At 40.8% G+C, this 57671-nt stretch carries 56 protein-coding genes (1 of these 56 running past the window's edge); 26 read left to right on the forward strand and 30 right to left on the reverse strand.

The genetic code is table 11. The features are described from left to right. Nucleotides 1-349: 349 nt before the first annotated feature. The 21 genes from ACFI4Z_RS16810 to rpmH form a co-directional block, all read right to left on the reverse strand. Nucleotides 350-2143 carry a choice-of-anchor I family protein gene (locus ACFI4Z_RS16810; RefSeq protein ID WP_462671569.1) on the reverse strand — a complete coding sequence of 598 codons (1794 nt, stop codon included), beginning with the start codon at nucleotides 2141-2143 and terminating at the stop codon, nucleotides 350-352. A gap of 135 nt (nucleotides 2144-2278) precedes the next feature. Then, nucleotides 2279-3637, reverse strand: a complete 1359-nt coding sequence (gene glmU, locus ACFI4Z_RS16815) for a bifunctional UDP-N-acetylglucosamine diphosphorylase/glucosamine-1-phosphate N-acetyltransferase GlmU (RefSeq protein ID WP_462671570.1) — start codon at nucleotides 3635-3637, stop codon at nucleotides 2279-2281. Nucleotides 3638-3916: 279 nt separating this feature from the next. Continuing rightward, nucleotides 3917-4339, reverse strand: coding sequence for a F0F1 ATP synthase subunit epsilon (locus tag ACFI4Z_RS16820; RefSeq protein ID WP_462671571.1), 423 nt, complete (start codon nucleotides 4337-4339; stop codon nucleotides 3917-3919). A gap of 13 nt (nucleotides 4340-4352) precedes the next feature. After that, complete coding sequence (atpD, locus tag ACFI4Z_RS16825; RefSeq protein WP_462671572.1) at nucleotides 4353-5738, reverse strand: F0F1 ATP synthase subunit beta; 1386 nt, start codon at nucleotides 5736-5738, stop codon at nucleotides 4353-4355. A gap of 33 nt (nucleotides 5739-5771) precedes the next feature. Next, a complete protein-coding gene (atpG, locus tag ACFI4Z_RS16830) occupies nucleotides 5772-6632 on the reverse strand; it encodes a F0F1 ATP synthase subunit gamma (RefSeq protein WP_462671573.1) in 861 nt (286 codons plus the stop codon). A 60-nt stretch (nucleotides 6633-6692) separates the two neighbouring features. Then, nucleotides 6693-8234 (reverse strand): F0F1 ATP synthase subunit alpha, encoded by a 1542-nt coding sequence (atpA, locus tag ACFI4Z_RS16835; protein ID WP_462671574.1) that lies wholly within the window; start codon nucleotides 8232-8234, stop codon nucleotides 6693-6695. 14 nt (nucleotides 8235-8248) lie between these two features. Beyond that, nucleotides 8249-8782 carry a F0F1 ATP synthase subunit delta gene (gene atpH, locus ACFI4Z_RS16840; RefSeq protein WP_462671575.1) on the reverse strand — a complete coding sequence of 178 codons (534 nt, stop codon included), beginning with the start codon at nucleotides 8780-8782 and terminating at the stop codon, nucleotides 8249-8251. Between the two features lie 16 nt (nucleotides 8783-8798). Continuing rightward, nucleotides 8799-9269, reverse strand: a complete 471-nt coding sequence (gene atpF, locus ACFI4Z_RS16845; RefSeq protein ID WP_099297124.1) for a F0F1 ATP synthase subunit B — start codon at nucleotides 9267-9269, stop codon at nucleotides 8799-8801. A 41-nt stretch (nucleotides 9270-9310) separates the two neighbouring features. Next, a complete protein-coding gene (gene atpE, locus ACFI4Z_RS16850; protein ID WP_008112128.1) occupies nucleotides 9311-9553 on the reverse strand; it encodes a F0F1 ATP synthase subunit C in 243 nt (80 codons plus the stop codon). A gap of 59 nt (nucleotides 9554-9612) precedes the next feature. Beyond that, on the reverse strand, nucleotides 9613-10470 hold the full coding sequence (gene atpB / locus ACFI4Z_RS16855; RefSeq protein ID WP_058561984.1) for a F0F1 ATP synthase subunit A: 858 nt from the start codon (nucleotides 10468-10470) through the stop codon (nucleotides 9613-9615). A 15-nt stretch (nucleotides 10471-10485) separates the two neighbouring features. Further along, complete coding sequence (locus tag ACFI4Z_RS16860) at nucleotides 10486-10866, reverse strand: ATP synthase subunit I (protein WP_462671576.1); 381 nt, start codon at nucleotides 10864-10866, stop codon at nucleotides 10486-10488. 142 nt (nucleotides 10867-11008) lie between these two features. After that, nucleotides 11009-11932, reverse strand: coding sequence for a ParB/RepB/Spo0J family partition protein (locus tag ACFI4Z_RS16865; protein ID WP_462671577.1), 924 nt, complete (start codon nucleotides 11930-11932; stop codon nucleotides 11009-11011). A 20-nt stretch (nucleotides 11933-11952) separates the two neighbouring features. Continuing rightward, nucleotides 11953-12738, reverse strand: a complete 786-nt coding sequence (locus ACFI4Z_RS16870) for a ParA family protein (protein ID WP_394193849.1) — start codon at nucleotides 12736-12738, stop codon at nucleotides 11953-11955. 13 nt (nucleotides 12739-12751) lie between these two features. Then, on the reverse strand, nucleotides 12752-13372 hold the full coding sequence (rsmG, locus tag ACFI4Z_RS16875; RefSeq protein WP_058561988.1) for a 16S rRNA (guanine(527)-N(7))-methyltransferase RsmG: 621 nt from the start codon (nucleotides 13370-13372) through the stop codon (nucleotides 12752-12754). Nucleotides 13373-13387: 15 nt separating this feature from the next. Beyond that, the gene (gene mnmG, locus ACFI4Z_RS16880; protein WP_462671578.1) at nucleotides 13388-15277 is read right to left on the reverse strand and encodes a tRNA uridine-5-carboxymethylaminomethyl(34) synthesis enzyme MnmG; all 1890 of its coding nucleotides are present in this window, start codon (nucleotides 15275-15277) and stop codon (nucleotides 13388-13390) included. A gap of 422 nt (nucleotides 15278-15699) precedes the next feature. After that, on the reverse strand, nucleotides 15700-16155 hold the full coding sequence (locus ACFI4Z_RS16885; protein ID WP_462671579.1) for a flavodoxin domain-containing protein: 456 nt from the start codon (nucleotides 16153-16155) through the stop codon (nucleotides 15700-15702). A gap of 907 nt (nucleotides 16156-17062) precedes the next feature. Then, nucleotides 17063-18427 (reverse strand): tRNA uridine-5-carboxymethylaminomethyl(34) synthesis GTPase MnmE, encoded by a 1365-nt coding sequence (mnmE, locus tag ACFI4Z_RS16890; protein WP_462671580.1) that lies wholly within the window; start codon nucleotides 18425-18427, stop codon nucleotides 17063-17065. Between the two features lie 137 nt (nucleotides 18428-18564). Continuing rightward, complete coding sequence (yidC, locus tag ACFI4Z_RS16895) at nucleotides 18565-20241, reverse strand: membrane protein insertase YidC (protein WP_462671581.1); 1677 nt, start codon at nucleotides 20239-20241, stop codon at nucleotides 18565-18567. Nucleotides 20242-20249: 8 nt separating this feature from the next. After that, nucleotides 20250-20525 carry a membrane protein insertion efficiency factor YidD gene (yidD, locus tag ACFI4Z_RS16900; RefSeq protein WP_099297148.1) on the reverse strand — a complete coding sequence of 92 codons (276 nt, stop codon included), beginning with the start codon at nucleotides 20523-20525 and terminating at the stop codon, nucleotides 20250-20252. Between the two features lie 125 nt (nucleotides 20526-20650). After that, nucleotides 20651-21076 (reverse strand): ribonuclease P protein component, encoded by a 426-nt coding sequence (rnpA, locus tag ACFI4Z_RS16905; protein WP_058562002.1) that lies wholly within the window; start codon nucleotides 21074-21076, stop codon nucleotides 20651-20653. 5 nt (nucleotides 21077-21081) lie between these two features. Next, nucleotides 21082-21216, reverse strand: a complete 135-nt coding sequence (gene rpmH, locus ACFI4Z_RS16910) for a 50S ribosomal protein L34 (RefSeq protein WP_004335215.1) — start codon at nucleotides 21214-21216, stop codon at nucleotides 21082-21084. Nucleotides 21217-21723: 507 nt separating this feature from the next. Here rpmH and dnaA point away from each other — a divergent pair. The 9 genes from dnaA to ACFI4Z_RS16955 all read left to right on the forward strand — a co-directional run bounded on the left by dnaA (nucleotide 21724) and on the right by ACFI4Z_RS16955 (nucleotide 32569). Next, nucleotides 21724-23112, forward strand: a complete 1389-nt coding sequence (dnaA, locus tag ACFI4Z_RS16915; protein WP_099297150.1) for a chromosomal replication initiator protein DnaA — start codon at nucleotides 21724-21726, stop codon at nucleotides 23110-23112. 13 nt (nucleotides 23113-23125) lie between these two features. Continuing rightward, nucleotides 23126-24229: a DNA polymerase III subunit beta gene (gene dnaN / locus ACFI4Z_RS16920; RefSeq protein ID WP_462671582.1), complete on the forward strand. Its 1104-nt coding sequence runs from the start codon at nucleotides 23126-23128 to the stop codon at nucleotides 24227-24229. A gap of 6 nt (nucleotides 24230-24235) precedes the next feature. Then, on the forward strand, nucleotides 24236-25330 hold the full coding sequence (recF, locus tag ACFI4Z_RS16925) for a DNA replication/repair protein RecF (protein WP_462671583.1): 1095 nt from the start codon (nucleotides 24236-24238) through the stop codon (nucleotides 25328-25330). 12 nt (nucleotides 25331-25342) lie between these two features. Further along, entirely contained in the window at nucleotides 25343-27769 is a 2427-nt protein-coding gene (gyrB, locus tag ACFI4Z_RS16930) for a DNA topoisomerase (ATP-hydrolyzing) subunit B (RefSeq protein ID WP_462671584.1), read from the forward strand. A 143-nt stretch (nucleotides 27770-27912) separates the two neighbouring features. Beyond that, nucleotides 27913-28812 carry a glycine--tRNA ligase subunit alpha gene (glyQ, locus tag ACFI4Z_RS16935; protein WP_462671585.1) on the forward strand — a complete coding sequence of 300 codons (900 nt, stop codon included), beginning with the start codon at nucleotides 27913-27915 and terminating at the stop codon, nucleotides 28810-28812. A 2-nt stretch (nucleotides 28813-28814) separates the two neighbouring features. Continuing rightward, nucleotides 28815-30884: a glycine--tRNA ligase subunit beta gene (glyS, locus tag ACFI4Z_RS16940; RefSeq protein ID WP_462671586.1), complete on the forward strand. Its 2070-nt coding sequence runs from the start codon at nucleotides 28815-28817 to the stop codon at nucleotides 30882-30884. A gap of 60 nt (nucleotides 30885-30944) precedes the next feature. Next, nucleotides 30945-31394 (forward strand): early set domain-containing protein, encoded by a 450-nt coding sequence (locus ACFI4Z_RS16945; protein ID WP_462671587.1) that lies wholly within the window; start codon nucleotides 30945-30947, stop codon nucleotides 31392-31394. Between the two features lie 110 nt (nucleotides 31395-31504). Beyond that, nucleotides 31505-31927, forward strand: coding sequence for a hypothetical protein (locus tag ACFI4Z_RS16950; protein ID WP_462671588.1), 423 nt, complete (start codon nucleotides 31505-31507; stop codon nucleotides 31925-31927). Nucleotides 31928-32044: 117 nt separating this feature from the next. Beyond that, nucleotides 32045-32569 carry an REP-associated tyrosine transposase gene (locus ACFI4Z_RS16955; RefSeq protein WP_462671589.1) on the forward strand — a complete coding sequence of 175 codons (525 nt, stop codon included), beginning with the start codon at nucleotides 32045-32047 and terminating at the stop codon, nucleotides 32567-32569. 32 nt (nucleotides 32570-32601) lie between these two features. Here the strand turns inward: ACFI4Z_RS16955 and tusA are convergent, their stop codons facing one another. The 3 genes from tusA to fadB form a co-directional block, all read right to left on the reverse strand. Further along, nucleotides 32602-32841, reverse strand: a complete 240-nt coding sequence (gene tusA, locus ACFI4Z_RS16960) for a sulfurtransferase TusA (protein ID WP_462671610.1) — start codon at nucleotides 32839-32841, stop codon at nucleotides 32602-32604. A 199-nt stretch (nucleotides 32842-33040) separates the two neighbouring features. Then, a complete protein-coding gene (gene fadA, locus ACFI4Z_RS16965) occupies nucleotides 33041-34210 on the reverse strand; it encodes an acetyl-CoA C-acyltransferase FadA (protein WP_462671590.1) in 1170 nt (389 codons plus the stop codon). Nucleotides 34211-34214: 4 nt separating this feature from the next. Continuing rightward, a complete protein-coding gene (fadB, locus tag ACFI4Z_RS16970; RefSeq protein WP_462671591.1) occupies nucleotides 34215-36374 on the reverse strand; it encodes a fatty acid oxidation complex subunit alpha FadB in 2160 nt (719 codons plus the stop codon). Nucleotides 36375-36584: 210 nt separating this feature from the next. Between fadB and ACFI4Z_RS16975 the strand changes: the two genes are divergently transcribed. The 10 genes from ACFI4Z_RS16975 to ACFI4Z_RS17020 all read left to right on the forward strand — a co-directional run bounded on the left by ACFI4Z_RS16975 (nucleotide 36585) and on the right by ACFI4Z_RS17020 (nucleotide 44823). Beyond that, complete coding sequence (locus ACFI4Z_RS16975) at nucleotides 36585-38471, forward strand: transglycosylase SLT domain-containing protein (RefSeq protein ID WP_462671592.1); 1887 nt, start codon at nucleotides 36585-36587, stop codon at nucleotides 38469-38471. Between the two features lie 79 nt (nucleotides 38472-38550). Beyond that, nucleotides 38551-39873 (forward strand): Xaa-Pro dipeptidase, encoded by a 1323-nt coding sequence (pepQ, locus tag ACFI4Z_RS16980; RefSeq protein WP_462671593.1) that lies wholly within the window; start codon nucleotides 38551-38553, stop codon nucleotides 39871-39873. Between the two features lie 69 nt (nucleotides 39874-39942). Beyond that, the gene (locus tag ACFI4Z_RS16985) at nucleotides 39943-40557 is read left to right on the forward strand and encodes a YigZ family protein (protein WP_099297178.1); all 615 of its coding nucleotides are present in this window, start codon (nucleotides 39943-39945) and stop codon (nucleotides 40555-40557) included. Nucleotides 40558-40607: 50 nt separating this feature from the next. Then, nucleotides 40608-42059, forward strand: coding sequence for a TrkH family potassium uptake protein (locus ACFI4Z_RS16990; RefSeq protein WP_099297180.1), 1452 nt, complete (start codon nucleotides 40608-40610; stop codon nucleotides 42057-42059). A gap of 69 nt (nucleotides 42060-42128) precedes the next feature. Continuing rightward, nucleotides 42129-42809 carry a flagellar brake domain-containing protein gene (locus tag ACFI4Z_RS16995; protein WP_462671594.1) on the forward strand — a complete coding sequence of 227 codons (681 nt, stop codon included), beginning with the start codon at nucleotides 42129-42131 and terminating at the stop codon, nucleotides 42807-42809. Between the two features lie 588 nt (nucleotides 42810-43397). After that, complete coding sequence (locus tag ACFI4Z_RS17000) at nucleotides 43398-43610, forward strand: EF-hand domain-containing protein (RefSeq protein ID WP_462671595.1); 213 nt, start codon at nucleotides 43398-43400, stop codon at nucleotides 43608-43610. 77 nt (nucleotides 43611-43687) lie between these two features. Next, nucleotides 43688-43900 (forward strand): EF-hand domain-containing protein, encoded by a 213-nt coding sequence (locus ACFI4Z_RS17005; RefSeq protein ID WP_462671596.1) that lies wholly within the window; start codon nucleotides 43688-43690, stop codon nucleotides 43898-43900. Nucleotides 43901-43977: 77 nt separating this feature from the next. Continuing rightward, nucleotides 43978-44190 (forward strand): EF-hand domain-containing protein, encoded by a 213-nt coding sequence (locus ACFI4Z_RS17010; RefSeq protein WP_462671597.1) that lies wholly within the window; start codon nucleotides 43978-43980, stop codon nucleotides 44188-44190. Between the two features lie 136 nt (nucleotides 44191-44326). Beyond that, the gene (locus ACFI4Z_RS17015) at nucleotides 44327-44539 is read left to right on the forward strand and encodes an EF-hand domain-containing protein (protein WP_462671598.1); all 213 of its coding nucleotides are present in this window, start codon (nucleotides 44327-44329) and stop codon (nucleotides 44537-44539) included. Nucleotides 44540-44607: 68 nt separating this feature from the next. Further along, entirely contained in the window at nucleotides 44608-44823 is a 216-nt protein-coding gene (locus tag ACFI4Z_RS17020) for an EF-hand domain-containing protein (RefSeq protein WP_099297190.1), read from the forward strand. A gap of 90 nt (nucleotides 44824-44913) precedes the next feature. Here the strand turns inward: ACFI4Z_RS17020 and ACFI4Z_RS17025 are convergent, their stop codons facing one another. The 5 genes from ACFI4Z_RS17025 to def form a co-directional block, all read right to left on the reverse strand. Beyond that, on the reverse strand, nucleotides 44914-47064 hold the full coding sequence (locus ACFI4Z_RS17025; RefSeq protein WP_462671599.1) for a TonB-dependent siderophore receptor: 2151 nt from the start codon (nucleotides 47062-47064) through the stop codon (nucleotides 44914-44916). Nucleotides 47065-47238: 174 nt separating this feature from the next. After that, nucleotides 47239-48615 carry a Trk system potassium transporter TrkA gene (gene trkA / locus ACFI4Z_RS17030; protein ID WP_087533881.1) on the reverse strand — a complete coding sequence of 459 codons (1377 nt, stop codon included), beginning with the start codon at nucleotides 48613-48615 and terminating at the stop codon, nucleotides 47239-47241. 8 nt (nucleotides 48616-48623) lie between these two features. Beyond that, nucleotides 48624-49922, reverse strand: coding sequence for a 16S rRNA (cytosine(967)-C(5))-methyltransferase RsmB (gene rsmB / locus ACFI4Z_RS17035; RefSeq protein WP_462671600.1), 1299 nt, complete (start codon nucleotides 49920-49922; stop codon nucleotides 48624-48626). Next, entirely contained in the window at nucleotides 49915-50868 is a 954-nt protein-coding gene (gene fmt, locus ACFI4Z_RS17040; RefSeq protein ID WP_462671601.1) for a methionyl-tRNA formyltransferase, read from the reverse strand. The genes rsmB and fmt overlap by 8 nt, the downstream gene beginning before the upstream one ends. Nucleotides 50869-50889: 21 nt before the next feature. Beyond that, a complete protein-coding gene (gene def / locus ACFI4Z_RS17045; protein WP_099297198.1) occupies nucleotides 50890-51396 on the reverse strand; it encodes a peptide deformylase in 507 nt (168 codons plus the stop codon). Nucleotides 51397-51513: 117 nt separating this feature from the next. On the opposite strand from def, the gene ACFI4Z_RS17050 reads away from it, so the two are divergent. The 6 genes from ACFI4Z_RS17050 (at nucleotide 51514) to hemF (ending at nucleotide 56415) form a co-directional block, all read left to right on the forward strand. Then, a complete protein-coding gene (locus ACFI4Z_RS17050; protein ID WP_462671602.1) occupies nucleotides 51514-52635 on the forward strand; it encodes a LysM peptidoglycan-binding domain-containing protein in 1122 nt (373 codons plus the stop codon). 28 nt (nucleotides 52636-52663) lie between these two features. Then, nucleotides 52664-53752, forward strand: a complete 1089-nt coding sequence (dprA, locus tag ACFI4Z_RS17055; protein WP_462671603.1) for a DNA-processing protein DprA — start codon at nucleotides 52664-52666, stop codon at nucleotides 53750-53752. Between the two features lies 1 nt (nucleotide 53753). Further along, nucleotides 53754-54227 (forward strand): DUF494 family protein, encoded by a 474-nt coding sequence (locus tag ACFI4Z_RS17060; protein ID WP_394193878.1) that lies wholly within the window; start codon nucleotides 53754-53756, stop codon nucleotides 54225-54227. Nucleotides 54228-54288: 61 nt separating this feature from the next. Then, nucleotides 54289-54861 (forward strand): DNA topoisomerase family protein, encoded by a 573-nt coding sequence (locus tag ACFI4Z_RS17065; protein WP_462671604.1) that lies wholly within the window; start codon nucleotides 54289-54291, stop codon nucleotides 54859-54861. A 33-nt stretch (nucleotides 54862-54894) separates the two neighbouring features. After that, nucleotides 54895-55461 carry an L-threonylcarbamoyladenylate synthase type 1 TsaC gene (tsaC, locus tag ACFI4Z_RS17070; protein ID WP_237114058.1) on the forward strand — a complete coding sequence of 189 codons (567 nt, stop codon included), beginning with the start codon at nucleotides 54895-54897 and terminating at the stop codon, nucleotides 55459-55461. A 3-nt stretch (nucleotides 55462-55464) separates the two neighbouring features. Further along, a complete protein-coding gene (gene hemF, locus ACFI4Z_RS17075; RefSeq protein WP_462671605.1) occupies nucleotides 55465-56415 on the forward strand; it encodes an oxygen-dependent coproporphyrinogen oxidase in 951 nt (316 codons plus the stop codon). Between the two features lie 63 nt (nucleotides 56416-56478). Here hemF and ACFI4Z_RS17080 read toward each other — a convergent pair whose 3' ends face one another. Then, nucleotides 56479-56916, reverse strand: coding sequence for a group II truncated hemoglobin (locus tag ACFI4Z_RS17080; RefSeq protein WP_462671606.1), 438 nt, complete (start codon nucleotides 56914-56916; stop codon nucleotides 56479-56481). Between the two features lie 53 nt (nucleotides 56917-56969). Between ACFI4Z_RS17080 and aroE the strand changes: the two genes are divergently transcribed. Then, nucleotides 56970-57671, forward strand: the 5' portion of a protein-coding gene (gene aroE, locus ACFI4Z_RS17085) for a shikimate dehydrogenase (protein WP_462671607.1). The gene runs 123 nt beyond the window's last position; only the first 702 of its 825 coding nucleotides appear in the window; the start codon lies at nucleotides 56970-56972; the stop codon falls past the right edge of the window.

Genomic DNA, 57671 nt, shown 5'->3' on the forward strand with positions numbered 1-57671 from the left:
TATTTACTTTATCTCGCTAGGGCTGCGCATGTTACGCTTTCCATTTTTTTTGTCAACACTTAATTTTTAAGAAATTTTAAAATTAAGTTTTACTCGACTCACTTACCGTTTATTCAGCGCTTTTCATTGCTGCCTGCCGGGTCAGTGGATGCGCATTATAGGGATTATTTGGAGGCGGTCAATGCTTTATTTTAGTTTTATTAAATTAATTGCAATTTAGTACAATAACCATACAAACAAAGGGCTGCAGATACTATTTAGTATAATAAACAAACAAAAGTACACTTATTTGTGAGAGAGAGAAAGCGATACATCATTAGGCATGCATCGCTCTTATTTTTATAGTTTACTATTTTGTGCTAATTTCCCAAACCGCAATGGAACCTGAAATTTCGTTACCAACAATCAACAACGCTTGATTAGTTGCACTTTCAGACGCTGGAATAAAACTCATACCTTCGGGGGCAAGATCACCGCTGATTTGCGCTCCAGTTTCTAAGCCTCGATTGTAGAAGTAATCTTGAAATTTCACATCGTAAGGATTGGTTATATCAAATACCATTATCCCACCCATTCTCTCTAAACCTACAAAAGCAAATAGTCGGTCATTTATTTCACCTAATGTTAAAGCCTCTGGTTCAGCACCTTTATCATCTGAGCGAGTATCACCTTTGTTTTCGTCTTCGTTATTATTAAATGCGTCACCATGAACAGAAGCTGTAATACGGCCTATCGTATCTCCCGAGTCAAATACCACCAGCCCGTTACTATCCCAAATAGTAAACGAACGCGCGCCATACGCATAAAGAGCCTCGTATTGACCATCTTCATTACTATCACCTTTCACCGTAGTTACTTTTAAACGACCAATATCGTTATCATCATTGTTTAAGTAATCAAAATTGCTAGCAAGAGCTAAGTCCTCAACACGGCTTTCGTCTATATAGGCAAGGCACCCATCGTCTTCATCATAATCTAGGCCACCTTTAGCTGTGCAATCTGCTTCATCAGTTGCATCAAAAAAGTATTCACGCGCATCGCCTTCATTTGCTGAAACAATAAAGTTTGCACCTTTCCAGCTAAAGCTTGAAATTGTGTCTGGCTGATACATACCATATAGACCTGGGTATGAATTGAAATTTATACCACCATCTTTATCTGAGGCGTCTATTTGTAAATTAGCCCAGGCTTTGAATCCCAACCCTTTTAGCTCAAGGCTATTATCTTCAAGGTTAACAATAGCGAGACCGTTATTTTCTTGAATTGATACAAAAGCGTATTTATTATCTTTAGAAATGCTTACATATTCAGGCTCTAAATCCATAGCAACAGTGGTACTAATTAAATTACCATTAATAGTGCGCCCTCTTGGATTTGCAAAAACGAGTCCTTTCGCTTCAAGTGCTGCTTGCTGGTTGTTATAAGCAGCAAAACCAATACTCGTGGCGGTATCTTCAATCACACCCTCTACGACATTGATGATACTAATTGAGCCTTCAGGATCAATACTGTAGTCACCATTCGGTTCACCTTCATTTGCAACAACCACTTTTGTGCCGTTATGAGTAAACGTAACCATATCGGGTAAAAAACCAGCCGTAACGTTCTTAATGAATACAGGGCTGTCGCCACTGATGTCGTAAAACGCAATTTGACCCGCTTCTCCAACGTTCTTTGCTGCCATCGCTACCGCGAGTAATTCATTATTGGAATCTATTGCTATGCTGTTTGCATCGCCTGGTGTATTTTCATTCAGGGAAAGTGTAATTGCAGTGCTCAAATTCGTGGTATTAATTATACCTTCGTTATCTTTTACAAGTGCGGCAGTATCAAAGATATCAGCAGGGATAATATTTATCACAGCGGCATCACCTGAACTATTTATTGCGTATATCCATTTTTTTGATTTTTGATATGCGACAATTTCAGCTGCGCCTTCTGGACTTTGTGCATTGAGCACCGCTCGACCAATAAGATTTATATTAAGGTCTGAATTTGCATTAGTGCCGTTTACACCATCTGTTCCTGCGATTCCTTGCGCACCGGGCTCGCCTTGAGTACCGTTTATCCCATCATCCCCTTCAAGAGCGCAACCTGTGAGTACCGATAAAATAGATAGCGCAAGTAGTGTTCTTCGTAACATTATTATTTCCTTAGTATTGTAATTAGCTAAATATCAACACAAAGGCATGACAACAATATGGCACTTTTATTTAATTACTTTTATGCAATAAAAAAGCGAGTTTTTAACCTCGCTTTTTAAAAGAAGAAAACTTAATTATTTTTTAACGGGTCGCTTCCAACCATCTAGGTTTCGTTGTTTTCCACGAGCTACAGCTAGTTGTTCATCTGCGACTGAATTTGTAATGACAGACCCTGCCCCAATTGTGGCTGTTGCACCGATATTAACGGGTGCGACAAGTGAGGTGTTTGAACCAATAAATGAATTATCACCAATAATGGTTTTAGATTTATTCACGCCATCGTAGTTACATGTGATGGTACCTGCACCGATATTGACCTTTTCACCAACTTCAGCATCACCAAGGTAAGTTAAGTGATTTGCCTTAGAGCCTTTTCCAAGACGCGATTTTTTCATCTCTACAAAATTACCGATATGCGAATCTTCTTCCATAATCGCACCTGGACGCAAACGTGCAAAAGGACCCAGCGTACATTTATCAGCAACGCTTGCCTCTTCAATTAAGGTATTCGCTTTTATAATCACATTATCGCCAACGGTACAGTTTTTAAGCACACAGTTAGGTCCGATCTCAACGTTATTACCTAAAGTAACTTTGCCCTCAAATATAACGTTCACGTCAATCAGTACATCTTCACCTGTTCTCACTTCTCCACGTACATCAATACGTGCAGGATCGGCAAGAGTCGCACCGTTTAGCATCAACTCTTCAGCTTGCCACGCCTGATAAGCACGCTCAAGGCCTGCAAGTTGTACACGATTATTGGCGCCTTCAACTTCCATTGGGTGATCAGGTTGTGCCGAGCTTATTTCAACGCCTTCACTATGCGCCATGGCAACGATATCTGTTAAATAATATTCACCTTGGGCATTCTCGTTAGATAGATTACCTAACCAGCTTTTTAATAGCTTGCCATTCACCGCCATAATACCGGTGTTTACTTCAGTAATTAATAACTGCTCTGGTGTTGCATCTTTTTGTTCAACAATACCAACCAATTTTCCATTTACACGTAACATACGGCCGTAGCCATTTGGGTTCACTAAATTAACAGTGAGTACCGCCAAGCCATTCTTTGGCGTCGCTTCAAGCAAGCGTTCAAGGGTAGATTGTTTGGTCAGTGGTACATCACCGTACAAAACTAAAACAGTGTCTTCATCATTAATGTACGGGTTAGCTTGCGCAACCGCATGGCCTGTGCCTAATTGATCAGCTTGTAAAACCCAATTGACTTCGTTACCGGCTAGTTGTTGTTGTAATAATTCGCCGCCATGACCATAAACTAGGTTGGTTGAAGTCGCCCCCAACGCATTGGCATTATCTATAACATGTTGCACCATTGGTTTACCCGCAACCTTATGTAAAACTTTTGGAAGCGCTGAACGCATACGAGTACCTTTACCCGCAGCTAAAATAACTGTCGTAAGTGACATTAAAACAATTTCCTTCTTTCTTTGTTTTAGTTAACTAATACAACCCTTGACTCTGACTATGTGGTCACGCATGCCACTTCATGTGCACATACTCGCAGCAAAAATAATCTTATGCTGCGTACCTAAATTGAGTGAGTGGTTGCTTATCTGTCGTTATTGTAGCGAGGTTTGGTGAAGGATATAAGTATAAGAAGTGATCTAATGCACTCTTTGCATCAATAATTTATTCTAAGCACAAAAAAGCCCACATAAAGTGGGCTTTTAATAAACCGGATAGGCTTACTTATTACGTAATTGCTGAATAACGCGTAACTGGGCAATTGCCTCAGCTAATTGAACAGCTGCTTGGTTATAATCTAACTCAGCAGTACCACCTTGTTCCATTTGTTTCTCAGCGTCACGCTTAGCTTGCTCTGCAGCTTGTTCGTCTAAGTCTTCACCGCGAATAGCTGTGTCTGCAAGTACAGAAACAATATTCGGTTGAACTTCTAGCGTACCGCCTGCAATGTAGATGAATTCTTCTTCACCAAACTGCTTAACTAAACGTACCATACCAGGTTTAAGGGCAGTGAGTAGTGGAGCGTGACCAGCATTAACACCTAGTTCACCTTCACTACCACTTACTTGAATAGATTCAACTAAACCAGAAAATAATTTCTCTTCAGCACTTACTACATCAAGATGTACAGTCATAGCTGCCATACTACCCTCCTAATTACATGCCTTTGGCTTTTTCTTGAGCTTCTTCGATAGAGCCAACCATGTAGAACGCTTGCTCTGGAAGGTCATCAAACTCACCGTTTAAGATGCCTTTAAAGCCAGCAATAGTATCTTTTAGTGAAACGTATTTACCTGACGCACCTGTAAATACCTCTGCCACGAAGAACGGCTGAGATAGGAAACGCTGGATTTTACGTGCACGAGATACAAGTTGCTTATCTTCGTCAGAAAGCTCGTCCATACCTAGGATTGCGATGATGTCTTTAAGTTCTTTGTAACGCTGAAGAACTGTTTGAACGCCACGTGCAGTATCGTAGTGCTCTTGACCAATTACTTGAGGGTCAAGTTGACGTGAAGATGAATCAAGTGGGTCTACCGCAGGGTAGATACCAAGTGAAGCGATATCACGAGAAAGTACAACTGTTGCATCTAAGTGAGCAAAGGTTGTTGCTGGCGATGGATCCGTTAAATCATCCGCAGGTACGTATACCGCTTGGATTGAAGTAATTGAACCAGTCTTAGTAGATGCAATACGTTCTTGAAGTACACCCATTTCTTCAGCTAGTGTAGGCTGGTAACCTACCGCTGATGGCATACGACCAAGAAGTGCTGATACTTCTGTACCTGCAAGTGTGTAACGGTAGATGTTATCTACGAAGAAAAGTACGTCACGACCTTCGTCACGGAATTTCTCAGCCATAGTAAGACCAGTTAACGCTACGCGTAAACGGTTACCTGGAGGCTCGTTCATCTGACCGTATACAAGCGATACTTTATCAAGTACGTTTGAATCGTTCATCTCATGGTAGAAATCGTTACCCTCACGTGTACGCTCACCAACACCTGCGAATACTGAGTAGCCGCTGTGTTCGATCGCGATGTTACGGATAAGTTCCATCATGTTTACGGTTTTACCAACACCGGCACCACCGAATAAACCAACTTTACCACCTTTAGCGAATGGACATACAAGGTCGATTACCTTGATACCAGTCTCTAAAAGTTCAATTGAACTTGATTGCTCTTCATATGAAGGTGCTGCACGGTGAATAGACATACGGTCTTCTTCGCCGATTGGACCCGCTTCATCGATTGGCTCACCAAGTACGTTCATGATACGACCTAACGTTGCAGTACCAACTGGAACTTTAATCGCTTCACCTGTATTTTCTACTGAAGCACTACGACGTAAACCGTCTGTAGTACCTAGTGCGATAGCACGTACCACACCGCCACCTAGCTGTTGTTGAACTTCTAGAGTCAAACCTGCTAAATCGCCATCTGTTACTCTTAGTGCGTCATACACGGCTGGCACGTTGTTTTGCGGATATTCAATATCCACAACGGCACCGATAATTTGGACGACCTTACCTAAACTCATGTCTATTCCTCTCTTAAATCTTTGCCAGAAGCATTAAACTGCGGCTGAACCAGAAACAATCTCACTAATTTCCTGTGTGATTGCAGCTTGGCGCGCCTTGTTATAAATAAGCTGTAACTCATCCATAAGGTCGCCAGCGTTATCAGTTGCAGCTTTCATCGCAACCATACGGGCAGCCTGTTCAGAGGCAGCGTTCTCAACTACACCTTGGTATACTTGAGACTCAATAAAGCGTACTAACAGCGCTTCTAATATCGCGTCTGGGTTTGGCTCATACAAGTAGTCCCATGCATGTGCAGAAACTTCTTTTTCAGCTTTTGGCAAAGGGAGTAACTGATCTATCATTGGCTCTTGCTTCATGGTATTAACGAAGTTGTTATATACCAAGAATAAACGGTCAATTTTACCTTCAGAAAATGCATCTAGCATTATTTTTACAGGACCAATTACGTCTTGTACTGAAGGTTTATCTCCTAAACCCGCTTTTTTAGCGAGCAGTTGACCACCAAAACGTTGGAAAAAACCTGCAGCTTTGCTGCCTAAAGTTGCAAACTCGGCGTCTACACCTTTTTCTTTCCACGCTTTAACGTCTTGTGCAACTTTCTTAAACTCATTTGAGTTTAAACCGCCACACAAACCACGGTCAGTAGAGATAACAATATAACCAACTCGTTTTACTTCACGTTCTTCTAGGAACGGGTGAGTAAAATCAAGATTTGCTTGAGCAACACGACCAATCACTTTACGTAATTTTTCAGCGTATGGACGGCTTGAAGCCACTCGTTCTTGCGCCTTTTTCATTTTAGACGCAGCAACCATTTCCATTGCACTGGTGATCTTTTGAGTATTTTTAATACTGCCGATCTTGCTTTTAATCTCTTTTCCGCTGGCCATGACTCTCTCTCCGAATCAAGGTGAGCTTTAGCAAGCTAAAGCACACCATTAATAACTAAATTACCAAGTTTGCGTAGACTTGAACTTCTCTAGAAGTTCTTTAAGCTGCGCTTCGATCTCGGCGTTGTAGTTACCTGTTTCATTGATTTGAGCCACAAGCTCTGCGTATGTGCTGTTTGCATAAGAAAGTAAAGCGGCTTCGAAATCCATAATTTTAGCGATTTCGATATCTTTTAGATAACCTTTCTCAGCTGCAAATAACGACAAAGACATTTCAGCAACAGACATTGGCGCGTACTGTTTCTGCTTCATTAGCTCTGTTACACGCTCACCATGCTCAAGTTGAGCACGTGTAGCATCATCAAGGTCAGACGCGAACTGCGAGAACGCAGCTAATTCACGGTACTGAGCTAGGGCTAGACGGATACCGCCACCTAGTTTCTTAACGATTTTAGTCTGTGCAGCACCACCAACACGCGATACCGAGATACCAGCATTTACTGCCGGACGGATACCTGAGTTGAATAAGTCAGTTTCTAAGAAGATCTGACCATCGGTGATAGAGATAACGTTAGTCGGTACGAACGCAGAAACGTCGCCGCCTTGAGTTTCAATGATTGGCAATGCCGTCAATGAACCTGTTTGACCTTTCACTTCACCGTTCGTAAATTTTTCAACGTAATCAGCGTTTACACGCGATGCACGCTCAAGAAGGCGAGAGTGAAGATAGAATACGTCACCTGGGTATGCTTCACGGCCTGGTGGACGCTTAAGTAGCAATGAGATTTGACGGTAAGCAACAGCTTGCTTAGATAAATCATCATATACGATTAATGCGTTTTCACCACGGTCACGGAAGTATTCACCCATAGTACAGCCCGAGAACGGAGCTAGGTACTGAAGTGCCGCAGACTCAGAAGCAGATGCTACAACTACGATAGTATTTGCAAGTGCACCGTGCTCTTCTAATTTACGTACTACGTTAGCAATAGTAGATGCTTTTTGACCAACCGCTACGTACACACACTTAACGCCTGTGTCTTTTTGGTTGATGATTGCATCGATTGCTAGTGCAGTTTTACCTGTTTGGCGGTCACCGATAACAAGCTCACGCTGACCACGACCAACTGGGATCATAGCATCGATAGATTTGTAACCAGTTTGTACTGGCTCATCTACTGATTGACGCTCGATTACACCTGGTGCAATTTTTTCTACAGGTTCAAAACCGTCGTTATCTAAAGCGCCTTTACCATCGATAGGAGCACCTAGTGTGTTAACAACACGACCAAGTAGACCCGCACCAACAGGAACTTCTAAGATACGACCAGTTGTGTATACTTTTACGCCTTCTGTAAGGTCAGCGTAAGGACCCATTACTACTGCACCAATTGAGTCACGCTCAAGGTTTAGTGCGATAGCATAACGGTTGCCAGGAAGCTCAATCATCTCACCTTGCATACAGTCAGCTAGACCGTGGATGCGGATGATACCGTCAGTAACAGATACAATAGTACCTTCGTTACGAGCTTCACTTACAACTTCGAACTTCTCAATACGTTGTTTGATCAGATCAGAAATTTCAGTGGAATTAAGTTGCATGCTCTTTTTCCCAATTACGATTGTAGTGTTGTGGCTAAGCGGTTTAATTTTCCGCGAATAGAGCCGTCGATTACAGTATCACCAGACTTAATAATTAGTCCGCCAACCACTGTAGCGTCTTCACTACAATTCAGCTTAACTTTGCGTGCGAAACGTTTTTCAAGTGCCGCTACCAATGATTCTTGCTGCTGTGCAGCCAGAGGCGTTGCCGAAATCACATCTACTTCGATTTCTTTGTCGTATTCAGCTTTAAATTCAGCGAATAACTGAGCAACTGCTGGTAGGGCGATCAAACGTCCATTTTCAGCCATCACCTTCACTAGGTTCTGACCTTGTTCGTTGAGCTGCTCACCACATAAGTTAATAAATAACTCAGCTTGTGCTGAAGCAGTAGGCAATCCGGCTAAAATGGCAAATGCCTGTTCATTGCTGGCAACGTGGCCAGCAAAGAACAACATATCATTCCAGCTTTCAATGGTGCCTTTTTCAACGGCAAGTTCAAAAGCCGCTTTAGCGTATGGGCGAGCGATAGTAGTCAATTCAGACATGCTCATACCCTCCTAATTACAGCTCAGCGACAAGTTTTTCAACGATGTCACTATGTGCGGCTTGATTGATTTCGCGCTCTAAAATACGTTCAGCACCAACCACTGCAAGAGTAGCTACTTGTTTACGTAGCTCTTCTGTTACACGGTTACGTTCTGCTTCGATTTCAGATTGCCCTTGAGCAATAATTTTTTCACGCTCTTGCTGACCACGAACTGTTTCTTCGTCAACAATTAGCACGGCACGCTTTTTAGCTTGATCAATGATATCAGCCGCTTGAGCTTTTGCATCTTTAAGCTGATCAGCAGCTTTCTTTTGCGCAAGTTCTAAGTCTTTCTCGGCTCTATCAGAGGCAGCTAAACCATCTTCGATTTTCTTTTGGCGAGCTTCAATTGCACCGTTTAATGGTGGCCATACGAATTTCATACAGAAAAGTACGAACACCGTAAATGCAATTAATTCACCGATAAGAGTGGCGTTTAAGTTCACAACCGCTCCTCCTTAAATAGTAAGCTGTTCAAAAAATAAAATTAAAGTACGAACAACAATACCATCGCGATACCAACACCAATCATTGCTACAGCATCGATTAGACCAGCTAGGATGAACATCTTAACTTGTAGTGAAGGAGCAAGTTCAGGTTGACGCGCACATGCTTCTAGGAATTTACCACCCATGTTACCAAAACCAATCGCTGTACCAATTGCACCAAAACCAATTAGTAGTGCAACTGCGATGTATTTTAAGCCGTTTAAAAGTTCTAAAGCTTCCATTTATTTCTCCAAAGTTTCAATTGTATATTAAAGTTAAAGTAAAATTGTAAATCTAGTAATTAGTGATTATCAGAGCTTGCCATGCTTAGGTAAACGATTGTAAGCATCATGAATACGAACGCTTGTAATACGATTACTAAGATATGGAATACTGCCCAGATAAAGTGCAACGGAAGTTGCATTAAACCAACTGCGCCGATTAAGATGAAAATCAACTCACCAGCATATAAATTACCGAACAAACGCAGTGCTAGCGAGAAAGGCTTAGCAACAAGAGCAATAAGTTCAAGTAACAAATTAAATGGGATCAAAAGAATTTGAACCAATGTGTTATTAGAGCTGAACGGGTGAAGCGTTAACTCTTTAATGAAACCACCGATACCCTTGATTTTAATTGAGTAACCGATCATCAATAAAAACACACCTAGCGCTAGCGCTGCTGTTAAGTTGATATCAGTAGTAGGTACGATTTTCATGTATACATCGTGTGAGTCCATACCAAATGCAGTTTCGCCAACAAATCCAGCAAATGCAGGTAAGAAATCAACAGGTATTAAGTCCATTAAGTTCATTAAGAATATCCACACGAATATTGTTAATGCTAATGGTGCGATAAGCTTGCTCTTACCGTGGAAGGTATCACGTACGTTGTCGCCAACGAACTCAACAATCATTTCAATAAAACATTGAAATTTACCCGGTACACCCAGTGTTGATTTTTTAGCGGCACTACGGAAGATCCATAAAAATATAAGACCTAAACCGATAGACCATGCGAGGGTATCTATATGCCATGTCCAGAAACCACTATCCGCACATGCTTTATTGAAGGCAAGACCGGCGTCGGTCGAGCACATCTTAGCATTGGTTAAGTGGTGCTGAATATGGCTAGATAGAGTAACTTCTTCTGCAGCCATGTTATATCCCAAAAGTTAATGTTTAAAAAAAACGGGTGCAAACAATCCTGTTATTAGCGCAAGTACATAAATACTAAAAAAAGGTAACATTATTACCGTAAAATGCTTTAGTACTAGCGCAAACAATATGATTGTCAGCAAAAATTTTAGCCCATTACCACGCTTTAGCGAGGTATACGCTTGATTTACTCTACTAGCACCCATATACCTGAATGCATAGATGGCAAATACACAGTGGGGAAGTACCGCTACAGCGCCTCCAGCTAATGCTGATAGGCCGGCGTTGACCCCCCAACCGAGAAAAATAATTATGGCAGCAACCAATGCTACACTACCTTGCAAACAGATTAATTTAAATGCAGCCAATTGATAAGGCGCTGCTAACTTATTAGTCACGTTTCGTTAACCTTATTGGCGTTCTATTTGTCAGGGTATGAAAACTGGCGAAATTATACTGAATCCTGCCAGTTTTGCAACTTGAGTCGGTGTATTGTGGTGCAAAAATGAGACAATTGTCTCATTTTGGACATGATATTAATTAATGCTGGGAATAGTCTTGGTTTATACGATTTAAAATTCCATCCAACTCATCTAAATTAGTGTAGGAAATAACCAATTTACCTTTGCCTTTTTTGTTGTAGTTGATTTCTACTTTGGCGCCTAAATTATCAGCTAGTTGCTGTTCTAACTGTTTGACATCTGGATCTTTTTCTAAAGGCTCTTTTTTAGGTGCGGGCTCTAAAATTGAACGAACTAACTTCTCTGTTTCACGAACAGTCAGCGCTTTTGCTACGGCAAGTCTGGCAGCATCAGATTGCGACTCACCTTCTAATGCCAACAAGCAGCGTGCATGGCCCATTTCGATGTCACCATGCTCTAACAATATTTTAACATCATCGTTTAAGTTATTTAAGCGCAGTAAATTAGTAACAGTGGTGCGGGATTTACCTACCGCCTCAGCAACTTGTTGGTGTGTTAATTCAAATTCATTTAGTAAACGACTTAATGCTATCGCTTCTTCCATTGCATTTAAGTCTTCACGCTGAATATTTTCAATAAGCGCGATAGCGACAGCCGCTTCATCAGGGACATCTTTAATAATACAGGGAACAACATCAAGCTTCGCTATCTGTGCTGCACGCCAGCGACGCTCACCGGCAATAATTTCATAACTATTTTCTGCAATTGGGCGCACTACGATTGGCTGGATAATACCTTGTGAACGAATTGAGCTGGCAAGCTCTTCAAGTGCTTCTTCCGACATGTCTTTACGCGGTTGGTATTTACCTGAATGTAAGAACTCAATCGCTAATTTCTGTAAATCAGACTTTGGACCATCAACTGATTGTTCTATTACAGGTGATAACTCAGCCGAATCTTGATTTACTGACGTTGGTGCTGGTTTTGATGAACTTAGTAAAGCATCGAGTCCTCGGCCTAAACCGCGTTTTTTAGCAGACATGTTATTTTTTTACCTCAAAGTTAGGCGACGACAGGAGATTTTTTTTCTTTTCTGCGAAGCATTTCACCGGCAAGGGCTAAATATGCTTTAGCGCCACTTGATGCCCGGTCATAGTACATAGCGGGTGCGCCAAAACTTGGGGCTTCGGCTAAACGTACATTACGTGGAATGACAGTACGGTATACTTTATCACCAAAATGTTGTTTTAACTGTTCTGATACATCGTTTGCTAATCGATTACGTGGATCGTACATCGTACGCAATATACCTTCTATTTGCAGTTTTGGATTAACCATCTTAGCAAGTTGGGTAATGGTATCCATCAAAGCAGTTAATCCTTCAAGAGCATAATATTCACACTGCATTGGCACTAAAATGGAATCTGCAGCAGCCATTGCGTTTACTGTTAACATATTTAGAGAAGGTGGGCAGTCGATAAAAATAAATTCGTATTGATCCGATATTTTCTCAAGTGCATTACGTAAGCGTATCTCGCGAGCAAAAAGCTCCATCAGCTTTACTTCTGCTGCGGTAACATCGCCATTAGCAGCAATTAAATGATATTCACCAGAGGTCTCTTTGCATACTACTTCATCGATTGGCTTTTCTTCGATTAATAAATCATAGATGGTTGCAACATCACTGTATTTATCAACACCGCTTCCCATGGTCGCATTACCTTGCGGATCAAGATCGATTAATAGCACTTTGCGTTTTGTTGCTGCCATAGAAGCTGCTAAATTTACAGCTGTGGTGGTTTTACCCACGCCGCCTTTTTGATTTGCTATTGCAATGACTTTTGCCACAGTGCTCTGATCCCTAGTCTTTAGAAAGAATAATTAAATGTCTTTGTGCATCTAACTCTGGAACTTCCAATGCTATTTTTTGCTCAAATTTAATGCCTGCAGGTAATGATTCTAGTTCGTCACTAGGAAACACACCTTTTAATGCTATAAATTTACCTGAATGATCAATCAAGTGTGAACACCAGTCAACCATATCTTGCAATGAAGCAAATGCACGACTTAATACACCATCTAATTTAACACTTGGTTGGTATTGTTCAACTCTAGACTGAACTGGGGTGACATTTTTAAGGCCAAGCTCATGTTTAACTTGCATTAAAAATCTTACTCGCTTGCCTAAACTATCTAGTAAAACAAACTGAGTATCGGGTAGCGCTATCGCTAAAACAATACCCGGTAAGCCAGGGCCGGTACCAACATCTATATAATGATGACCGGGTAGGTGAGGAGCAACAACTAAACTATCCATGATGTGTTTAATCATCATTTCCTCTGGCATACGCACAGACGTTAGATTATATGCTTTGTTCCATTTGTTAAGTAGCTCAACATATTGAACGAGTTGCTGCTGTTGTTTTTCAGTTAGCGCAATATCAGTTTGCGCTAACAAAGAGGTCAATTGTTGCTGTAACACAGTATTCCTTAATCGTTACGCAATTTTACGTAACAAGCCTTGCTTCTTTAGATACACTAATAATAGCGAAATCGCCGCAGGGGTGATACCAGAAATACGCGATGCTTGGCCGATAGTGTCAGGGCGAGCTTCTGTTAACTTAGCAACAACCTCATTTGATAACCCCGAAACAGTCGAATAGTCATAATCTTTTGGTAATACTGTTTCTTCGTGACGTAATTGTTTATTGATCTCATCTTGCTGGCGTGCAATGTAACCAGCATACTTAGTATGGATCTCAACTTGCTCAAGTGCAGCTTCATTATCAAATTCAGATCCAAGGCCATCAATAGCCATTAGATCGTTATAACGTATTTCAGGACGACGTAAAAGATCTTCTAAACTTGCTTCGCGTACCAATGGTGTTTTCAATAAGTTATTTACTTGATCAATAACAGTATGATCTTTATGGATCCACGTTTCTTTAATGCGCTGTGATTCTTTTGCGATTACATCCATTTTTTCGTTAAATGACTGCCAACGCTCGTCATTAACTAAACCTAATTCACGACCTTTTGCAGTCAAACGAATATCAGCATTATCTTCACGTAGTAATAAACGATATTCAGCACGGCTAGTAAACATACGGTATGGTTCTTTGGTACCGAGTGTTGTTAAGTCATCAATAAGTACACCCACATAGGCCTCATCACGACGTGGAGTCCATGGTTCTTTACCTTGAACTTGTAATGCCGCATTCATACCCGCAATTAAACCTTGTGCACCCGCTTCTTCATAACCTGTGGTGCCATTGATTTGGCCGGCAAAGAATAAACCATCAATAAATTTAGTTTCGAGTGATTTCTTTAAATCGCGAGGATCAAAAAAGTCATACTCAATTGCATAACCTGGACGACAAATATGGGCATTTTCAAAACCGTCTATTGATTGGACTATTTCAAGTTGCACATCAAACGGTAAGCTGGTTGATATTCCATTAGGGTAAAGCTCATAAGAGGTTAATCCTTCCGGCTCAACAAATATTTGGTGTTTATCTTTATCTGCAAAACGAACTATCTTGTCTTCAATAGAAGGGCAGTAGCGTGGGCCAATACCTTCAATTACACCAGAGTACATTGGCGAACGATGTAAATTATTGCGGATCACATCATGCGTTTTTTCATTAGTGTATGTGATGTAACACGGGATCTGTTGTGGATGATCTGATTGCTTACCTAAAAATGAAAATACAGGAGTCGGTGCATCACCTGGCTGTTCTTGCATTTTACTAAAATCAACAGTACGTGCATCAATACGTGGAGGTGTGCCAGTTTTTAAGCGATCAACGCGAAATGGCAATTCACGTAAGCGATCAGCTAATGCTATTGAAGGTGGATCACCCGCTCTGCCGCCTTTAAAATTCTCAAGACCAATATGAATTTGACCACCAAGGAAAGTACCAACAGTCAATACGACAGAGGGCGCACTAAAACGTAACCCCATTTGGGTAACTACACCTTTAACCTGATTATTTTCTACAATAAGATCATCACACGATTGCTGAAAGATCTTTAAATTATCTTGGTTTTGTAGGATATCTTGTATAGCCGCTTTATAAAGAGCGCGATCAGCTTGCGCACGAGTTGCACGAACAGCAGGACCTTTAGAAGAGTTTAGTGTACGAAATTGGATCCCGCCTTTATCAATAGCTTGAGCCATTGCACCGCCAAGTGCGTCAATTTCTTTAACTAAATGACCCTTGCCAATCCCACCAATCGCAGGGTTGCATGACATTTGGCCTAAGGTATCCATGTTGTGAGTCAGTAAAAGCGTATTCATTCCCATACGCGCAGCAGCCAATGCAGCTTCAGTGCCTGCATGCCCACCACCAACAACGATAACATCAAAATTTTCGTGAAAAATCATTTCAGGATCCTACTTAAATCAACCAGCAAACTGCCAAGGGGAGCGTATTCTACCTATAAATTGACAGAAGATAAATGATTAAACTGTGCTCAAGATCTAAGTAAGTGATCTCTAATAATATAAAGGATCTTTTAAAGAGATCTTTTATTTCTATTACTACTACTGATCAGCTTTTCTGTTGATAAGGTCTAGTTTGTATATAAAAACATAGAGTTAGATCCGATCTAAAGGTGTACATATGATCGGATCAACACGGATATAAGCTCTGATCAAAAGAGCTGTTTATACACAGGGGGTAATCGAATGGATCTTATCCCATGGATAACAACCCTTAAAAACGCAGTTAGATCATAGGTTATCCACAAATCGAACTAAATTATCAATATATTGTGTATAACTTTAGCTGGTGGATTTGCATTAGATCACTGTGTTTTTAAGCTATTTATTTCGATCCACTCTGGCAACCAGGCTAAAGCAGTGTCTTCTGGTAGCTCTTCGTCAAGTATGTTCAGTTCAAGTCGCTGGGCCGTACAATGCGCACCTTTACTCAAAAGTAACGCCTCTAAATTGCGCCCAGCGAGATTATAGGTGTCATAGCTTGTATCTCCTAAGCCAATAACACTAAACTTTAATCCTTTTAAATCATCAGCTTGATTAATACTTTCAATAAAAGGAAGTAAGTTTTCAGGGTAGTCACCAGCGCCATATGTTGATGTACACAAAAGCCAGATTGTGTTGTCTTGATCTATTTGTGAAAAGTCGGGTTGATCATGTACTTCAGTGGTTATCCCTTGCGATATTAACTGCTCGGCCAGTTGTTCACCTACATATTCTGCAGATCCCATTTGACTACCGATAATAATATTTACTGAATGCATGTTTTAGTTGATCGCTTTCCTGCTAGATTTGATGGTTATGATAAACAAGTTTACTGCGCAGTAAAGTAGATAATCGATCTTTGTATAAGTTTTTATGGTGTAAAACTATACAATAAAATTAAAGCTTGCTTAAATTGTTGATTTTAAGTTTTAAAATAAAATATTCCAAAATGTAATCATCTGATAAAGCTGTGTGTAATTGGTGTGGAACTATTGGATTTGTGTTAATTTATTAGCATGATTACTTGCTAAGCTATTGATCTTTTATAAGCAACAAGGTGTTTATTTTTATTCATGTGCTGATAAATAATATGTGGATAGATCGGCTGTGAATAACGATCGTTTGAGGTTATAAAAAAGTACTCTTCATTAATTATTTTTTCATTTACAGCGAAATTAGCGGTTTATTTTTTAAAAAACGTTAAATAAAGACAAAAAGAGAGAGGAACCTTACTTAGTTTTTATAAAAAATATGTCTTTTAACTTAAAGATCGTCCGTTTGTGGATAAGTTTTTTGCTTTATCAAGTGATCATTAGCACTGTTTATCGTCTTTTTTATTTTAGGATCGATCAGCACTGCTTATTATCAAGAGCTAAGTGCATTTTTAAATTACTTAATTTGAGCGTAAAAATATCAAATTAAACGATGAAATAGCGCTTTTAGCTAGGTCGCGTTAATGGAAATTAGACTTTCAAATATGCGTGTCAGGTAATCTTCAGAATGCCGTAGATGCTGATAATGTGTACTTATTTAAAGCGGAGAATGAGTTAGAGTGGGCGTTATCCACCAGCAATTTGACTTAGTTTTTTATTTTTTGAATGGTTTTATACAGAGGGTTTATAATTAAAGAGGTCGTAATTGTGAGTAAAAAGAGTGCTCTCACACTCTTTTTATATGAGAGTAAAGTTATTTACCGATACAAAACGAGCTAAATATTTTGCCAAGTAGGTCATCAGAGGTAAATTCGCCGGTAATTTCATTGAGGTAGTGCTGTGTTAAACGCAGTTCTTCTGCCAGTATTTCACCAGCAATATGCATCTCTAATTGGTCCTTACCTGTATGCAAATGATGGGCTGCGTTTTCTAATGCATCTAAATGACGACGGCGCGCCATAAATCCACCTTCAGTGGCGCCATCAAAGCCTATACAAGCCTTTAAGTGAGTACGAACTAACTCTATACCTTCAGCATTTTTAGCACTGAGACTTATCACTGGGTATTGCTGGTTTTCACTCATACCGACCTCATCACCCGATAAATCGGCTTTATTTCGGATTACCGTTACTCCCATACCATTAGGTAGCTTGGCCATAAACTCCGGCCAAATAGCATGTGGGTCGGTGTCTTTTGTATCAGTGCCATCAAGCATAAATAATACCCGATCAGCTTGGTTTATTTCATCCCATGCGCGCTCTATACCTATTTGTTCTACTCGATCAGGGCTTTCACGAAGGCCTGCGGTATCTATAATATGCAGTGGCATGCCATCTATATGAATATGTTCGCGTAGTACATCGCGCGTGGTGCCTGCAATCTCTGTCACGATGGCGGCTTCTCTACCTGCTAAGGCATTAAGTAAGCTAGATTTACCCGCATTAGGACGCCCAGCAATAACAACACGCATACCTTCACGCATTATACTGCCTTGCTTAGCTTGGTTGGTCACGTTGTTAAGTTGCTCAATAATGGCATTTAGATCACCAGAGACTTTACCGTCTGATAGAAAATCTATTTCTTCATCAGGAAAATCAATCGCTGCTTCAACATACATACGCAAATGAATTACTTTTTCGACTAGAGTATCAATATGCTTTGAAAACTCACCCTGAAGCGATTGTAGGGCGCTTTTTGCTGCTTGTTCACTGGTTGCATTAATTAAATCAGCAATGGCCTCAGCTTGGGTTAAATCCATTTTATCGTTCATGAAGGCGCGTTCTGAAAACTCACCTGGCTTGGCAAGTCGCACGCCTTCAATTTGGCTTATTTCCTTTAATAGCATATCTAGTACCACTGGGCCGCCGTGACCTTGTAACTCAAGTACATCTTCGCCAGTAAATGAATTAGGACCCGCGAAGTAAATTGCAATACCTTGGTCAAGTTGCTTACCTGCAAGGCTTTTAAAAGGTACATAGTCGGCATAGCGTACTTTAGGGCAACGACCAATAATTTGCTCTGCAACGCTTTTTGCTAAGCTGCCAGAGACGCGAATAATACCAACCCCACCACGTCCTGGTGCGGTTGCTTGTGCTGCAATTGTGTCTTGATTAATCATGCGAATAATTTGCCAACTAAATGAATAACGATATGTGCGTATTGTAACCTATGGATTTATTTGTAGCGAATGGCTATGGTGAAAAACAGGCAATAAAAAAGGCGACCTAAGTCGCCTTTGTATAAGTAGCGGCTAAGTTAGCCTCTTACTTTTATTCCTTGTTTTTCCATACCGCGGTAAATGTAGAGCATTTGCGCGATTGAAATAAGGTTCGACACTAACCAGTAAAGTACTAAGCCTGATGGGAACCATAAGAAGAACACAGAGAAGATAACCGGCATGTAAGTCATCATCTTTTGTTGCATCGGATCAGTCACTGTCATCGGCTGTAGTTTTTGCGTAATGAACATACTTGCACCAAATAAGATTGGCAGGATGAAGTATGGGTCTTTTGCTGATAAGTCAGTTAACCATAAGAAGAACTCAGCATGACGTAACTCTGTTGATTCTAAGAATACATAGAACAAGGCTAAGAAAATTGGCATTTGTAGCAAAATAGGGAAACAACCACCCATTGGGTTTACTTTCTCTTTGCGATACATTTCCATGGTTGCTTGACCGAATTTTTGACGGTCGTCGCCATACTTTTCTTTTAGTGCAGCCATTTTAGGTTGAAGGGCACGCATCTTCGCCATTGAGGTATATTGTGCTTTAGTTAGTGGGTACATTAATGACTTAACAATAATGGTAATGGCAATAATCGCCAGACCCCAGTTACCTAAACCACCAATGCTGATATCAAATAACCCAAAGAATGAACCTTCACCTGAGTATAAAAACTTAAGTAGTTCAAATAATGGTTGTGAGATAAACCATAACCAGCCGTAGTCTACAGTTAGGTCTAAGTTAGGGTGAATAGCTTCTAACTTGTCAGACTCTTTCGGGCCCATGTAATAAGTAGCACCAATGCTGGCTTGTTGGTTCGCTTGAATATTTACCGGCTCACCTTTAGTACCTATGATTGCAGCATTACCTTTAGCAATTAAGCTATACAGAGTATTTTGTTGCTCTTGCACTGGTATCCAAGCACTTACAAAGTAATGCTGAATAAAGGCAACATAACCACCTTGGGTATTAATACTGAGGTTTTTATCAGCCATGTCTGAAAAACTGTACTTTTCATATTTCTCTTCGCTAGAGCCATAAGCAGCACCAAGATAGTTCTGGTCAACTAAGCTACCTTTTTCTTGCACAGTACGTTTAATTTGCGTGTAAAGCTGTACTTGAATTGGCTCAGCAGTGGTGTTGTTTACAGTGTACTCAAGAGCAACGTCGTATTGGCCTTTTTTGAATACATAGGTTTTAGTAAAGGTAACACCTTTGCTATCTGTAAACGTTAAAGGAACACGCAGTTCATCACCATTCATTGTATAGCTTTTTTGCTGTGTACTATAAACAGGGCGGCCATTTGCAGATGCATCTGGGCCATTTAAACCAATTAAACCACTTTGAGAGAAGTATTGATTGCCATCAAACTCACCCAAAAGCATAAAGGGTGTTTCTTCACCTTTTACTTCTTCGTATTGCAGTAGGTCTGATTCAACAATATCACCACCGCGGGTATCTATTTTTACAGTGAATACGTCAGTTGTGATATCGATTACTGAACGTTTTGCACTGGTTGCTGCAGTTGGTAAATCACCGTCTGTTGACGAAGGTACATAATCATCAGAATCAGGTGAGTTAGATTGTAGTGTTTGTGTGTTGGCACTAGGATCGGCTTTTGGTGCGTTGTAATCGTTATTCCATTCTTGGAACAATAAAAACGATACAAGCATCAAACCGATGAATAAAAACGTGCGTTGCGATTCCATAACAGCTCTTATTTCTCGTGTTGGTGGTTAATATGGGTTGTTTTTTCAGGAACGGGGTCGTCTCCGCCTGAATGTAAAGGATGACATTTTAATATGCGTTTGAGCGCTAACCAACTGCCTTTTACAGATCCATGCAAATTAATTGCTTGAATAGCATAACTTGAGCAAGTGGGATTAAAACGACAATGCGGACCTAACAGTGGGCTAATCCACTTTTGATAACCGCGAATTATTAACACTAAACAAAACGTTGGAAAAGCAACAATTGGTTTAAGTAACCTCATGATGTTCTATCCTCTGTGTATATTTAGTGGGTGGATACCATGAATTTAAACACCCAAAACGGAATTTTAAATGCATGATTAAAAGGTGAGCTAAAGATACCTTAATTAACCCTATAATTCTATTGCTATTGGCTTTGTTTATTTGATTTAGCCGATTTATTAGGTCGTCTTTTAAATGGGGGTGGTTTAGGAGCACCCGGTTTGCAGCGTTCATTAATTTTGCGCCACAATTTAGTTAATTGCTTTGTGAGCTCTTCGTTTGATTGTTCATCAATGCCACTTTTAACCATTAACACAATATCGATGTTATCAATAGTATGCTGATTTAAACGAAAACTTTCGCGAGCAAGACGTTTAATACGGTTACGTTGACAGGCTTTTTTAACTCGTTTTTTAGCAACAGTAAGGCCTAAGCGAGGTTTTGCTTGGTCATTGGGTTTTGCTAATAAAGTAAAGAAAGGAGTTGCAGCCCGAGCGGGTTCATTAAATATGCGAGAGTAATGCGAGGGAGTTAACAGACGTAACTCCCTGCCAAAGTTAAAGTCTTCCACTTATATTAAGCAGAAAGAACTTTACGGCCTTTAGCGCGGCGACGAGCTAATACTTTACGGCCATTTACAGTTGCCATGCGAGCACGGAAACCGTGAGCACGTTTGCGTTTTAAAACGCTAGGTTGAAAAGTTCTTTTCATAACAATTCCATCCGATCGGTTAAAGGTTAAAACATCCTATGCAGGTCGCGATCCTGGCACAGGTGCCATTGCGAGCGCGAGATATTATAGAGGAAGGCCCCTAAAGTCAATCATAATTACATATATAATAGAGTATAGGATAAAGTAAAAACAGTGGGATCAGCTAGGATCCTTATAATAAAGGAGTTTTCCACAGCCTCTGTATAAAAAGTGCATAAAAGCTTGGGGTAACTAAATTAGATCAACTATTTCCATCGCGATCTAGTGGGTTTTTTGTTATGATCAGTCAGTGGTGTTAAAAATATATTTTGTTATAAATCAGTTTGTTACTAATTTTTTAAGCCGAGATCATGTTTTTCAAAAAAATCAATCTTGTACTTGTGGATAAAGTGCCTTCATAATAGTCGGTCTTGGGTTAATAAATTGCCTAATTATAGTAATAAAAGTATACCTTTCTGGTTTATTAAGATGGCCGGGAATAAAAACTAAATCTTTGGGAGTTTAACTGTGTATCTGTCGGTTTGGCAAAGTTGTTTATATGTATTGCAAGATGAACTGCCTTCGCAGCAGTTCAGTATGTGGGTAAGACCATTACAAGCAGAAAGTACCGAAGATACCTTGACTATTTATGCACCTAATCGGTTTGTACTTGACTGGGTGAGAGAGAAATACCTCAACCGCATTAACGAATTACTCGTTGAAATTTGTAAAGATGAAGCACCTGAATTACGTTTTGATGTGGGCAGCAAACCTATATTAAATACGCAGATGGCGGCGCCCGTTGCTGATAATACACCACCAATAAATCAACCCGCTGCTGTTGAGCAACCAAAAGCGGTCAAGCAAGTAGTTGAGCCTGCGCCTAAATCTGGTTATAAGCCAAATATAAAAGAAAACTATACCTTTGATAGTTTTGTTGAGGGTAAATCTAACCAGTTAGCGAAAGCTGCCGCAACACAAGTTGCAGATAATCCAGGTGCTGCTTTTAATCCCGTATTTATATATGGCGGTACTGGCTTAGGTAAAACACATTTATTGCATGCTGTTGGGAATGGCATAATGGCGAATAAGCCTGATGCAAAAATCGTCTATATGCATTCAGAGCGTTTTGTACAAGATATGGTAAAAGCACTACAGAATAACGCCATTGAAGAATTTAAACGTTACTATCGTAGTGTTGATGCATTAATGATTGATGATATTCAATTCTTTGCTAACAAAGAGCGTTCTCAAGAAGAATTCTTCCATACTTTCAATGCGTTACTTGAAGGTAACCAACAAATAATTTTAACTTCAGACCGCTATCCAAAAGAGATTGAAGGGGTTGAAGACCGCCTTAAATCACGCTTTGGCTGGGGTTTAACCATTGCTATTGAGCCGCCAGAGCTTGAAACGCGCGTTGCTATTTTAATGAAAAAAGCGCAGCAGAGTAAAATTAATTTACCTCATGAAGTCGCGTTTTTTATAGCTAAGAAATTACGCTCAAATGTACGTGAGCTAGAAGGTGCACTTAACCGTGTTATTGCCAATGCTAATTTTACCGGTCGTCCAATTTCAATCGACTTTGTAAAAGAAGCACTACGCGACTTATTAGCGTTGCAAGACAAGCTTGTAACGATCGATAACATTCAGCGTACCGTTGCGGAATATTACCGAATTCGCGTATCAGATTTGCTATCTAAGCGCCGTAGCCGCTCTATAGCAAGGCCACGCCAAGTTGCAATGGCATTATCAAAAGAGCTTACGAATCACAGTTTACCTGAGATTGGTGATGCGTTTGGTGGGCGAGATCACACCACTGTATTGCACGCGTGCCGAAAAGTTAAATCACTGCGTGATGAAAGCCACGAAGTGAAAGAAGATTATCAAAACCTAATAAGAACATTGTCATCTTAAGGCTGACTTTACTATGCAAATAACCATACCCAGAGATCAATTTTTAAAACCTTTAGTTCAAGTGTCGGGTGCTATAGAGCGTAAACACACTTTGCCGATTTTATCTAACGTATTGTTAGAGGTCGTAGATGGTCAGTTGGCCATGACAGGTACTGATCTGGAAATAGAGCTTGTCGCTAACGTGTTTGTTGGTGACGATGTTGAAGATACAAAGCTAACATTACCAGCAAAAAAATTGCTGGATATTTGTAAAAGTTTGCCAGATGGTTGTGAGCTAACATTATCAAGCCAAGATCATCAGTTGCTCTTAACTAGTGGCAAAAGCCGTTTCTCTTTAACTACGCTTGCAGCTGAAGACTTTCCTAATTTAGAGCAGTGGGATGGTGAAGTAGAGTTTCAGTTAACACGCTTAGAATTACGTAAGCTACTTGAAAGCACTCATTTTTCTATGGCTAATCAAGACGTGCGTTATTATTTAAATGGCATGTCGTTTGAAGTTGATAATGCTGATATTAAAACAGTGGCAACAGATGGTCACCGTTTAGCTATCGCTCAAAAAGAATTATCGCAATCGTTAAATACTCAACGTCAGTTAATTATTCCACGTAAGGGCGTACAAGAAATTATGCGCCTTATGGTTGCCGACGAAGAACTAGTAACCATTCAATTTGGCGCTAACCATATTCGAATTATTGATATAGAGTTTACATTTACTAGTAAGCTGGTTGATGGACGTTTTCCTGATTACCGTCGAGTTTTACCGCGTGGTGGTGATAAAGTAATTACCGCAAATCGTGAATGGTTACGTAGTGCCTTTCAACGTGTTTCTATTTTATCTAATGAAAAGTTTAGAGGGGTTCGACTAAACCTTTCTGAGGGCTTGCTAAAAATTACAGCTAATAACCCAGAGCAAGAACAAGCTGAAGAAGTGGTTGAGGTAAATTATCAAGGTGATGACTTAGAAATTGGTTTTAACGTTTCTTATGTACTTGATGTCTTGAACACACTTAAAACAGAAGATGTTTTATTTACTCTAGCTGATTCAAATAGTAGTGCATTAATTGAAGGTGCGGGTGACGAAGAAGCCATGTACGTTGTTATGCCGATGCGCTTATAAGGTTTTATGAGTTTAAGTCATTTAAGCCTCAATGATTTTAGAAACATTGAGGCGCTTACATTGGAACCTGTAAACGGTATTAATGTAATTTACGGTGAAAATGGCAGTGGAAAAACCAGCCTTTTAGAGGCTATTTATTACCTTTCTCATGGCAAATCATTCCGCACACCTAAACATAAAAGCATTATAAAGCACCAGCAGAGTAAGTTTACAATACATGGTAGAAAATCGCTTTATAACTTGTCTATACCAATCGGTATAAGCAAAAGTTTAAATGGAAGTACCGAGCTTAAGATTCAAGGTAAAACTAGCCGTAGAGTCTCAGAGCTCGCACAACTCATGCCTGTTCAAGTTATTACGCCTGAGAGCTATTCTTTATTTTTTGGTGGCCCAAAAGAACGCCGTAAATTTTTAGATTTAGGATTGTTCCACGTGGAACAAGACTTCTTTTATTTGTGGCAATCATTCAATAAAGTACTTAAGCAACGAAATGCATTATTAAAAAGCAAACCCAAAAATTATTTTGACCAAATTAGGTTTTGGGATAAAGAATTTGTTAGACTGGCTGAACAAATAAATACTTTAAGAATTGCGTATATAAGTAGGTTTAAGCGGCAGTTTTTTGATAAAATGTGTGCAGACTTAACGCTTATAAGCGATTTAGAAATAAACTATCAAGCTGGATGGAAAGAGACTGAGTCTCTAAGCGATGCCCTTGAACAAAACTTTGAACGCGATAGCCGTCAAGGTTTTACAAGTAAAGGTCCACATAAGGCCGATTTTAATTTTAGTGTTTCTGGCAACAGTGTTGAAAATACATTTTCCCGCGGTCAATTGAAGCTATTGCTTTATGCGTTAAAAGTAACGCAAAATAGTTTGATTGAGTCAGAAACTGAAAAGCAATCTATATTGCTAATAGATGATTTACCTTCAGAGCTTGGAGAAGATACGAAAGAGAAGGTCGGCCAATTGTTGTCGCACTGTCACTCTCAAATATTTATTTCTGCAATTGAATCTGAAAGTATTTCTGCTGTGGTGGAACCCATGCAACGAGAACTAGAAATGTTCCACGTGAAACATGGCAACCTAATAACAAGATAAGTGGGATTAACCATGTCTGAGAATTACGATTCGTCGAGTATTAAAGTACTAAAAGGATTAGACGCAGTAAGAAAGCGTCCTGGAATGTATATAGGGGACACCGATGATGGCACCGGCTTACACCATATGGTGTTTGAGGTCGTTGATAACTCTATTGATGAAGCCTTAGCTGGCCACTGTGATGACATCTTTGTCACAATTCATTTAGACGGTTCAGTCTCTGTTCGAGATAACGGTCGTGGTATTCCAACTTCAATACATGAAGAAGAAGGTGTATCTGCAGCTGAAGTTATTATGACGGTACTTCATGCTGGTGGTAAGTTTGATGATAACTCTTATAAAGTATCAGGTGGCTTGCACGGTGTAGGTGTTTCTGTTGTAAATGCATTATCAGAAAAACTAAAACTAACTATTCGCCGTGAAGGCAAATTGCATGAGCAAACATACACTATGGGTGTGCCAGATGCGCCATTAGCCGTTATTGGTGATTCTGATAGCTCAGGTACAGAGTTACGTTTTTGGCCAAGTGCTGAAACGTTCACTAACTTAGATTTCCATTATGATATTTTAGCTAAACGTTTACGTGAATTATCATTCTTGAATTCAGGTGTGAGCATCATCTTAACGGATGAGCGAGAAGAAAATAAATCTGATCACTTCAAATACGAAGGTGGTATTCAAGCGTTTGTTGAATATCTGAATCGTAATAAAAACCCAGTTCACAAAGGGGTATTCCATTTTACTCATGAGCGCGAAGAAGATGGAATTAGTGTTGAAGTATCTATGCAGTGGAATGATGCATTCCAAGAAAATATTTACTGTTTCACAAATAACATTCCACAACGTGATGGTGGTACTCACTTAGCTGGTTTTAGATCTGCGCTAACGCGTACACTTAATAACTATATGGAAAAAGAAGGCTTTAACAAGAAAGCTAAAACAACCAGTAATGCGACGGGTGATGATGCTCGTGAAGGCTTAACTGCGGTTGTAAGTGTTAAAGTACCTGATCCTAAGTTCTCATCACAAACCAAAGATAAGCTAGTATCAAGTGAAGTTAAATCTGCGGTTGAGCAAGCAATGGCTGAAAAGTTCACTGAGTTTTTATTAGAAAACCCAATGGACGCGAAAATCGTTGTCGGCAAAATTATTGATGCTGCACGTGCACGTGAGGCGGCCCGTAAAGCGCGTGAAATGACACGCCGTAAAGGTGCTATGGATTTAGCTGGTTTACCAGGTAAACTGGCTGATTGCCAAGAGAAAGACCCAGCACAATCTGAACTATACATAGTGGAGGGTGACTCAGCTGGCGGTTCAGCCAAGCAGGGTCGTAACCGTAAGAATCAAGCGATTCTTCCGCTTAAAGGTAAAATATTAAACGTTGAAAAAGCGCGTTTTGACAAGATGTTATCTTCGCAAGAAGTAGCGACGCTAATCACTGCATTAGGGTGTGGTATTGGCCGTGACGAATACAATCCTGAAAAATTACGTTATCACCGCATCATAATCATGACCGATGCCGACGTGGATGGGTCACACATTCGTACCTTGCTACTGACATTCTTCTATCGTCAAATGCCAGAAATTGTTGAACGTGGCTATATATATATTGCTCAACCACCACTTTATAAAGTGAAAAAAGGCAAGCAAGAGCGTTATATCAAAGATGATCCAGCATTAGTTGAGTACTTAACATCTTTGGCACTAAATGGTGCAGCGCTTTACACTAGTGCTGATGCGTCAGCGCTTGAAGGTGAAGCACTTGAAAGCATTGTTCATGATTACCAAAATACAGTTAAAGTAATTGAGCGCTTAAAACGTAAATACCCGAACACGGTTATGAATCGTTTAATTTATCAAAGTGAGCTTAAAGCAGAGCACCTTTCTGATGAAGAGAAAGTAATTGCATGGACTAAAGAGCTTGTTGATGACTTAATTGAACGTGATGAAGATGCAACCATTTTCCATGCTGGAACTGAGCACGATACAGAGCGTAACCTATATTACCCGGTTGTGAATATTCGTCAGCATGGTGTGGATAAAGCACACATACTTCATTATGACTTTCTTGCTTCAAAAGATTATCAACGCATTGCTGTAACAGGTAAAAACATCGCTAACGTGCTTCAAGAAGGGGCATATATTCAACGCGGTGAAAAAACAAAACCTGTTGATAACTTTGTGGATGCATTAGAATGGTTGATCACAGAGTCTAAGCGTGGGATCTACATTCAACGCTATAAAGGGTTGGGTGAAATGAACCCTAGTCAGCTGTGGGAAACTACTATGGATCCTGATGCTCGTCGTATGTTACAAGTAACGATCGAAGATGCTGTTGGTGCTGATCAATTGTTTGCTACATTGATGGGTGATCAAGTAGAACCTCGCCGAGAGTTTATCGAAACGAACGCACTACGCGTAGTTAACCTCGATGTTTAATTGCGAGTAATAATTTTAAAAAGGAGCCAAATGGCTCCTTTTTTATTGGCTGCAATTGCACAAACTGCTTAAAACATGACTACGCACAAGGTATACTGAGGGTAATTTTCACGCTACATCACAGCAGATACTAAAAGCCAAATATGCAAAAATATGACGTTAAAACCTTTCAAGGTTTGATCCTGGCTTTACAGGATTACTGGGCACAGCAAGGTTGTGTCATTATTCAGCCACTCGATATGGAAGTTGGCGCGGGTACATTCCACCCACAAACATTCTTAAAGTCTATTGGTCCTGAGCCAATGTCTAGCGCATACGTACAACCGTGTCGCCGTCCTACTGATGGCCGTTATGGTGAAAATCCTAACCGCTTACAACATTACTATCAATTCCAAGTGGTATTAAAGCCATCGCCAGAGAATATCCAAGAGCTTTACTTAGGCTCTTTAGCTGCAGTAGGCATTGATACGCTGACTGACGAAGTACGCTTCGTAGAAGACAACTGGGAGTCACCTACGTTAGGTGCCTGGGGTCTCGGCTGGGAGATCTGGTTAAACGGTATGGAAGTAACGCAATTTACTTACTTTCAACAAGTAGGTGGCTTAGAGTGCTCACCAGTGACCGGTGAAATTACTTACGGTCTAGAACGTTTAGCAATGTACATTCAAGGCGTAGACAGTATTTATGACCTTGTTTGGGCTGATGGTCCGATGGGACGCGTTACCTATGGTGACGTTTTTCACCAAAACGAAGTAGAGCAATCAACTTATAACTTTGAACACGCAAACGTTGAAGACTTATTTGCACAGTTTGATAAATGTGAGGCCGAGAGCCAAAAGCTAATTGAAGCTGGCTTACCATTACCTGCCTACGAGCAAGTAATGAAAGCATCGCACGCATTTAACTTGCTTGATGCTCGTCATGCTATCTCTGTGACAGAACGCCAACGTTATATATTACGTGTTCGTGCCTTATCTAAAGCATGTGCACAAAGTTATTATGATGCACGCGAAGCGCTTGGCTTCCCGCTTTGTAAGGATTAACCATGTCAGCACAAAATTTATTAATAGAAATTGGCACAGAAGAGCTGCCTCCAAAAGCACTGCGTAAATTAGCAGAAGCATTTGCTGAAAACCTAACAGCAGAACTTGAAGGGTTAGAGTTAGCTCATCAAGGTGTGAAATGGTATGCATCACCACGTCGTTTAGGTTTACAAGTAACTGCGCTTGAAGCCAAGCAACAAGATAAAGAAGTTGAAAAACGTGGCCCAGCAACAAAAGCTGCATTTGACAGCGAAGGCAACCCAACTAAAGCGGCCATGGGTTGGGCACGCGGTTGTGGTATTGAAGTAAGTGAAGCACACACTCTTGAAACTGATAAAGGCGCGTGGTTGTTACATATTGCTAAAGTAGCAGGTAAAGAAACCACCGCGCTATTAAATGACGTAGTGAATAAAGCGTTAGCAAAATTGCCTATTCCAAAGCCAATGCGTTGGGGCGCGAATAAAACACAATTTATTCGTCCTGTGCATACCGCCACTATTTTGTTTGGCGATAAGCTTATTGAAGGTGAAGTACTTGGTAAAGCAATTAGTAACCAACTTCAAGGTCATCGTTTTCATCATCCAGAAAAAATTAGTATTAACCACGCGGACGATGTTTTTGACGTACTTAAATCTGCGCACGTTGTTGCCGATTACGAAGAACGTAAAACACAAATTCGCAGCCAAATTGAAGCCGCAGCAAAAGCAGTTAATGCTGTGGTTGCTATGGACGAAGACTTACTAGAAGAAGTCACTTCTTTAGTTGAGTGGCCAGTTACCTTGACCGCAACGTTTGAAGAGGAGTTTTTAGATGTACCAGCAGAAGCGCTGATCTACACCATGAAAGACGACCAAAAATACTTCCCATTACTTGATCTAGAAGGCAAGTTACTTAATAAGTTTTTGTTTGTTTCAAACATTGAAAGCAAAAAACCAAGTGTTGTTATCGCGGGTAACGAGAAAGTAGTGCGCCCGCGTTTAGCGGATGCACAGTTCTTCTTTGAAACAGATAAAAAGAAAACCCTAGAAAGCCGTTTAGAGTCACTTGATAGCGTATTATTCCAAAAGCAACTGGGTACGCTAAAAGATAAGTCTGAGCGTATTGCGGCACTAGCCGGTTACATTGCTGAGCAACTAGGCGCAGATAAAGTACTTGCAGAGCGCGCAGGCTTACTCAGTAAAACAGACTTAATGACCGAAATGGTGATGGAGTTTACTGACGTACAAGGTGTTATGGGCATGCATTACGCACGCCATGACGGTGAAGCTGAAGACGTAGCCATTGCGCAAAATGAGCAGTACATGCCGCGCTTTGCAGGCGATAGCTTACCAACAAACTTAATCAGCTGTGCTGTCGCTATCGCAGATAAGTTTGACACGCTGGTGGGTATCTTCGGAATTGGCCAAGCGCCAAAAGGCGATAAAGACCCGTTTGCACTTCGTCGTGCTGCAATTGGTGCGTTGCGTATCATGGTAGAGAAAGCGCTGCCATTAGATATTCTAGACTTAGTTGCTAAATCACAAAGCTTATTTGGCGAAAAGCTAACTAACTTAAATGTATCGACAGATGTGTTTGAGTTTATGCTTGGCCGCTTCCGCGCTTGGTATCAAGACGAAGGCATTCAAGTTGATGTTATTCAAGCCGTGCTTGCGCGTCGGCCAACTAAGCCTGTTGATTTTGACCGCCGAGTTAAAGCGGTAAGTCACTTCCGTACATTAGACGCCGCAGAAGCACTGGCAGCAGCTAATAAGCGTGTAAGCAATATTATCGCTAAGAATGATATTACGAGCCAAGGCAAGGTCGATGAGAGCTTATTAAGCGATGATGCTGAAAAGGTACTCGCTTCACAGGTTGCTAAGTTTGCAACTGAACTTGCGCCACTTTATGCTGCTGGTGACTATCAAGAAGCACTTGCGCAATTAGCGGGTATCCGTGAAAGTGTTGATAACTTTTTTGATAACGTGATGGTAATGGCAGACGACGAAGCCGTTAAGCAAAATCGTTTAGCACTATTAAGCCAATTAAGTGGCTTATTTTTAGATATTGCTGATATTTCTGTACTACAGAAGTAAGTTCAGCGTAGCTTAAAAAGCCAGCAGCTATGCTGGCTTTTTTGTATTTAAGGTTAACCTATGAAACGTATTTTAACGCTTGCGGTCGTTAGCTTATTAACCGCATGTTCGAGCCAAGTTCAACTTCCTAGTATTGATGACGTGTTACCTAGTAAAGAGCTAGATAAAACCATGTACTTACGCGGTGATTTCACATTATGGGATGCAGAGCCACAGTACCAATTTGAACAAGTTGCTCCTGCGATTTACCAAGCCAATGTTAAGTTTTCAACACCTGGTAAAGTCTACGAATTTAAAATTGCCGATGCCGACTTTAGCGAAGGCTACAATTGTGGTTACAGTGAAGCCGCACCAACAGGGCAGTCATTAGTACTTGGTCAAGCTGCCATTGCCGACTGTAATACCATCTATAATTACTTTAGCTTCACCCCAGCAGCAAAAGGCCGCTACGTAGTAAGCATCGATTATCGTAATTACGATGAACCAAAAGTGACGATAACGAAGAAGTAAGAGCTGTAGGTAGTAGGTTGGGTAGAGTGAAACGAAACCCAACATGGCATAAGCTTATCCACATTATAAGGCTTATATAACTATTAATAGAAATAAGTTTAAGGAAGACCATGAAGTTATACCGCGGAGTTAATATAGGATTAGACAAAATAAATAAAGGAAATATTATACCTAAGAGTAATAAAATTAATGCAGTACTGAGTGCAGGAGAGCCAGCTGGTCAGTCTGGAGCCGGTTTTGAGTCTGGATTTAGTGATAATAACTCATGTATTTATCATCAATATGATTCAGCCATATATGAGTTTTCTTGGGTTTCGACCACTACAAGCTTTGAAATAGCTAAGAAATTCGCAAAATTTAATAATTGTGAAGGGTATGTGTATGTTTTGGATTCCGAGCTATTTGAAAAATACAACATAATAATGAAAAAGCTAGAGAATGAGTTTTATCCAGACGAAAAGGAAGTATCAATAAGAGAAATTAATGGGGGATCAATTCCTAGCGAGGTAATTGTAGAAAAGGTTCTTGTATGAACCGTTGGGAGAGTTTGTATATTGTTGGGTTTCGCAAGACTCAACCCAACCTACATGTAACTAATTTACTTTGTGCTCTAAAATTAAAAAATTAAAATTGTTCATGGATGAATTTAGATGCAATATAGGCGGGTTTTAGATTCTGGAGCTTGTTATTTTTTCACATTGACTTTAGAAGACAGAAATAAAGAATACCTAACGCAATATATTGATTTACTGCGAAGTGCTTATTCAAAAGTTATTAAAAGGTACCCAGTAGAAACAATAGCAATTGTTATCATGCCCGATCACCTACATGCTCTATGGCAACTTCCTGAAAGTGATAGTGACTATGCTTTGCGGTGGCGATTAATTAAAAGTAACTTCTCACGCTTATTACCAATAGATGAGTTTCGCAGTAAAAGCCGAATTGCTAAATCTGAGCGAGGCATATGGCAGCGTCGTTACTGGGAGCATAAAATTAGAGACGATAATGATCTGCAAAACCATATTAACTACATTCATTATAATCCTGTGAAACATAAATATGTAACCAGAGCTGTTGATTGGCCATATTCTAGCTTTCATAAATATGTAAAGTCAGGGACATTAGCTGTTGATTGGGGAATTGATGCTGCAAATATCGAAATAGAAGCTAAATAATTTCTGTTGGGTTTCGTTTCACTCAACCCAACTTACAACCCTTTCTTCACCAAATATCGATACGGTATTTCATCAACTTCTTTAGCCACTAGCGTGTGATCCATAAACATACAAAAGCTTGGGATGTCGCGGGTGGTTGAGGGGTCGTCTGCGGTGATCAGTAGGGTTTCGCCTTCTGCCATTTTACGCACCGCACCGCGAATCATCATGACAGGCTCAGGGCAGCGTAGGCCGATGGCGTCTAATTGGTGATCGGGGTTATCAAAACTCATGGCGGTGGACCTTATCAAGTGGCGCTTAACGATTAATTTAAGGTCGCTAGTTTAACGGCCTAGCCGCAAGAAATAAAGTCACATCACTAATGCTTATTTGGCCATAAAGGTTTATTTGCAAATAACATAAAAAAGCCGCGCTGATTTATAAATCAGCGCGGCTTTTTACACCAAGAGTTGGTTACGTGTATAAGACTAATTAGTCTTGTACGCGTTCAAATACAGTGGCGATGCCTTGGCCTAAACCTATACACATAGTCGCTAAACCGTATTTCGCGTTTTTGTCTTCCATTAAATGAATAAGCGATGTGCTAATACGCGAGCCTGAACAACCCAGTGGGTGGCCAAGAGCGATTGCGCCGCCATTTAGATTCACTTTTTCATCAACCACATCTGCAAGACCCAAGTCTTTTAATACAGGTAATGATTGCGCGGCAAATGCTTCGTTAAGTTCAGCTACGTCGATGTCATCAATAGTGATACCCGCTTGTGCCAGTGCTTTTTTACTCGCTGGTACTGGGCCGTAACCCATGATTGATGGATCGCAACCTGCTACAGCCATTGCTTTAATGCGCGCACGAATTGGCAAACCTAAAGCTTTAGCTTTTTCTTCGCTCATTACTAACATGGCTGATGCGCCATCAGATAGTGCTGATGAAGTACCGGCTGTTACTGAACCTGAAGCAGGATTAAACACAGGGCGAAGCTGTGATAGGCCTTCAACCGTTGTTTCTGGGCGAATGACTTCGTCATCTTCAACTAAAATTAATGATCCATCTGCATCGTGACCTTCCATAGCGAGGATTTCGCGGCGGAAACGGCCTTCAACCGTTGCAGCATGTGCACGTTGGTGTGAGCGATAAGCAAACTCGTCTTGCTGCTCGCGGCTAATGCCGTGAAGTGTAGCAAGGTATTCAGCAGTTAAGCCCATTGAGCCAGACGCTTGTGCAATTGAAGTCGCTAGGCCTGGGTGAAAATCGTTCCCGTGAGTCATAGGTACGTGGCCCATGTGCTCAACACCACCAATTAGGTAAGTGTCGCCAGCGCCAGTCATAATCGCGCGAGCGGCATCATGTAATGCTTGCATTGATGAACCACATAAACGGTTTACTGTTGTTGCTGGTACTGAATGTGGAATACCCGCGAGTAGTGATGCATTACGAGCAACGTTAAAGCCTTGCTCTAATGTTTGCTGTACACAACCCCAATAAATATCATCAATTGATGCTGGATCAACTGCTGGGTTGCGCTCTAGTAAGCCCTTCATTAAGTGAGCGCTTAAGTCTTCCGCACGTTTGTGTTTGAATACGCCGCCCTTTGAGCGACCCATTGGTGTGCGGATACAATCTACAATTACTGGATTATTCATGATATTAACCTTCCACCTTATAGAAAATACGGCCTTCTTCAGCCCATTGGCGAGTTTGTTCTGATACTTGGTAAATCGCACCTAGGTGAGCGTACTTATCTGCTGCTGCAACAAAGTTTGCTAAACCAGTTTGATCTAAGTAACGGAACGCGCCGCCTCTAAATGGAGGGAAACCAACGCCGTATACAAGCGCCATATCAGCCTCTTGTGGAGAAGCAACAATGCCTTCTTGTAAACAAAGAAGTACTTCGTTGATCATTGGAATCATACAACGGTCAATGATTTCTTGCTTATCGAATTCTTTCGGTGCATCTGTAATTGGCGCTAATAGCTCAACTGCTGTTGCATCGTTTGATTTTTTAAGACGACCGCGACGATCTGTTTCGTACTTGTAGAAGCCCGCTTTGTTTTTCTGACCAAAACGTTTTTCGTTAGCAAATACAGTCACAGGATCTTTTTCTGCTCGCGCCATACGCTCAGGGAAACCATCAGCCATTACGCCAGTACAGTGATAAGCCGTATCAATACCTACAACGTCAAGTAGGTAAGCCGGGCCCATTGGCCAGCCAAATACGTTTTCCATTACTTTATCTACTTTTGTAAAGTTAGCGCCTTCAACAACAAGTTTGCTAAAGCCTGCAAAGTAAGGGAATAAAACACGGTTTACAAAAAAGCCTGGGCAATCATTAACAACGATAGGTGACTTGCCAAGCTTAAGGGCGTAATCAACCACTGCATTAATCGTTTTATCTGAAGTTTTTGCACCACGGATAATTTCTACTAATGGCATTTTTGGAACTGGGTTAAAGAAGTGCATACCGCAGAAGTTTTCTGGTTTATCAAGCGCTTCAGCTAATAGATCAATACAAATAGTCGATGTGTTTGATGTAAGAACCGTGCCTTCTGGCATGTTCTTTTCAAGATCAGCTAATACCGCTTGCTTAACTTTAGGATTTTCTACAACGGCTTCAACAATGATTTTAGCGTCTTGTAGGTCTGCGTCGTTAAGTGTCGGTTTGATTTTGCTCAGCGTTGCCAGCATTTTTTCCATTGGCATGTGGCCGCGCTTCACTTTTGCGCCTAATAATTTAGATGCTTCACCCATACCTAAATCAAGTGCATCTTGTTGGATGTCTTTCATTATAATAGGCGTGCCTTTATACGCAGATTGGTAAGCGATACCGCCACCCATGATGCCTGCGCCTAATACAGCGGCTTGTTTAATTTCTACATCGCTGTGCTTAGCAAGTTTACGTGCTTTACCTTTGATGAACTGGTCATTTAAGAAAATGCCGGTTTGCGCTGCTGCTTCGTTAGTACGTGCAAGTTTTGCAAAGTTAGCATTCTCGATTGCCATTGCTTCGGCGCGCTCACAATTTGCAGCTGCTTTAATAGTACGTACAGCCATAACAGGAGCAGGATAGTGGCCTTTGGTTTTACCCATTACCATACCTTCGGCCATTGCGAAGCTCATGCCTTGCTCAACACGGTTTAATTTAAGCGGTTGAAGCTTGACGTTGCGCTTTGCTTGCCAATCTAACTTTCCTGAGATAGCAAGTTCAAGTGTTGAAATACTTGACTCTAAAAGTTTGTCAGCACTAACTACCGAGTCAACAGCACCTACTTTAAGGGCATCTGCTGCGCGATTTTCTGAGCCTGAAGTAATCCAAAGCATGGCGTTATCCGCGCCTACGATGCGTGGCAGGCGCACTGTGCCACCAAAACCAGGCATAATGCCCAATTTAACTTCTGGCAAGCCAATTTTTGCGGCAGTACTGGCAACACGATAATCGGTAGCAAGTACCCACTCACAGCCACCACCAAGCGCTAAGCCGTTTATTGCGCTTAGTGTTGGGAATGGTAAATCTTCTAAAGCGTCAAAAACATCAGTGGCATCTTTGATCCACGTTACTAATTCAGCTTCTGGTTTAGTAAACGTTGGTAAAAATTCGAAAATGTCGGCGCCAATAATAAAGTGGTCTTTATCACTGGTAAAAATCATGCCTTTGATATCTTTGTTTGCTGCTAATTCTTTTAATGCAGAGGCGCAATCTTTCAAGGTTTGCTGAGACAAAGTGTTTACAGAACCTGCAACACAAAATTTGAACTCGGCGATATTATCCTTGATGAAAGCAACTTCAAAGGAATCGCTCTTATATAACATTATTATTCTCCCTAGTTAGTGAACTAAGACTGGTACGATGAGTTTGCATTTCAATCAGTGTGCTTGCTTTAAATAAAAAATGCAACGAAAAATTTACTATGCTCTATTACTACTGGTTAAAATATAGCTGGTTTGATGCTAAGGTGTAGGCGAAGTTTTTAGCTGAATTTATATTTTTATTTTTGAGTGCTTTTAATCCTAAAGGTCATCATGAAAAAACATTTATTAGGTTGGACGGCAGCTGCATTATTTCTCCCTTTTTTTTCTGCCGGGGCCAATGACGAACACAGTGCTTTTTTAAGCGCAGAGAAACAAGCTCGTTCAAGTAACTACAACAAATTTAAAGAGGCGGTTAGTGTACTCGACCATCCTCTAAAACCTTATGTTGAAAAGACATATTGGCAACGACATCCCAGTATTAAGCACCAAACTGAAATAGAAAATTACTTAACTATTTACCAAAACACGCCGCTTGAATGGCCTGTACGTAAGGCATGGCTAAAGTATTTGAGTAAATCTAACCGTAAAGCCACTTTTATAAATAATTATAAGAAGACCAGCAATAACGAATTAACGTGTACTTATTTGCAATATCAGCTTGACTTAGGCGCGCCAGAAAAGGCGATCTTAAATCAAGTAAGTGATTTGTGGGTTGTAGGTAAGTCACAACCCAAAGAGTGCGACTCGTTATTTAGTTTATGGCGTAAAAAAGGTTATTTAAGTCAAGATCGTGTTTGGCAAAGGGTTACTTTAGCTGCGCAAGGTGGAGACAGAAACCTGTTGCCTTATTTAAAAACCTTACTACCTAAAAAAGAGCAATACTTAGCCGATCTCTATCGCAAGGTGAGAAGTGACCCAAGCACATCTGCTGGTCTTTATCGTTATAAAAATAAAACAGTCAAAGAGGGCGAAATTGCGCACTATGGTGTAAAGCGCCTAGTCTGGCGTGATAGAGACTTAGCACTCAAAGCGTGGGAAAAGCTTGATAAGATGTTTGACTACTCGGATGAGCAAAAAGCAGATGTTTATTATACGTTTGCTTTGTCTTTAGCATCCAGTGGCCATCAGCAAGCACGGTTTTGGTTAAATAAAGTACCTAAAGAGCGCCAAGATAGAAAGCTGATGCAATGGCAACTAGGTAACATGCTTAAAACACAGGATTGGTCAGGTATTGTTGCGTTCTTCACAGGTAAAGAAAATCTAAGCCTAGGTCAACAATATTGGTTAGCATATAGCTTAGAGCAGCGTGGTGATGTAGATCGCGCAAAAGCAATTTGGCAAACCGTGGCAAAAGAACGTGACTACTATGGCTTTTTAGCAGCAGCGAGATTAAATATACCTGTGCAACTAAATACAATACCTTTGCAGGTGAGTGATTCGTTGGTCACTGAAGTGGCTGAAGCGCCAGGCTTTAAACGTGCAAAAGCACTTTATGAACTTGAGCGTTATACGTCTGCACGTCGAGAGTGGAATTATTTAACGCGTACTTCTAGCGAAAAAGAGAAGTTAGCGGCATCAAAACTCGCGGCAGAACTTGATTGGTACGACAGTACTATCTATACCTTAGCGCAAATTAAAGCATGGGATTATGTAGAGCTGCGGTTTCCATTTGCGTTTCAAGACTTATTTGAACGTTACAGCAAGCGCAACCGCATAGATGTTACTTGGAGTATTGCCATTTCACGTCGAGAAAGCTCATTTGCGCCCGATGCACGTTCACACGCTAATGCACGTGGTTTAATGCAATTATTACCAAGTACTGCTAAATATGTGAATAAAAGCACCGTTTCAAGTCGGCGCTTAAATCACCCCCAAACAAATATTCGTTTAGGCACGGAATACTTGGGATATTTAAAAAAGAAAAATAAGGGTAACGAAGTGCTCGCAACCGCATCTTATAATGCAGGTTACCACCGCATTAAACGATGGATACCTGATGACGCAATGCCAGCTGAGTTGTGGGTAGAGCTGATTCCGTATCGTGAAACACGTAATTACGTAAAAAATGTATTCGCTTATCGTCAGGTATACCACACTCGTATGGGCCGTGACGGGAATTTACTCGCGGCGATATTAGATATGAAAATGGGCGGTTAACCTTATTTAGGTACGCTTTGGGTATAAATGAGTCTATGGTAGACTCTCGCACAAGTTAAATTTAACAGATGGGTTTACTATGGATAAATTAGCCGTTTCTTACGCCGAACATATTGCAACACTGCAACAGCGTACGCGTACTATTATTGATCGTGAAGGTTTAGAAGGTTTAGTGATCCATTCAGGGCAAGCTAAACGTCAGTTTTTAGACGATATGTATTATCCGTTTAAAGTTAACCCGCATTTTAAAGCGTGGTTACCTGTAATCGACAATCCACATTGCTGGATTGTTGTTAATGGTAGCGACAAGCCAAAGCTTATTTTTTATCGTCCAGTTGATTTTTGGCATAAAGTACCTGATGAACCACGTGATTTTTGGGCTGATTATTTTGATATTGAGTTGCTACTTAAGCCTGATCAGGTTGAAAAACTACTGCCATACGACAAAGAAAAGTATGCTTACATCGGTGAGTATTTAGAAGTAGCTCAAGCACTGGGTTTTAGTATTATTAACCCTGAGCCAGTATTAAACTACTTCCATTATCATCGCGCATATAAAACGCAGTACGAGCTTGAGTGTTTACGCCAAGCTAACCGAATTGCGGTAGATGGCCACAAAGCAGCCCGAGATACTTTCTTTGCTGGTGGCTCTGAGTTTGATATACAGCAAGCTTACTTGATGGCAACACGCCAAAGTGAAAACGAAATGCCGTATGGCAACATTGTTGCACTAAACGATAACTGCGCTATTTTGCATTACACGCACTTTGATCCTGTAGTGCCTAAAGAACATAAATCATTTTTAATTGATGCAGGTGCTAACTTTAACGGCTATGCCGCAGATATTACCCGTACGTATGATTTTAAAAAATCAGGCGAATTTGCTGACTTAGTGAATGTTATGACTGAGCACCAAATTGCCCTAGGTAATGCTTTAAAGCCAGGTTTACTTTATGGCGAATTACACCTTGATTGCCACCAGCGTGTAGCACAAGTACTTAGTGACTTTAATATTGTTAAGTTACCTGCGGCAGAAATTGTTGAACGCGGTATTACTTCAACATTCTTCCCACACGGACTTGGCCACCACCTTGGTTTACAAGTACATGATATGGGCGGCTTTATGGCTGACGAAAGTGGGGCACATCAAGCGCCACCAGAAGGGCACCCATTTTTACGTTGCACCCGCTTAATTGAAAAAAATCAAGTGTTCACCATCGAGCCTGGCTTGTACTTTATTGACTCGTTGTTAGGTGATTTAGCGCAAACAGATAACAAACAGTTTATTAACTGGGAAAAAGTTGAGTCGTTTAAGCCATTTGGCGGCATTCGTATCGAAGATAATATTATCGTACACGAAGACAGCTTAGAGAATATGACGCGTGATTTACACTTAGCTTAAGTGATAAATCAGCGATAGAAGGGGCCTTTTGGCCCCCTTTTTTTGGTTGAATATTGGGTTAAATAAAGTATGTCAGAATATAAGTACCCCGCAGCCGATGTATTTCATCAAGAAGAAATAAAAAAAAGCACCTTTATTGTGCATATTGCCCACACTCCGGATTTAGCTGCAGCAAAAGCATTTATAAAAAGCATTGAAGAAAAATACGCAGATGCACGGCATAACTGTTGGGCTCATGTAGCAGGTAACCCTGGAGGCAGTCATGTATATGGCTTTTCAGATGATGGAGAGCCTAATGGGACCGCAGGGAAACCAATGCTAAACGTTTTAGTTGGCTCAGGTTTAGGTGAAGTAACTGCGGTCGTTACACGTTATTTTGGGGGCATAAAGTTAGGGACTGGCGGATTGGTGCGCGCCTATGGTGGCTCACTTAATAATGCCTTGGCGCAGCTTAATACTGTAGTAAAAGTGCCCAGTGTAGAACTTATCGGTTTTAGTGATTACAGTATTCAAGGTGCTATTGAGCAATTATTAAAAACAAAATATCAGGTACTTGATATCGAAAAGCAATTTACTGCTAATATTGAATGGGTTATTACTATAGATAGCCGTGAAGCTGCTCAAGCGATTAAAGATATTTATGATTTGAGCCATGGCGCGGTTGAGTTAAAGATCAAAGAGTAAGACAATAACAATAGTTAATAACGATATCTTAAAATAAAAGCGATGGCTCAATGCAATTTCGTACCATAATAAAAATCCTAGGCCAACTTGTCGTACTGTTTAGTATAACAATGGTGCCTCCTGCGGTTGTATCGCTTATTTACAAAGATGGTGGCGGTGTCCCTTTCGTCTTAGCGTTTATTTTCAGTGTTGTTATTGGCTTAATGGCTTATTACCCAAATAGGCAGGAGGATGGAGATTTAAAAGCACGCGAGGGCTTTTTAATTGTTGTCTTGTTTTGGCTGGTACTGGGGGCGTTCGCTTCCATTCCTCTTATTTTTCTAAGTGAACCTAACCTGTCGTTAGCTGATGCGGTATTTGAAGCCTTTTCGGGACTTACAACCACAGGGGCGACCGTATTAACGGGAATTGAGTATTTACCCAAATCGGTATTGTTTTATCGTCAACAATTACAGTGGCTTGGCGGTATGGGGATCATCGTACTAGCGGTGGCTGTACTACCAATGCTTGGAGTTGGTGGCATGCAGCTTTATCGTGCAGAGACTCCAGGGCCGGTAAAAGACTCTAAAATGACGCCGCGTATCGCAGATACGGCAAAACATCTTTGGTATATTTATGTATTTTTGACTGCCAGCTGTTCAGTCGCTTACTGGACTGCGGGGATGGATTGGTTTGATGCTATTTGCCATGCATTTTCTACAATCGCGATAGGAGGCTTCTCAACATACGATGCCTCTATTGGGCACTTTGATAGCCCGTTAATAAACTTTATTTGCGTCGTCTTTCTAATCATCGCAGCAATCAACTTTACTTTGCACTATGCAGCTGTCTCAAGTCGTAATATTGCTGTGTATATTCGCGACCCTGAATTTAAAGTATTTTTGTTTATACAACTTGCGCTGGTGGTCATTTGTTTTACCGTTTTATCATCAAATAATATTTATGCTGATGGTGATGAAACCTTAGATCAGGCTTTATTCCAAGCAGTATCGATGAGTACTACTGCAGGCTTTGCAACAGATAACTTTTCAGCTTGGCCACTGTTTTTACCTATACTATTAATCTTTTCAAGCTTTATAGGGGGATGTGCGGGCTCCACAGGTGGTGGTATGAAAGTCGTTCGTGTATTCCTGCTATACTTACAAGGTGTACGAGAACTCAATCGTCTTGTTCATCCGCGTGCAATTTATTCTATCAAGCTAGGTAGAAAGGCACTACCCGATAAAGTGGTCGAAGCTGTTTGGGGGTTCTTCTCTGCTTATGCGCTTGTATTCGTTATTATCATGTTAGCTCTAATGGGAACGGGCATGGATAACATAACTGCGTTCTCAGCCACTGCTGCTTGTTTAAATAACTTAGGCCCTGGTTTGGGGGAAGTAGCAAGTCATTACGGCGCAGTGAGTGACACGGCAAAATGGCTACTTACCATTGCAATGGTATTTGGCCGGTTAGAGATTTTTACCTTGCTGGTACTGTTTACGCCCACGTTTTGGCGTGGTTAACGCAGCCTTTAAGCTATCTGTTTATCGCTATTTATATAGCTAATTAATATTTAAAAATGGTCAAAGGAAATGCCTGAAACAAAGCAATTACACAATCTAGAGAAACTTGCGTTTATAACCGCAGGTACCTTAGTGGATATTGAAATACTTACGCCGACTAAAAGTAAACGCCTGAAAACAGAGTTTGTAGGGTTACTCAACGACCACTTTGTTGTGCTGAATTACCCATCACCTCGGCGATTAGGCAATGCAGGCGAATACCTCAAAGATGGTACGGTTATTATTGTGCGTGCTGTGCTTGAAAGTGGCGGTGGGCAGGTAATTGCGTTTCGTCAGAAAGTTATGTCAGTTTCTTCTCACCCTAAACGACTCATCTTTTTACATTTTCCAGACCAAGTTCAATTATTTAGTTTGCGATCTCAAACCCGCATACCCACGTTATTACCTGCAACAATTCAGCTCAGCGATGAACACAAATTGAAAGGAGTCATAAAAGACGTATCAATCACCGGAGTAATGTTTGCCCTTAAAAGTGAAGACGACCTGAGTAAACTTAAAGACACTCCTTGCAAAATATTACTCGATGAAAGAGATAACGAAGTGAATGAGTTTTCAGGGCTGATTTGCAGTGTTCGCAGTTTGGCCGATGACACTCTATTGGGTATTCAACTAATAGTGAGTGAAGATGAAATGGACAAATTTATGAAAGACCATTTAATCGATTTATCTATTTTAGAGTCCTTAATATAAAAAGCGATTAGCCTTCGCTATTTAACACAGTAGCGAGGGAGTTATTTTACATAAGTATGATTATTGGTAGTTTATGGGAATAACTATATGGCACGGTAAATCACAGCAATTTACGTTTATTCGTTTGGCCTTATTTCGCTTATTTGCAACAAATTCAGCTTTCCCCAAATAAAATCCCCACAACAAAATGAAAAATGTTTGTTTTTATTTAAAGTATCTATAAATCAATATATTAAATTGTTTTTTATTTTTTAAAATATTCTCCTCTAAAACCTGTTCAGCATAGGTTTATCCCTTTTTAACAAAAACAAACACTAATAATCTTGTTTAGAGTGGCTTTGTGTCTTTTTTATTAATCTTAACTTATTGATTTTTATAACCTTAAATATTCCACCGTAACGTGTGTTGCTAAAAAGCAACAAAAAAATACTATTTTAATATCTGTTTTGTTCAAAAAAACACGCAAGTTATTGTTTTTATTTGTTTTATCAAGGTTGGCATTGAAGTTGTAATACTTAGTTCGAACGAAACGAAAACGTGATTAAGTATTTAATCGCAACGTACATAAACTTTGAAGGAAGATTGATTATGAACACATTAAACAAAACATTAGCACTTATTGCCCTTGCTTCTTCTTCAGCTGCCTTTGCAGCTAGCGATTTCGATACGCTTGATGTAGATGGTAATGGCGCGATCAGTCAAAGCGAAGCATCAGTTGACGCTGCATTAATGAGTCAGTTCAAAACGCTTGATACTGATGGTAACGGCGAGTTATCGAAAGAAGAATTCTCAAAGGCTTAATAGAGCCGCAAGGATGTTAGAAAAGGATTTTCGGTTTTTAAATTAACGCAATATTCAGAGATTGAAGGAATTTTATTATGAACACATTAAACAAAACATTAGCACTTATCGCACTAGCATCTTCATCAGCAGCTTTTGCTGCAACTGATTTCGATACGCTTGACGTAGACGGTAATGGCGCGATCAGTCAAAGCGAAGCATCAGTTGATGCAAAATTAATAAGTCAGTTTAAAACGCTTGATACTGATGGTAACGGCGAGTTATCGAAAGAAGAATTCTCAAAGGCTTAATAGAGCCGCAAGGATGTTAGAAAAGGATTTTCGGTTTTTAAATTAACGCAATATTCAGAGATTGAAGGAATTTTATTATGAACACATTAAACAAAACATTAGCACTTATCGCACTAGCATCTTCATCAGCAGCGTTTGCTGCAACTGATTTCGATACGCTTGACGTAGACGGTAATGGCGCGATCAGTCAAAGCGAAGCATCAGTTGATGCAAAATTAATGAGCCAATTTGCTGAGTTAGACACTGATGGCAATGGTGAGCTTTCTAAAGAAGAGTTCAAAAACGCCTAATGACAATCTACTCAAAGGCTTTAGCGTAATAATTCTGAGTTGCCAAAGACAACCTAAATAGGCAAGGAACCTATGACAAAGAAGCGCAAGGATATAAGCCTAAAGCTAGTTCAATAAACAATGAAGGAATACATAGATGAAAAAGTTTACTAAAACATTAGCCCTAATCGCACTTGCATCTTCATCAGCAGCGTTTGCAGTGACAGACTTTGATACCTTAGACGTTGATGGTAATGGTGTAATAAGCCAAAGCGAAGCAGCGGTTGATGCAACGTTATCAAGCCAATTCAACGAGCTTGATAAAGATGGCAATGGTGAACTTTCTAAACAAGAGTTTTCAGAAGCTTAATATGAATTTTTACGCACAATGGATCTTTGAAAAGGATTTCTTACCTTTATTTGATTAGGAAACAAATTATGAAACATATTAATACAGCACTTGCTATTATCGCCCTTGCTTCTTCATCTGCAGCATTTGCTGCTGTGAGCTTTGACACATTCGATACTAATGGCGATGGCGCGATTAGCCAAAAAGAAGCCTCTGTGAATGCACAGCTAGTTGAGATTTTTTCGGCTTTAGATACTGACCAAAATGGTGAGCTTTCAAAGGAAGAGTTCTCCAAAGTACAGTAATACTGTTTGGTAAAGAAAATACGGTAATTTCACTTCATATACGTTAAAGCAGCTTTACCTTATAAAATAGGCAAAGCTGCTTTTTTATGTTTATAAATTATAGTTAAACTGTAAAGCAAACTTACGGGGGCTGCCATAACGGTACTGATTATAAAAACCGATTTGGTTGTAGTAGGTTTTATCAAATAAATTATCAATATTTAAGCTAACAGACATTTGTGAGTTTATTTGATAACTACTCATAAGGCTTGCGATGCCATAACTTGATTGTTCCACTTCAACTTGACCGTGAACAGGGTTTTTTACTTCATCATAACTACGGCTCTGCCAGCGATAGCCTGCACCAATTTTTAAACCTTCTAAGATGTTGTTTAATTTGTAAGTCGTGAATAACTTAAACTGGTTTTTTGGGTTGGTCGTATTGAGAATATCACCTTCAGGTGTCTCACCTTCGCTGTAAGTGTAACCAAAGTAGCCATCCCACTGGTCACTCAAGGTGCCATTAAGTTCAAACTCAATACCTTGGGTAACTGTACCATCGATAGGTTGGTAAATTGCTTGGAGAGTCTCAGGGATTGTTTCACCCGTGTATTCCCCCACATTGTCTTGCTGAATTTCAAACCCCGATAGTGCAATATCTAAACGCTCGTCCAATAACGAGGCCTTGATACCCAGCTCATAATTTTGACCTTGAATTGGGTCAAGGTAATTGCCATTTTTATCGACCCGACTTTGTGGGGTGAATATATCGGTGTAGTTAGCATAAAGTGCCCAATTATTTGCCAAGCTATAAGTGGCACCTAAATAATTGATCAGTTCGTTATCTAATTCATAATCATGTTCACGACCAAAGTTGTCTTGATTTGTTTGCCACTGATTTAACCGGCTACCTAAAATCAATGAGAATGCATTTGTTAAATTAAGTTGTGAGGCAAAGTACAAAGCATTTTGCTCTGTTGTGCCATAAGAGCCATATGCGGCTGTGGTTTGCCAAGTTGGTTTTGGGTAGTCATAGTTTGGGGCTGTAAAGTCTCCGATGATTTCTGCGTCTTCTTGACCTGGGAAGTAGGGCGTTGCAAAATCTTGCTCCTGGCTATTATAACCAAACATGATTTGGTGACTTTGCTCTAACCAGTTAAATCTACCGGTAAGCTCTATCTCATAGGTACGCTGAATTCGCTTGGCATCGATAAAATTTAATGAGCCTGGTGTCATACCTATATTGGTTTGTGCGTCAGGGTGGCCAGTTGCCCAAAATACATCGTATTCTAGATCGTTGTTACCATAAATATAGCTAGCGCTAAGTTGCCAGTTGGCATTAAAGTTATGATCAATGCGAATAAAGCTATTTAGCGCATTTGTTGTTGAAGAGGACCAGTTCGTTGCTGTTGATGTTTCTCTATCATAGTCAGTGCGTGTACCATCACTATAAAAAATAGGTAAACCGCCAGACATTGTCCCTGTAGGTGTTGTTTTTTGATTATCAATAGCAATAGTGAGCAGTGTATCATCGGTTAAATCAGCTTCAACTATACCGTATAAGGTCGTTTTATCTTGAGAAAACCTATCTTGATATGAGTGCTGATTTTGGTATGCAATAACCGCACGAGCACGTACTGTCTCATTATTATTTAAGCTACCTGATGCATCAACAACACCGCGATAATTTTGCCATGAGCCTACAGAGGCTGAAATGTTGATTTGCTGAGTTGCGGTAGGGCGCTTTCGTATTAAGTTAATTGCTGCGGATGGATTACCTGCACCAAGCATTAATCCTGTTGCACCGCGCACTATTTCTACTCGCTCATAAATAGCTGTATCAGTAAGGTTATCGCCATAGTTAAAGCGAGTATCATAAGTGGTGGCAATACCGTCATATAAAATGCTGGTCACACTAATGCCGCGAGCTGATATAGAAAACTTACCATTATCAGCCTCTCTAGCGTTAATGCCTGTTACGCTGGTTATGGCGTCAATAGCGCTAGTAAGTTGTTGATCAGCCATAAACTCACTTGTTACAGCGACAACAGATTGCGGCGTTTTTAAATGAGATAAATCAAGACCTGTTGCAGAGTTCATGGAGTCAACTTTATAGCCGCCGTGCTTTTCGCCGACAACGGTTAGCTTCTCAATATCGTCATGTGCTTTTGCAGTAACTGATTGAGATAATGTTGAAAATAAAATACCAATGACGCTGCAGTACGTAAGGGAAAATGGTGTTTTTAATACAGGATATAACATCAGAAGAAGTCCATTTTTTATAGATTGATGATATGGAATTAGTTATCCATATAAGAAAGCCCGTCTAAAAATAAGGCACAAGGAGGGTAATAGATTAAACTATTTATGTAAATGGTTTTGAGATTGATTTCTATTTGCCTTTTTGGGTGTGCGTCCCACAAAGGCAAATAATGTTTACAAGAAAATGGCGCTAACTTGGAATAGTTTTTCAACGACAGTGATATGTTTCTTGTCGATTAAGAACATAATAACGTGGTCGCCAGAATGGATGATGGTATCGTCGTGGGCAATGAGTACATCGTCGTTTCGTACAATGGCGCCAATGGTGGTACCAGCAGGGAGTTTTATGTCTGCAATAGCGCGACCAACAACTTTGGAGGTGTGTTCGTCACCATGGGCTACCGCTTCAATTGCTTCTGCAGCACCTTTACGCAGTGAATAAACATTAACAATGTCACCACGGCGTACATGAGTAAGCAATGCGGAGATTGTGGCTTGCTGCGGCGATATCGCAATGTCTATTTCGCCACCTTGTACTAAATCAACGTAAGCACCACGCTGTATTAGCACCATGGTTTTTTGTGCCCCCATGCGTTTTGCTAACATGGCTGACATTATGTTTGCTTCATCATCATTTGTTACTGCGATAAATACATCAACTTGTTCAATGTGCTCTTCAGAGAGGAGCTCTTGATCTGAAGCGTCACCACAAAATACAACGGTGTTGTCGAGTAATTCTGATAATTGTTCGGCGCGTTCCTTACTGCGTTCAAGCAGTTTTACACTGTGGTTTTTTTCAAGCGAGCGGGCGAGTCCTGCACCAATATTACCACCACCTGCGATCATAATTTTTTTGTATGAGCGCTCAAGCTTTTGCAGTTCGTTCATTACTGCGCGAATGTGTTTGGTTGCGGCAAGGAAAAATACTTCATCGTCAGCTTCAATCACGGTGGTACCTAATGGCTTGATGGCTTTACCTTGGCGATAAATAGCCGCTACGCGTGTCTCAACATTAGGAATATGCTCTTTGAGAGCTGAAAGTGCATAGCCGACCAGCAAGCCACCGTAATACGCTTTTACTGCCACTAATGACAGCATGCCATCGCCAAACTGTAATACCTGTAATGCGCCGGGGTAATCGATTAAACGGCGAATATACTTAGTCACCAATTGCTCAGGTGCAATATAGTGATCAACGGGTAAATCGTCGTTTTGGAATAGCTTTTCACGGTACTTTAGGTATTGCTCAGAACGAATGCGGGCAATTTTAGTGGGTGTATTAAAAATACTGTAAGCCACTTGGCAGGCTACCATGTTGACTTCGTCTGAACTGGTTACTGCAATGATCATATCGGCGTCTTCAGCACCAGCCCTGCGTAATACATCTGGGTGTGCGCTGTGGCCAGTAACACCTTGTAGGTCGTACTTGTCTTGTAACTCACGTAAGCGGTTGCCATCTATATCAACAACCGTTATTTCGTTTTGTTCACCTACTAAGTTTTCAGCGAGTGTGCCGCCTACTTGCCCGGCGCCGAGTATGATTATTTTCATTATTTATCTTATGACTGTTTTTTTACAAGCTTGGCATAATAAAACCCATCACTTTCGCCTGGTAGTAATTGTAAGCCTGGGTTTGTGGCGGTGTCGTTATCATGCAAAGGTATATGTTCAACATCTGTGTTATTTGCTAAAAATTTAGCAACTTGCTGTTGATTCTCAAGTGGTAATACTGAGCAGGTTGCGTAAATTAATGTGCCACCTGGTTTTAGTAAAGGCCAGATGCTATCTAAAATATCACCTTGTAGCGCAGCCAAGTCGTTAATATCTGACGCGCGACGTAGCCATTTGATATCTGGATGACGACGAATAACGCCAGTCGCAGAGCAAGGTACATCTAATAAAATGCGGTCAAACTGTTGCTCATCCCACCATGTATGTGGCTGCGATGCATCTGCACATTGTAAGTCTGCACCTAAACCGATACGCGTTAAGTTTTGCTTTACACGTTCAAGGCGGGTTGCATCGCTATCAAGGGCTAGTACATCGGCGTCGGCGAGCTCTAAAATATGGCAGGTTTTACCGCCAGGCGCTGCACAGGCATCAAGTATATGTTCACCATCTTTTGGATCTAATAAGCGCGCAGCTAATTGAGCTGCCGCATCTTGTACTGAGCAAGCGCCAGTATCAAACTCAGGCAGCGAGAATACATCGCGTGGCTTATCTAGTTTAATACCATCAACAAAGTCAGGGTTTACTGTGTGTTCAATATCATTCGCGCTGAGCATTTCACTGTATTCGCTGGTGCTGTATTGCGCTTGATTCACACGTAGCCACATCGGAGCTTGTAGCTGGTTGGCCTCTAAAATTTGTTCCCATTGCTCAGGGTAAGCCTCTGTGACTTGCTTGATAAACCAGTTTGGGTGATTGTATAAACATACCGGAATTTGTTTGGCTTTTTCTTCAAGCTCACTTTGTTGGCGTTGAAAACTACGTAAAATAGCGTTGATCAGGCCTTTCAAACCAAGCGCTCGAAGTTGTGCTAAAGCATTCACCGTTTCGCTGATCGCGGCATGTGGCGGAACTCGCATATGTTGTAGTTGGTAAATGCCCACATACAACAAAAACTGGAATATACGGCGCTTACCTTTTAGCGGTTGCTCCACTAAATGTTGGCAATAATTCTCTAAACTCGGCAGGTAACGTAACACGCCATAGCAAATCTGCTGTAATAAGGCTTTATCTTTAGGTGATAGGCCTTGGCTTGCAAAAGGGAGCTCTTGATTAAGTGATGCGCCCTTATCGACTACGTTATATAAAGTTTCTGCGGCAAGCGCGCGTACGTTTGGAACATTACTCATTATTTTCGCCTAAGACGCTGCCTGGAGTAACCCAGTCACTGCGACCGTTTAAAAAGTCTGTAACAGCCATTGGTTTTTTACCTTGTGGCTGTAATTGGGTTATTTTTAGCGCGTGTGTGCCACAAGCGACTACAATACCGTGTTTGTCACTGTGTAAAATAGTGCCTGGCGTGCCTTGTTGCTCAACCACATCGGCTTGATAAATTTTTACTGTGTTCTCGCCCATTTGAGTAAAGCAGACAGGCCAAGGATTGAATGCACGAATATTACGCTCAATTTGTGTAGCATCCATAGACCAATCAATATTAGCTTCATCTTTTGACAGCTTTTTGGCGTAATTGGCTAATTCGTCATCTTGTACTTGTGGGGTTATCTCACCGTTGGCTAATTTGGCTATGGTTTCAACAAGTGCCGTTGGGCCTAACTCCGCTAGTTTAGTATATAAACTTGCGCTGGTTTCAGTAGCATCAATAGGGCAGCGGCTTATATGTAGCATATCACCGGTATCTAGCCCTTCGTCCATTTGCATTATGGTTACACCAGTTTCATCGTCGCCCGCCCAAATCGCTCGCTGGATCGGTGCTGCACCACGCCAGCGTGGTAAAATTGAACCATGTACATTTAAACAACCAAGGCGTGGAGCCTCTAAAATTGCTTTTGGCAGTAAAAGTCCGTATGCAACGACGATCATGATATCTGCATTTAAGCTGCTTAATTCACTTAATGCATCGTCATTTTTTAGTGACGCAGGTTGAAATACAGGTAAGTCATTGGCTAAAGCAAGCTCTTTAACCTCGCTGGCTTTTAGTTTTTTTCCGCGTCCTGCAGGGCGGTCTGGTTGACTATAAACACCAACAACGTGATGTTCTGAATCAATAAGAGCTTGTAAATGGCGCGCAGCAAAGTCCGGCGTACCAGCAAAAATAATGCGTAGTGGTTTTGTCACTGAGTTTTCCTAAGGTGCTTATTACTGTGCTGCAAATTTAGCTTCTTTTTCAAGCTTTTTACGAATACGTTGGCGCTTTAATGGTGATAAGTAATCAATAAACAACTTGCCTTTAAGGTGATCAAGCTCATGTTGAATACAGATCGCTAAAAGCTCATCGGCATCTAGGCTGTATTCTTCACCTTTTTCATTAAGTGCACTAACCGTTACGGTTTCTGCGCGATCTACTTTTGCGTATGAATGCGGCACTGATAAACAGCCTTCTTCACTCACTGTTGCGCCATCTTGCTTGGTAATCACTGGGTTAATTAAAACCAATGGTTCGTTGCGTTCTTCTGATACATCGATCACCACAATACGTCGATGAATATCAACTTGTGTGGCAGCAAGGCCTATGCCATTTTCGTCATACATTGTTTCTAGCATGTCTTTAACTATTTGACGAACTTCGTCGTCAACGCTTGCTACGTCTTTAGCAACAGTACGTAAACGCTCATCTGGAAATCTTAAAACTTCTAACCTAGCCATAGTAACCTTTTCACTTGTGCATAATATAGGGTATTGTATGCTCTTATTTTAGCCATTCGCGTTCACCTTTAACAGGTTTTGGTTGATAATAATGAAAAAACACCACAAGGAAGCCCAATGAAATACCCGTTTTTAGCCGCTGTGCTGATATTAAGCTCTGCATTTTCATCTCATGCAGATGTTTTATCAATTAAAAAAGATGCGCCTAAACAATATGTTGTGAAAAAAGGTGACACATTATGGGATATTTCGGGTATCTATTTGAGCGAGCCTTGGTTGTGGCCAGAACTGTGGCAAATGAACCCACAAATTAATAACCCGCACTTAATTTATCCCGGTGATGCACTCTCTTTAATTTATGATGAGCATGGAAATCCACGCTTAGTGATTAACACTGGCTATAAAAAGCTTTCTCCGCAGGGGCGTATAACGCCTAAAGGTAAAAATGCGATTCCTACATTGCCGCTTGAACTACTTCGTCCTTACTTAACCTATGAACAGGCGATTAGTGGTGAGCAAATTGCTGGTTTACCTTACATTTTAGGCGCGAACGAGAACACTAAAATGAATACGTTGGGTCACATCGTTTACGTTAAAGGTAACCTTAATAAGCATGAAAGTTATGCCATTTACCGAAAAGGCAAACCATATAAAGATATTGATAGCGATGAAGTGCTTGCTTATAAATCTGTGTTAGTCGGCGTGGGGCGTGCATTTAGATCAGGTGATATTGAAAATGGCGTGCCGGCTTCAGTAAAGGTAGAAAGCGTCAAACAAGAAATTAGAGCCACAGACTTTTTATTACCAGCAATGGAAGGACAAACTCTTCCTGCATTCTTTAATATGAAGCGCCCAGAACAACCCATTGAGGGAAATATTATTTCTGCAGTAACTGAGCTGCGAGAATTTAGCACGATGGATATAGTAGTGCTAAACTTGGGGTCAGAGCAGCAAATTAAAGCGGGCCATATTTTAGATATAGAGCGTCAGTCGCCAACTGTTTTTGATGGCCGAAATGGCCCTCGATACAAAGAAGATTCGAACAGCCTTGAAAAGCTTATTACAAATACGAGCGAGTTTTTGGGTGTCGAAGCAGATAAAGATGCGACTGTTTGGCATATGCCTAAAGAAAAAGTCGGTGAGCTAATGGTGTTTAAAGTATACGACAAAGTTAGCTATGCCTTAATAGTGAAAAACCAGCACCCAATCCGAGTCGGTGATTTTGCAGTAATAAATTAAACAGGTTTGAGTGCTCTAAGGAGAGAGCATGGAACAGTCATACGGCAAGCTAACACATTGGCTTGTATTTTATTTATGCAAAGGTCTGGGTGTTAAAACGCTGTTGGCACTCGCTGAAAAAGTGCCATTAGAAAATCTCGCAGGCTTATCTTATCAGCAACTGCTTGAATCAGGCCTCAACCAGCAAGTCGCTACAAATTTGGTGGCAACGGATTGGCAACTTGTTGAGCACTACGAAAAACTAATATTAGCTTCCGACATTGAAGTTATTAGTTATTTTGATTCGCGTTATCCGCCATTGTTAAAACAGATTGCCAGCGCCCCATTATTACTATTTTGTCGTGGTGACTTGGCGCTTTTAACCAGTCCACAAATAGCCATCGTCGGCAGCCGAAATGCAACGCCCATCGGGCTCGAAATAGCCGCTCAATTTGCACATCAGCTCAGCGAAGCCAATTTAACTGTTACATCAGGTATGGCGCTGGGCATTGACGGTGCAGCTCACAAAGGCGCACTCGCCGGAACGGGAAACACCATTGCAGTATTAGGTACCGGTGTGGATGTTTACTACCCTAAACGGCATAAGCTTTTAACTGATCAAGTATTAAATAGTGGCTTATTAGTCAGTGAGTTTTTACCAGGAACAGCTGCCAATGCGAATAATTTTCCGCGTCGTAATCGTATTATATCTGGGTTATCCCTAGGGGTTTTAATTGTGGAAGCTGAGATTAAAAGTGGCTCGTTAATTACCGTTCGATATGCACTTGAGCAAAATAAAGAGGTGTTTGCAGTACCCGGCTCTATTAAAAATCCACTATCACAAGCGAGTCATTTTTTAATAAAACAGGGGGCAAAGTTAGTCGAAAATGTTAGTGATATTTTAGAGGAAGTGAGCTTTTTTGGTCAAAACAGTCTATATAATATAGATGAGCCTGTTGAAAATAAGCCTGAATGCGACGTACTGAAAAGCGTAGGTTTTGAAGTTACACCGGTTGATGTAATTGCTCGACGCTGCCAATGGTCGATTGAGAAAGTGCAGACTCGTTTACTTGACTTGGAATTAGATGACAAAGTAGAGCGAGTTTTAGACGGCTATATCAAATTGGGAGGAAACTAATATGTTCGATATCCTCATGTATTTGTTTGAAAACTATATTCATAGTGAAGCTGAAGTCTTTGTTGAGCAAAATGAGCTCACCGATGAGCTATTGCGCGCAGGCTTTAATAAACCCGAAATCTTCAAAGCTCTTGATTGGCTAGAGCAACTCGCAGACTTACAACACAGTGATGAAGTTCCTTATTTAAATGCTTACCCGCAACACGCTGTGCGTATTTTTACTGATAGTGAGTGTCAGATGCTTAGTACACAATGCCGTGGATTTCTAATGTTTGTAGAGCAAATAGGTGTAATCAATAATGAAACCAGAGAAATGGTAATGGATCGGTTGTTTGCTTTAGATAAACCTTATATCGGCCTAGATGACTTAAAATGGGTGGTGTTAATGGTGCTCTTTAATGTGCCAGGCTCTGAGTTAGCTTATTCGCAAATGGAAGATCTTATTTTTGATGAGCCAGCAGAGGTATTACATTAGCTTGTATCTTTAATTAGTTTGGGTATATTAGGCGAAAATTAGCCAGTCGCTTTGGAATCACATGAGTAAAATAGATCATTCGCTTTTCTCTGCTAATCAGCATGCCCTCGAAAAAGAAGTCGAAATTTGCCCTCAATGTGGTTCTGAATTAGTGATCCGTAACAGTAAAAGCGGGCCTTTTCTAGGTTGTGCAAGCTATCCTAAATGTGATTTTATTCGCCCTCTAGCTCAACACGATACTCAGCAAATAAAAGTACTTGATGACAGTCCGTGCCCAGAATGTGGTAATCCGCTGGTGGTTAAAAATGGCCGTTACGGTATGTTTATTGGTTGTACCGGCTATCCCGAGTGCCATTACATTGTTCACGATGAAAAAGAGCCCGATGCTGAAGTGTTACCTGCTTGCCCTAAATGTAAAAAAGGGCAGTTAGTTGCGCGTAGTAATAAGTTTGGTAAAACTTTTTATTGCTGTGATAGCTACCCAAGCTGTAAATACACCCTTAATTTTAAACCTATTGAGCACACTTGCCCTGAGTGCCTGTGGCCAGTCATGATGCAAAAGCAAATGACCAACAGCGTTGTGTTACAATGCCCACAGAAAAGTTGCTCGCATAAAATCACTGTCAGCGAGTAAAACGCTTAACTTTTATTGTATTTGGAGATTTGTGTGACAGATCCAATCCCTTCACCTTTAACTGTTGTTGATGCATTAAAGCAAGGTGGTGTAATTGTTTACCCAACTGAAGCTGTATTTGGCTTAGGTTGCGACCCCGATAACCAACAGGCCGTAGCAAGCTTATTAGCAATTAAACAGCGTCCAGTCGAAAAAGGGCTGATTTTAATTGCTGACAATTATGGTCAGTTATTAAAATATATTGATGATGCAAAAATCCCAATGGATAAGCGAGCTGATATTTTCTCTAGCTGGCCAGGTGCGATTACCTGGGTGATGCCTGCAGCTAAAAATACACCTAAATGGCTAACCGGACAGTTTGATACTATTGCTGTGCGTGTAACTGATCACCCTACAGTAAAGCGCTTGTGTCAGGAGCTAGGTAAGCCTTTGGTTTCAACCAGTGCTAATTTATCTGGACAAGAGACGGTCACCAGTATAGCAATGGCTAAAAGTGAGTTTGCTGAGCAGGTTGCCTTTTATGTCGATGAACCGCTTGGCGGCAATACACAACCTAGCACCATTAAAGACGTAATGACCGGCAAAGTATTTAGAGGATAAGCAATGCACAGTAACCTACTCGAACAAGTAAAAACCTATTTAATGGCATTGCAAGACAGCATTTGCCAAGGCTTAGAACAAGTTGATGGCAGCGCTAAGTTTGTTGAAGATAGTTGGCAGCGAGCTGAAGGTGGCGGTGGTCGCACTCGGGTTATTCGTGATGGTCATGTTATTGAACAAGGTGGTGTTAACTACTCGCATGTTTTTGGCGCTTCTATGCCTGCATCTGCAACGGCGCATCGCCCTGAGCTTGCTGGTCGAAGTTTTCACGCTTGTGGTGTTTCACTGGTTATTCATCCTAAAAACCCACACATTCCAACGAGCCACGCGAATGTACGCTTTTTTATTGCTGAAAAAGAAGGGGAACAGCCTATTTGGTGGTTTGGTGGCGGCTTTGATTTAACGCCTTTTTACCCAGTGTTTGACGATGTTAAGCATTGGCACCAAGTTGCGAGTGACCTTTGTGCGCCATTTGGTGATGACGTATACCCGAAATATAAAAAGTGGTGTGATGAATATTTTTATATTAAGCATCGCGACGAAACACGGGGTGTTGGTGGTTTATTCTTTGATGATCTTAATGAACAAGGGTTTGAAGAGAGCTTCGCCTTTATGCAAGCGGTTGGTAATGGTTTTCTTAATGCTTATTTACCGATTATTGAACGACGTAAAAACGACGAGTACACTCAGCAACAACGTGACTTCCAATTATATCGTCGTGGTCGTTATGTTGAGTTTAACCTTGTTTGGGACAGAGGAACTTTGTTTGGCTTACAAACAGGAGGCCGAACTGAATCCATTTTAATGTCGATGCCACCACTTGCTCGCTGGGAGTATAATTATAAACCAGAGGCTGACAGTGCTGAAGCGAAGTTATATCAATATTACTTACGCCCCCAAGGTTGGCTAAATAGTCAACCAAGTGAGTTGATAGCAAGAGAATGGCAGTTATAAGAATTACACAGTAATCAAAAAGGCGCTAATTAGCGCCTTTTTGTATAAGAGCTAAATAAAAGTTTAATGCTGGTTAATCATGTGGCTGGCTAATTGTGCTAAAGATTTACGCAGCCCTTCACGCAGTAATGGATTATCAATCTCAGCATCTAACGCCTTGTTCATGCAATGCATCCATTGATCGCGTAAGTCCTGATCAATATGGAACGGCATATGGCGTTTTCGTAGCATCGGATGGCCGTGCTTTTCTACAAACAAGTCTGGGCCGCCTAACCAACCTGATAAAAACTCAAAAAATACTTGGCGTATACGGTCTAATGGCTGAGGATGCATATCATATAACGGTTTGGCGTATTCATCGCTCGCCATTATATCGTAGAATCTATCAGACAGAGCACGTGCACCTTTTTCACCGCCCATCATCTGATAAGGTGTTTTTTCTGGCGTGGGGGCTTGTTGTGGCTCTGCTGGTTTCGATTTTGAGAAAAGTCGTCTAATCATAATTTTATCATCGTTAATTAACAGTGTTTACTGTGCAAAGAGGTTGCTTGAACATGGACAAATATGCGGTTTTTGGAAACCCAATCGAACACTCAAAATCACCCGCTATACATACGCAATTTGCAACCTCGTTAGGTGAGCAAATTGATTACCGCGCAATATTAGCACCGATTGATGGCTTTAAAAAATCAGTGACTGACTTTTTTGCTCAAGGTGGGCTGGGAGCGAATGTAACCATGCCATTTAAAGAGCAAGCATTTGAACTGGTCGACGAGCGTACAGAACTCGCTAAAATTGTTGGTGCAGTAAATACCATTAAATTACTTGATGATGGCCGCTTACTTGGTGATAACACCGATGGTGTAGGATTTGTAAATGACTTACTAGCAAACAAAGTTGCTATAAAAGATAAGCAAATACTGTTAATTGGTGCTGGTGGTGCTGCCCGTGGCGTGGTGTTGCCGCTTTTAGCTCAGCAGCCTAGTGAAATTGTTATTGTGAATCGTACAGCCGTAAAAGCAAATACACTGGCTGAGCTATTTTCTAAATACGGCAAAGTTATTGGTTACGGATTTGATGATTTACCAGAAGGTGATTACTCGCTAATTATTAACTCAACATCCAGTAGTGTGCATAATGAGTTGCCAGGGCTTGATAAAAAACACCTTAATCACTGTGATTGCGCTTATGATATGTTCTATTCGCTTAAAAACACTTTATTTATGCAGTGGGCTCAAGATACTAAACCAAATATT

It is taken from the genome of Pseudoalteromonas sp. RWi3 (assembly GCF_054960735.1).

What these genes read in the sequence shown, in the direction of transcription:
- ACFI4Z_RS16885 (WP_462671579.1), bottom strand. Translation starts at nt 16,155, where the DNA reads ATGCATTCAGTAAATATTATTATCGGTAGTCAAATGGGATCTGCAGAA.
- tusA (WP_462671610.1), bottom strand. Translation starts at nt 32,841, where the DNA reads ATGAGTTTTGATAACCCCGATCACCAATTAGACGCCATCGGCCTACGC.
- glyS (WP_462671586.1), top strand. Translation starts at nt 28,815, where the DNA reads ATGTCAGCACAAAATTTATTAATAGAAATTGGCACAGAAGAGCTGCCT.
- ACFI4Z_RS16865 (WP_462671577.1), bottom strand. Translation starts at nt 11,932, where the DNA reads ATGTCTGCTAAAAAACGCGGTTTAGGCCGAGGACTCGATGCTTTACTA.
- ACFI4Z_RS17020 (WP_099297190.1), top strand. Translation starts at nt 44,608, where the DNA reads ATGAAACATATTAATACAGCACTTGCTATTATCGCCCTTGCTTCTTCA.
- atpA (WP_462671574.1), bottom strand. Translation starts at nt 8,234, where the DNA reads ATGCAACTTAATTCCACTGAAATTTCTGATCTGATCAAACAACGTATT.
- trkA (WP_087533881.1), bottom strand. Translation starts at nt 48,615, where the DNA reads ATGAAAATAATCATACTCGGCGCCGGGCAAGTAGGCGGCACACTCGCT.
- rpmH (WP_004335215.1), bottom strand. Translation starts at nt 21,216, where the DNA reads ATGAAAAGAACTTTTCAACCTAGCGTTTTAAAACGCAAACGTGCTCAC.
- dnaN (WP_462671582.1), top strand. Translation starts at nt 23,126, where the DNA reads ATGCAAATAACCATACCCAGAGATCAATTTTTAAAACCTTTAGTTCAA.
- ACFI4Z_RS17005 (WP_462671596.1), top strand. Translation starts at nt 43,688, where the DNA reads ATGAACACATTAAACAAAACATTAGCACTTATCGCACTAGCATCTTCA.
- recF (WP_462671583.1), top strand. Translation starts at nt 24,236, where the DNA reads ATGAGTTTAAGTCATTTAAGCCTCAATGATTTTAGAAACATTGAGGCG.
- ACFI4Z_RS17000 (WP_462671595.1), top strand. Translation starts at nt 43,398, where the DNA reads ATGAACACATTAAACAAAACATTAGCACTTATTGCCCTTGCTTCTTCT.
- mnmE (WP_462671580.1), bottom strand. Translation starts at nt 18,427, where the DNA reads ATGATTAATCAAGACACAATTGCAGCACAAGCAACCGCACCAGGACGT.
- atpG (WP_462671573.1), bottom strand. Translation starts at nt 6,632, where the DNA reads ATGGCCAGCGGAAAAGAGATTAAAAGCAAGATCGGCAGTATTAAAAAT.
- dprA (WP_462671603.1), top strand. Translation starts at nt 52,664, where the DNA reads ATGGAACAGTCATACGGCAAGCTAACACATTGGCTTGTATTTTATTTA.
- ACFI4Z_RS17010 (WP_462671597.1), top strand. Translation starts at nt 43,978, where the DNA reads ATGAACACATTAAACAAAACATTAGCACTTATCGCACTAGCATCTTCA.
- ACFI4Z_RS16975 (WP_462671592.1), top strand. Translation starts at nt 36,585, where the DNA reads ATGAAAAAACATTTATTAGGTTGGACGGCAGCTGCATTATTTCTCCCT.
- ACFI4Z_RS16820 (WP_462671571.1), bottom strand. Translation starts at nt 4,339, where the DNA reads ATGGCAGCTATGACTGTACATCTTGATGTAGTAAGTGCTGAAGAGAAA.
- fadA (WP_462671590.1), bottom strand. Translation starts at nt 34,210, where the DNA reads ATGAATAATCCAGTAATTGTAGATTGTATCCGCACACCAATGGGTCGC.
- ACFI4Z_RS17065 (WP_462671604.1), top strand. Translation starts at nt 54,289, where the DNA reads ATGAGTAAAATAGATCATTCGCTTTTCTCTGCTAATCAGCATGCCCTC.
- glyQ (WP_462671585.1), top strand. Translation starts at nt 27,913, where the DNA reads ATGCAAAAATATGACGTTAAAACCTTTCAAGGTTTGATCCTGGCTTTA.
- ACFI4Z_RS16990 (WP_099297180.1), top strand. Translation starts at nt 40,608, where the DNA reads ATGCAATTTCGTACCATAATAAAAATCCTAGGCCAACTTGTCGTACTG.
- ACFI4Z_RS16955 (WP_462671589.1), top strand. Translation starts at nt 32,045, where the DNA reads ATGCAATATAGGCGGGTTTTAGATTCTGGAGCTTGTTATTTTTTCACA.
- ACFI4Z_RS17080 (WP_462671606.1), bottom strand. Translation starts at nt 56,916, where the DNA reads ATGATTAGACGACTTTTCTCAAAATCGAAACCAGCAGAGCCACAACAA.
- hemF (WP_462671605.1), top strand. Translation starts at nt 55,465, where the DNA reads ATGCACAGTAACCTACTCGAACAAGTAAAAACCTATTTAATGGCATTG.
- yidC (WP_462671581.1), bottom strand. Translation starts at nt 20,241, where the DNA reads ATGGAATCGCAACGCACGTTTTTATTCATCGGTTTGATGCTTGTATCG.
- ACFI4Z_RS17015 (WP_462671598.1), top strand. Translation starts at nt 44,327, where the DNA reads ATGAAAAAGTTTACTAAAACATTAGCCCTAATCGCACTTGCATCTTCA.
- atpD (WP_462671572.1), bottom strand. Translation starts at nt 5,738, where the DNA reads ATGAGTTTAGGTAAGGTCGTCCAAATTATCGGTGCCGTTGTGGATATT.
- yidD (WP_099297148.1), bottom strand. Translation starts at nt 20,525, where the DNA reads ATGAGGTTACTTAAACCAATTGTTGCTTTTCCAACGTTTTGTTTAGTG.
- fadB (WP_462671591.1), bottom strand. Translation starts at nt 36,374, where the DNA reads ATGTTATATAAGAGCGATTCCTTTGAAGTTGCTTTCATCAAGGATAAT.
- ACFI4Z_RS16995 (WP_462671594.1), top strand. Translation starts at nt 42,129, where the DNA reads ATGCCTGAAACAAAGCAATTACACAATCTAGAGAAACTTGCGTTTATA.
- ACFI4Z_RS17025 (WP_462671599.1), bottom strand. Translation starts at nt 47,064, where the DNA reads ATGTTATATCCTGTATTAAAAACACCATTTTCCCTTACGTACTGCAGC.
- gyrB (WP_462671584.1), top strand. Translation starts at nt 25,343, where the DNA reads ATGTCTGAGAATTACGATTCGTCGAGTATTAAAGTACTAAAAGGATTA.
- atpE (WP_008112128.1), bottom strand. Translation starts at nt 9,553, where the DNA reads ATGGAAGCTTTAGAACTTTTAAACGGCTTAAAATACATCGCAGTTGCA.
- ACFI4Z_RS17060 (WP_394193878.1), top strand. Translation starts at nt 53,754, where the DNA reads ATGTTCGATATCCTCATGTATTTGTTTGAAAACTATATTCATAGTGAA.
- ACFI4Z_RS16945 (WP_462671587.1), top strand. Translation starts at nt 30,945, where the DNA reads ATGAAACGTATTTTAACGCTTGCGGTCGTTAGCTTATTAACCGCATGT.
- def (WP_099297198.1), bottom strand. Translation starts at nt 51,396, where the DNA reads ATGGCTAGGTTAGAAGTTTTAAGATTTCCAGATGAGCGTTTACGTACT.
- atpH (WP_462671575.1), bottom strand. Translation starts at nt 8,782, where the DNA reads ATGTCTGAATTGACTACTATCGCTCGCCCATACGCTAAAGCGGCTTTT.
- pepQ (WP_462671593.1), top strand. Translation starts at nt 38,551, where the DNA reads ATGGATAAATTAGCCGTTTCTTACGCCGAACATATTGCAACACTGCAA.
- ACFI4Z_RS16810 (WP_462671569.1), bottom strand. Translation starts at nt 2,143, where the DNA reads ATGTTACGAAGAACACTACTTGCGCTATCTATTTTATCGGTACTCACA.
- ACFI4Z_RS16985 (WP_099297178.1), top strand. Translation starts at nt 39,943, where the DNA reads ATGTCAGAATATAAGTACCCCGCAGCCGATGTATTTCATCAAGAAGAA.
- atpB (WP_058561984.1), bottom strand. Translation starts at nt 10,470, where the DNA reads ATGGCTGCAGAAGAAGTTACTCTATCTAGCCATATTCAGCACCACTTA.
- rsmB (WP_462671600.1), bottom strand. Translation starts at nt 49,922, where the DNA reads ATGAGTAATGTTCCAAACGTACGCGCGCTTGCCGCAGAAACTTTATAT.
- ACFI4Z_RS17050 (WP_462671602.1), top strand. Translation starts at nt 51,514, where the DNA reads ATGAAATACCCGTTTTTAGCCGCTGTGCTGATATTAAGCTCTGCATTT.
- glmU (WP_462671570.1), bottom strand. Translation starts at nt 3,637, where the DNA reads ATGTCACTTACGACAGTTATTTTAGCTGCGGGTAAAGGTACTCGTATG.
- mnmG (WP_462671578.1), bottom strand. Translation starts at nt 15,277, where the DNA reads ATGATTTTTCACGAAAATTTTGATGTTATCGTTGTTGGTGGTGGGCAT.
- ACFI4Z_RS16950 (WP_462671588.1), top strand. Translation starts at nt 31,505, where the DNA reads ATGAAGTTATACCGCGGAGTTAATATAGGATTAGACAAAATAAATAAA.